49 protein-coding genes, 1 pseudogene and 1 riboswitch (1 of these 51 cut by a window edge) are annotated in these 51,696 nt (G+C 56.7%); of the genes and pseudogenes, 26 read left to right on the top strand and 24 right to left on the bottom strand.

Annotated elements, in window-relative coordinates; all coding sequences use genetic code 11:
• Positions 1-359: 359 nt before the first annotated feature.
• Complete coding sequence (locus ACSZO1_RS00515) at positions 360-1,838, bottom strand: AlkA N-terminal domain-containing protein (protein WP_437608442.1); 1,479 nt, start codon at positions 1,836-1,838, stop codon at positions 360-362.
• 171 nt (positions 1,839-2,009) lie between these two features.
• Here ACSZO1_RS00515 and ACSZO1_RS00510 point away from each other — a divergent pair, with 171 nt between their 5' ends.
• From ACSZO1_RS00510 to pnuC, 3 genes are all read left to right on the top strand, one after another.
• Positions 2,010-2,507: a methylated-DNA--[protein]-cysteine S-methyltransferase gene (locus ACSZO1_RS00510; protein ID WP_437608440.1), complete on the top strand. Its 498-nt coding sequence runs from the start codon at positions 2,010-2,012 to the stop codon at positions 2,505-2,507.
• A gap of 156 nt (positions 2,508-2,663) precedes the next feature.
• Positions 2,664-3,725, top strand: a complete 1,062-nt coding sequence (nadA, locus tag ACSZO1_RS00505; RefSeq protein WP_437608438.1) for a quinolinate synthase NadA — start codon at positions 2,664-2,666, stop codon at positions 3,723-3,725.
• Between the two features lie 25 nt (positions 3,726-3,750).
• Positions 3,751-4,467, top strand: a complete 717-nt coding sequence (gene pnuC, locus ACSZO1_RS00500) for a nicotinamide riboside transporter PnuC (RefSeq protein WP_437608436.1) — start codon at positions 3,751-3,753, stop codon at positions 4,465-4,467.
• A 3-nt stretch (positions 4,468-4,470) separates the two neighbouring features.
• Here the strand turns inward: pnuC and zitB are convergent, their stop codons facing one another.
• Together zitB and ACSZO1_RS00490 are read right to left on the bottom strand one after the other, a co-directional pair.
• On the bottom strand, positions 4,471-5,415 hold the full coding sequence (gene zitB, locus ACSZO1_RS00495) for a CDF family zinc transporter ZitB (protein WP_437608434.1): 945 nt from the start codon (positions 5,413-5,415) through the stop codon (positions 4,471-4,473).
• Between the two features lie 190 nt (positions 5,416-5,605).
• Positions 5,606-5,968: a YbgS-like family protein gene (locus tag ACSZO1_RS00490; protein ID WP_437608448.1), complete on the bottom strand. Its 363-nt coding sequence runs from the start codon at positions 5,966-5,968 to the stop codon at positions 5,606-5,608.
• Positions 5,969-6,237: 269 nt separating this feature from the next.
• On the opposite strand from ACSZO1_RS00490, the gene aroG reads away from it, so the two are divergent.
• The gene (gene aroG, locus ACSZO1_RS00485; RefSeq protein WP_437608432.1) at positions 6,238-7,290 is read left to right on the top strand and encodes a 3-deoxy-7-phosphoheptulonate synthase AroG; all 1,053 of its coding nucleotides are present in this window, start codon (positions 6,238-6,240) and stop codon (positions 7,288-7,290) included.
• 127 nt (positions 7,291-7,417) lie between these two features.
• On the opposite strand, the gene gpmA is transcribed toward aroG, so the two are convergent.
• The 6 genes from gpmA to modE form a co-directional block, all read right to left on the bottom strand.
• Complete coding sequence (gene gpmA / locus ACSZO1_RS00480; RefSeq protein WP_437608430.1) at positions 7,418-8,170, bottom strand: 2,3-diphosphoglycerate-dependent phosphoglycerate mutase; 753 nt, start codon at positions 8,168-8,170, stop codon at positions 7,418-7,420.
• A gap of 158 nt (positions 8,171-8,328) precedes the next feature.
• On the bottom strand, positions 8,329-9,363 hold the full coding sequence (gene galM, locus ACSZO1_RS00475; protein ID WP_437608428.1) for a galactose-1-epimerase: 1,035 nt from the start codon (positions 9,361-9,363) through the stop codon (positions 8,329-8,331).
• Complete coding sequence (gene galK / locus ACSZO1_RS00470; protein ID WP_437608426.1) at positions 9,357-10,505, bottom strand: galactokinase; 1,149 nt, start codon at positions 10,503-10,505, stop codon at positions 9,357-9,359. Before galK ends, galM begins: the two co-directional genes overlap by 7 nt.
• Entirely contained in the window at positions 10,502-11,554 is a 1,053-nt protein-coding gene (gene galT / locus ACSZO1_RS00465; RefSeq protein ID WP_437608424.1) for a galactose-1-phosphate uridylyltransferase, read from the bottom strand. The genes galK and galT overlap by 4 nt, the downstream gene beginning before the upstream one ends.
• A gap of 327 nt (positions 11,555-11,881) precedes the next feature.
• A complete protein-coding gene (gene modF, locus ACSZO1_RS00460) occupies positions 11,882-13,354 on the bottom strand; it encodes a molybdate ABC transporter ATP-binding protein ModF (RefSeq protein ID WP_437608422.1) in 1,473 nt (490 codons plus the stop codon).
• Between the two features lie 75 nt (positions 13,355-13,429).
• Positions 13,430-14,212, bottom strand: coding sequence for a molybdenum-dependent transcriptional regulator (gene modE, locus ACSZO1_RS00455; RefSeq protein ID WP_437608420.1), 783 nt, complete (start codon positions 14,210-14,212; stop codon positions 13,430-13,432).
• Between the two features lie 111 nt (positions 14,213-14,323).
• On the opposite strand from modE, the gene ACSZO1_RS00450 reads away from it, so the two are divergent.
• From ACSZO1_RS00450 to modC, 4 genes are all read left to right on the top strand, one after another.
• A complete protein-coding gene (locus ACSZO1_RS00450) occupies positions 14,324-14,479 on the top strand; it encodes an AcrZ family multidrug efflux pump-associated protein (protein WP_437608418.1) in 156 nt (51 codons plus the stop codon).
• A gap of 184 nt (positions 14,480-14,663) precedes the next feature.
• Entirely contained in the window at positions 14,664-15,434 is a 771-nt protein-coding gene (gene modA / locus ACSZO1_RS00445) for a molybdate ABC transporter substrate-binding protein (protein WP_437608416.1), read from the top strand.
• Positions 15,434-16,123, top strand: coding sequence for a molybdate ABC transporter permease subunit (gene modB, locus ACSZO1_RS00440; protein WP_437608414.1), 690 nt, complete (start codon positions 15,434-15,436; stop codon positions 16,121-16,123). The genes modA and modB overlap by 1 nt, the downstream gene beginning before the upstream one ends.
• Entirely contained in the window at positions 16,123-17,181 is a 1,059-nt protein-coding gene (modC, locus tag ACSZO1_RS00435; RefSeq protein ID WP_437608412.1) for a molybdenum ABC transporter ATP-binding protein ModC, read from the top strand. The genes modB and modC overlap by 1 nt, the downstream gene beginning before the upstream one ends.
• A gap of 314 nt (positions 17,182-17,495) precedes the next feature.
• Here modC and ACSZO1_RS00430 read toward each other — a convergent pair whose 3' ends face one another.
• Positions 17,496-18,314 carry a pyridoxal phosphatase gene (locus tag ACSZO1_RS00430; RefSeq protein ID WP_437608410.1) on the bottom strand — a complete coding sequence of 273 codons (819 nt, stop codon included), beginning with the start codon at positions 18,312-18,314 and terminating at the stop codon, positions 17,496-17,498.
• Between the two features lie 178 nt (positions 18,315-18,492).
• Here ACSZO1_RS00430 and pgl point away from each other — a divergent pair, with 178 nt between their 5' ends.
• Entirely contained in the window at positions 18,493-19,491 is a 999-nt protein-coding gene (gene pgl, locus ACSZO1_RS00425) for a 6-phosphogluconolactonase (RefSeq protein WP_437608408.1), read from the top strand.
• 437 nt (positions 19,492-19,928) lie between these two features.
• Here the strand turns inward: pgl and ACSZO1_RS00420 are convergent, their stop codons facing one another.
• From ACSZO1_RS00420 to bioA, 3 genes are all read right to left on the bottom strand, one after another.
• A complete protein-coding gene (locus ACSZO1_RS00420) occupies positions 19,929-20,585 on the bottom strand; it encodes a type 1 glutamine amidotransferase domain-containing protein (RefSeq protein ID WP_437608406.1) in 657 nt (218 codons plus the stop codon).
• Positions 20,582-21,637, bottom strand: coding sequence for an NADP-dependent oxidoreductase (locus ACSZO1_RS00415; protein WP_437608404.1), 1,056 nt, complete (start codon positions 21,635-21,637; stop codon positions 20,582-20,584). The genes ACSZO1_RS00420 and ACSZO1_RS00415 overlap by 4 nt, the downstream gene beginning before the upstream one ends.
• Before the next feature lie 73 nt (positions 21,638-21,710).
• Entirely contained in the window at positions 21,711-23,003 is a 1,293-nt protein-coding gene (gene bioA / locus ACSZO1_RS00410; RefSeq protein ID WP_437608403.1) for an adenosylmethionine--8-amino-7-oxononanoate transaminase, read from the bottom strand.
• A gap of 88 nt (positions 23,004-23,091) precedes the next feature.
• Here bioA and bioB point away from each other — a divergent pair, with 88 nt between their 5' ends.
• Genes bioB through bioD form a run of 4 tightly spaced genes read left to right on the top strand, consistent with a single transcriptional unit; the run spans position 23,092 to position 26,684 of the window.
• Positions 23,092-24,123 carry a biotin synthase BioB gene (gene bioB / locus ACSZO1_RS00405; RefSeq protein ID WP_437608401.1) on the top strand — a complete coding sequence of 344 codons (1,032 nt, stop codon included), beginning with the start codon at positions 23,092-23,094 and terminating at the stop codon, positions 24,121-24,123.
• Positions 24,123-25,274 (top strand): 8-amino-7-oxononanoate synthase, encoded by a 1,152-nt coding sequence (gene bioF, locus ACSZO1_RS00400; RefSeq protein ID WP_437608399.1) that lies wholly within the window; start codon positions 24,123-24,125, stop codon positions 25,272-25,274. Before bioB ends, bioF begins: the two co-directional genes overlap by 1 nt.
• The gene (gene bioC, locus ACSZO1_RS00395; RefSeq protein ID WP_437608397.1) at positions 25,258-26,013 is read left to right on the top strand and encodes a malonyl-ACP O-methyltransferase BioC; all 756 of its coding nucleotides are present in this window, start codon (positions 25,258-25,260) and stop codon (positions 26,011-26,013) included. Before bioF ends, bioC begins: the two co-directional genes overlap by 17 nt.
• Positions 26,010-26,684, top strand: a complete 675-nt coding sequence (gene bioD / locus ACSZO1_RS00390) for a dethiobiotin synthase (protein ID WP_437608395.1) — start codon at positions 26,010-26,012, stop codon at positions 26,682-26,684. Before bioC ends, bioD begins: the two co-directional genes overlap by 4 nt.
• 36 nt (positions 26,685-26,720) lie before the next feature.
• On the opposite strand, the gene ACSZO1_RS00385 is transcribed toward bioD, so the two are convergent.
• The gene (locus ACSZO1_RS00385) at positions 26,721-27,437 is read right to left on the bottom strand and encodes an ATP-binding cassette domain-containing protein (protein ID WP_437608393.1); all 717 of its coding nucleotides are present in this window, start codon (positions 27,435-27,437) and stop codon (positions 26,721-26,723) included.
• 920 nt (positions 27,438-28,357) lie between these two features.
• On the opposite strand from ACSZO1_RS00385, the gene uvrB reads away from it, so the two are divergent.
• On the top strand, positions 28,358-30,382 hold the full coding sequence (uvrB, locus tag ACSZO1_RS00380; RefSeq protein ID WP_437608391.1) for an excinuclease ABC subunit UvrB: 2,025 nt from the start codon (positions 28,358-28,360) through the stop codon (positions 30,380-30,382).
• Positions 30,383-30,568: 186 nt separating this feature from the next.
• Here the strand turns inward: uvrB and ACSZO1_RS00375 are convergent, their stop codons facing one another.
• A complete protein-coding gene (locus ACSZO1_RS00375; RefSeq protein WP_437608389.1) occupies positions 30,569-31,477 on the bottom strand; it encodes a gluconeogenesis factor YvcK family protein in 909 nt (302 codons plus the stop codon).
• Between the two features lie 228 nt (positions 31,478-31,705).
• Positions 31,706-31,841, top strand: a riboswitch (molybdenum cofactor riboswitch).
• Here ACSZO1_RS00375 and moaA point away from each other — a divergent pair.
• From moaA to ACSZO1_RS00340, 7 genes and pseudogenes are all read left to right on the top strand, one after another.
• Positions 31,831-32,817: a GTP 3',8-cyclase MoaA gene (moaA, locus tag ACSZO1_RS00370; RefSeq protein ID WP_437608387.1), complete on the top strand. Its 987-nt coding sequence runs from the start codon at positions 31,831-31,833 to the stop codon at positions 32,815-32,817. (Overlaps the previous riboswitch by 11 nt.)
• 16 nt (positions 32,818-32,833) lie before the next feature.
• On the top strand, positions 32,834-33,349 hold the full coding sequence (gene moaB / locus ACSZO1_RS00365) for a molybdenum cofactor biosynthesis protein B (RefSeq protein WP_437608385.1): 516 nt from the start codon (positions 32,834-32,836) through the stop codon (positions 33,347-33,349).
• A 2-nt stretch (positions 33,350-33,351) separates the two neighbouring features.
• A complete protein-coding gene (moaC, locus tag ACSZO1_RS00360; protein ID WP_437608383.1) occupies positions 33,352-33,837 on the top strand; it encodes a cyclic pyranopterin monophosphate synthase MoaC in 486 nt (161 codons plus the stop codon).
• On the top strand, positions 33,830-34,075 hold the full coding sequence (gene moaD, locus ACSZO1_RS00355) for a molybdopterin synthase sulfur carrier subunit (protein WP_437608381.1): 246 nt from the start codon (positions 33,830-33,832) through the stop codon (positions 34,073-34,075). The genes moaC and moaD overlap by 8 nt, the downstream gene beginning before the upstream one ends.
• Positions 34,076-34,077: 2 nt before the next feature.
• Positions 34,078-34,530, top strand: a complete 453-nt coding sequence (gene moaE / locus ACSZO1_RS00350) for a molybdopterin synthase catalytic subunit MoaE (protein ID WP_437608379.1) — start codon at positions 34,078-34,080, stop codon at positions 34,528-34,530.
• A 120-nt stretch (positions 34,531-34,650) separates the two neighbouring features.
• Positions 34,651-35,472: pseudogene (locus ACSZO1_RS00345) on the top strand (CPBP family intramembrane glutamic endopeptidase).
• Positions 35,473-35,779: 307 nt separating this feature from the next.
• Entirely contained in the window at positions 35,780-36,490 is a 711-nt protein-coding gene (locus ACSZO1_RS00340; RefSeq protein ID WP_437608377.1) for a Bax inhibitor-1/YccA family protein, read from the top strand.
• 35 nt (positions 36,491-36,525) lie between these two features.
• Here ACSZO1_RS00340 and ACSZO1_RS00335 read toward each other — a convergent pair whose 3' ends face one another.
• Genes ACSZO1_RS00335 through ACSZO1_RS00325 form a run of 3 tightly spaced genes read right to left on the bottom strand, consistent with a single transcriptional unit; the run spans position 36,526 to position 39,496 of the window.
• Complete coding sequence (locus ACSZO1_RS00335; protein WP_437608375.1) at positions 36,526-37,494, bottom strand: lysylphosphatidylglycerol synthase domain-containing protein; 969 nt, start codon at positions 37,492-37,494, stop codon at positions 36,526-36,528.
• Entirely contained in the window at positions 37,494-38,738 is a 1,245-nt protein-coding gene (gene clsB, locus ACSZO1_RS00330; protein WP_437608373.1) for a cardiolipin synthase ClsB, read from the bottom strand. The genes ACSZO1_RS00335 and clsB overlap by 1 nt, the downstream gene beginning before the upstream one ends.
• Positions 38,735-39,496 (bottom strand): endonuclease/exonuclease/phosphatase family protein, encoded by a 762-nt coding sequence (locus ACSZO1_RS00325; RefSeq protein ID WP_437608371.1) that lies wholly within the window; start codon positions 39,494-39,496, stop codon positions 38,735-38,737. Before ACSZO1_RS00325 ends, clsB begins: the two co-directional genes overlap by 4 nt.
• Positions 39,497-39,680: 184 nt before the next feature.
• Here ACSZO1_RS00325 and ACSZO1_RS00320 point away from each other — a divergent pair, with 184 nt between their 5' ends.
• The 3 genes from ACSZO1_RS00320 to dusC all read left to right on the top strand — a co-directional run bounded on the left by ACSZO1_RS00320 (position 39,681) and on the right by dusC (position 43,283).
• Complete coding sequence (locus ACSZO1_RS00320; RefSeq protein ID WP_437608369.1) at positions 39,681-40,073, top strand: YbhQ family protein; 393 nt, start codon at positions 39,681-39,683, stop codon at positions 40,071-40,073.
• Positions 40,074-40,779: 706 nt separating this feature from the next.
• On the top strand, positions 40,780-42,252 hold the full coding sequence (rhlE, locus tag ACSZO1_RS00315; protein ID WP_437608367.1) for an ATP-dependent RNA helicase RhlE: 1,473 nt from the start codon (positions 40,780-40,782) through the stop codon (positions 42,250-42,252).
• 77 nt (positions 42,253-42,329) lie between these two features.
• Positions 42,330-43,283, top strand: coding sequence for a tRNA dihydrouridine(16) synthase DusC (dusC, locus tag ACSZO1_RS00310; protein ID WP_437608365.1), 954 nt, complete (start codon positions 42,330-42,332; stop codon positions 43,281-43,283).
• On the opposite strand, the gene ACSZO1_RS00305 is transcribed toward dusC, so the two are convergent.
• Positions 43,275-44,237 carry a D-2-hydroxyacid dehydrogenase family protein gene (locus tag ACSZO1_RS00305; protein ID WP_437608363.1) on the bottom strand — a complete coding sequence of 321 codons (963 nt, stop codon included), beginning with the start codon at positions 44,235-44,237 and terminating at the stop codon, positions 43,275-43,277. The two genes, dusC and ACSZO1_RS00305, sit on opposite strands and share 9 nt — an antisense overlap.
• A 145-nt stretch (positions 44,238-44,382) precedes the next feature.
• Here ACSZO1_RS00305 and ACSZO1_RS00300 point away from each other — a divergent pair, with 145 nt between their 5' ends.
• The gene (locus ACSZO1_RS00300) at positions 44,383-45,576 is read left to right on the top strand and encodes an MFS transporter (protein WP_437608361.1); all 1,194 of its coding nucleotides are present in this window, start codon (positions 44,383-44,385) and stop codon (positions 45,574-45,576) included.
• Here the strand turns inward: ACSZO1_RS00300 and ACSZO1_RS00295 are convergent.
• From ACSZO1_RS00295 to ACSZO1_RS00275, 5 genes are all read right to left on the bottom strand, one after another.
• On the bottom strand, positions 45,547-46,794 hold the full coding sequence (locus tag ACSZO1_RS00295) for an inorganic phosphate transporter (RefSeq protein ID WP_437608359.1): 1,248 nt from the start codon (positions 46,792-46,794) through the stop codon (positions 45,547-45,549). The two genes, ACSZO1_RS00300 and ACSZO1_RS00295, sit on opposite strands and share 30 nt — an antisense overlap.
• 73 nt (positions 46,795-46,867) lie before the next feature.
• Positions 46,868-47,398: a shikimate kinase gene (locus ACSZO1_RS00290; RefSeq protein WP_437608358.1), complete on the bottom strand. Its 531-nt coding sequence runs from the start codon at positions 47,396-47,398 to the stop codon at positions 46,868-46,870.
• A gap of 78 nt (positions 47,399-47,476) precedes the next feature.
• A complete protein-coding gene (locus ACSZO1_RS00285; RefSeq protein WP_437608356.1) occupies positions 47,477-48,583 on the bottom strand; it encodes a L,D-transpeptidase family protein in 1,107 nt (368 codons plus the stop codon).
• A gap of 185 nt (positions 48,584-48,768) precedes the next feature.
• Positions 48,769-50,583: a glycoside hydrolase family 15 protein gene (locus ACSZO1_RS00280; protein ID WP_437608354.1), complete on the bottom strand. Its 1,815-nt coding sequence runs from the start codon at positions 50,581-50,583 to the stop codon at positions 48,769-48,771.
• A gap of 87 nt (positions 50,584-50,670) precedes the next feature.
• The gene (locus ACSZO1_RS00275; protein ID WP_437608352.1) at positions 50,671-51,240 is read right to left on the bottom strand and encodes a DedA family protein; all 570 of its coding nucleotides are present in this window, start codon (positions 51,238-51,240) and stop codon (positions 50,671-50,673) included.
• Positions 51,241-51,375: 135 nt separating this feature from the next.
• Between ACSZO1_RS00275 and ACSZO1_RS00270 the strand changes: the two genes are divergently transcribed.
• Positions 51,376-51,696 carry the 5' portion of a Yip1 family protein gene (locus tag ACSZO1_RS00270; RefSeq protein ID WP_437608350.1) on the top strand. Its footprint extends 267 nt past the window's final position, so 321 of the gene's 588 nt are visible here — the first part of the coding sequence; the start codon lies at positions 51,376-51,378; its stop codon lies off the right edge, out of view.

Raw genomic sequence — 51,696 nt, 5'->3', positions numbered from 1 at the left:
AGGGAGCACTGAACAGCAGGCCAAGAAAATGCCTCGGGTTCCGGCAGCCTTCAGTGGTCTTTGCAGAGTTAAGACAGACGGCTTAGCGTTGCACTTCGAACTTGAATCCGCCCATCCTTACACTAATAATTAAAAAGGGTTCTTATCCGTTGAACCAGTAATCAGCCTGTCAGGCGAATTAAATTTACGTGTGAAGAATAACCAAGTCAATAACGTTTTAATCATTGAGTTTTGAGAAAGATGTATTATTCCGGTCAAAAAACTGGCCACGGTTTCTGATGTTTCATTGCACAATTTTTTGACCGTCAGTTCCGCGTTATATTGGCTGGACTGATTTCAGATTCACGATGCTATTTCTGTTATTTGATGCTCATACCAGCATGGTTCTCCTGCGACATATTCTTCCAGATATGCATCACCGCGTAACTGCGCCACGGCCGCCACGCCTGTGATATCGCTTCGGCCTGTTTTGCACTGACACCGCCCAGATTATTACGTACCACAATATCTTCTTTGGGAAACGCATCCGGCCAGCGCAGGGCACGCATGGCGATATAGTTTGCCGTCCACGGGCCGATGCCAGGCAATGCAACCAGCTGCGCGATCACGTTTTCCGGCTCACTGCCGGCTTCCAGATGTAACTCACCCGATGCACAAGCCTGCGCCATAGCCAGAATACAGCGTGAGCGCGCACTTACTATCCCCAGACTGGCAATTTCATCCACGCTGGCGTCACTGATGCGCGCGGCCTGCGGCGACAGACGGGTTAGCTCAGCGAAGGGGGTGACAATCGGCTCGCCAAATGCGCCGGCAACCCTTCCGCCAATGGTGGTGGCGGCTTTGACGGTGATCTGCTGACCGAGAATGGCGCGAATCGCCATCTCAAAGCCGTCGAAAGCGCCAGCGACACGCAGGCCCGGATTCAGACTGAGGCTGGCCTGCAATAGTGGGTCCTGCTGCAGATGAGCCGCAATCAGGTCCGGACGCGCACTGAGGTCAAACAGATTACGCAGGCGTTGTAACAGCGCTGGCAGAACCAGGGTCAGCGAGTGGGTAAACTCCACCAGCAATGCGTCGCGCTGCGGATGATGGCTCACCTGAATCCAGCCGGTGGCCTGGCCGAGACGCACTGTGCGTGCATAGCTGCTGTCGCTGACAAACTCCACATCCTTAATCGCACGCATGCGCAGAAAATCGAGCATTGCCTGCCAGTCATAGGGAGGGCGATAGCTGAGCTGCAGCGTGGAAGTTTCTGTCTCGACCAGCGGGGCACTGGTTGCACTGGCTTCTTTGCGCAGACGGCTGGGCGAAAGGCGATACTGGCTGTTAAACGCATCGTTAAAACGGCGCAGGCTGGAGAATCCGCTGGCAAAGGCAATTTCGGTCACTGGCAGACGGGTTTCCGTCAGCAGCTGCTTGGCAAGCAGCAAACGCCGGGTCTGGCGGATCTCTACCGGCGACACACCTAATTCTTTCTGTACAATACGGCGCAGCTGGCGCGAACTGATACCAAACCGGGCGGCAATCTGCTCCAGGCTTTCAGCTTCATGACTCAGCCCTTCATCAATGCGTTGTACCAGCAGGTCGGCGATACGGTGCGCGCTGTCTACCGGCGCATTGCCTGGCGATAGCTCAGGACGGCAGCGCAGGCAGGGGCGAAAACTGGCTTTTTCCGCCGCGGCTGCACTGGCGAAAAAGCGGCAGTTCTCCTCGCGCGGTGCTTTTACCGGGCAGACAGGGCGGCAGTAGATGCCAGTCGAGGTGACGCCGACAAAAAACACCCCATCGAAGCGTGAGTCACGTGAGGTCAGCGCCTGATAAGCGGCATGAGTATCCATAGTGCGGGTTCCTGAATGAGTCTGGATAGCGCCATTGTGGCGCAGGCTGATGAACCAGACTGGCCATAACCGGACATCAAACTATTTTAACCTGATGTCCGAAAACAGCCAGTCACACGCCAGCAATCAGTGATAATAGGCAACACACGCGCCATAACGAAGGAGAATTCCATGGCTTACTTCCATAAATTAGTGCCCACCCCGGTAGGTGTGCTGACATTGATCGCCAGTGAGCACGGACTGGCGGGGATCCTGTGGGAGAACGAAAGCAGAGTGCTTGCCCGGCTGAAGCCATCGCAGGAGGATAATCTGCATCCGCTTCTGATCGAAACCGAGCGTCAGCTGAATGACTACTTCACGGGGCAGCGTAAGATCTTTGATTTGCCGCTTGATTTTAACGGCACCGAGTTTCAGAAAAAGGTCTGGGCGGCGCTGCTGACCATTCCGTTTGGCGAAACACGCAGTTATGCCGACATCGCCCGCCAGATTGGTCATCCGAAAGCGGTGCGCGCCGTCGGGGCGGCAAATGGTCAGAACCCGATTTCTATTGTCGCGCCCTGCCATCGGGTGATTGGCGCTAACGGCAAACTCACCGGTTTTGCGGGCGGGCTGCAGACCAAAGCCTTTTTACTGAATGTCGAATCCGCCATGCCGGAGCTGTTCAGGTGACAGGCTTCACATTCTGCAACAGGAGATAAAAAAGCCGCGACAGGCATGCTCAGTTCCGTTATCGTGTTTAGCATATAAAACATCCGGCGCAATAAACCGGATGAAAAGGTGAAAATTTGCTGAATACGTTAAGTCGAAAAAACTGAGACTGGTGCTATGAGCCTGATGTTCGATCCTGAAGCTGCAATTTATCCGTTTCCGCCGAAGCCTGCGTGGCTGACGCCCGATGAGAAAACGTATTATCGGGAAAAAATTAAGCGCCTGCTGAAAGCGCGTAATGCGGTGATGGTGGCGCACTACTACACTGACCCGGAAATTCAGGCGCTGGCGGAAGAGACGGGCGGCTGTATCTCAGATTCGCTGGAGATGGCGCGCTTTGGCAGCCAGCATCCCGCCAGTACGCTGCTGGTGGCTGGGGTGCGTTTTATGGGCGAAACAGCGAAGATCCTCAGCCCGGAAAAAACGATACTGATGCCGACGCTGCAGGCCGAGTGTTCGCTCGATCTTGGCTGCCCGGTCGATGAATTCAGCCGCTTTTGCGACAGCCACCCGGATCGTACCGTGGTGGTGTATGCCAACACCTCCGCGGCGGTGAAGGCGCGTGCAGACTGGGTGGTGACCTCCAGCATCGCGGTGGAACTGATTGAACATCTCGACAGCCTCGGCGAGAAGATTATCTGGGCACCGGATCGCCATCTTGGCCGCTATGTCACGCGACAGACCTCCGCCGATGTGCTGTGCTGGCAGGGTGCCTGCATTGTGCATGACGAATTTAAAACGCAGGCACTGCAGCGCATGAAAGCGCTGTACCCGGATGCTGCCGTACTGGTGCATCCGGAGTCGCCTCAGGCGATTGTTGAGCTGGCGGATGCGGTTGGCTCCACCAGCCAGCTGATTCAGGCGGCGCAGCGCCTGCCGCAGCGGCAAATGATTGTCGCCACCGATCGCGGTATCTTTTATAAAATGCAGCAGGCGTGCCCGGATAAAGAGTTGCTGGAAGCGCCCACTGCGGGTGAAGGTGCGACCTGCCGCAGCTGTGCACACTGCCCGTGGATGGCGATGAACGGTCTGCAGGCGATTGCCGCCGCGCTGGAGCAGGGCGGTGAACAGCACGAAATTCATGTTGAGGAGAGCCTGCGCCAGGCGGCATTGCTGCCGCTGAATCGTATGCTATCTTTTGCTGCGGAACTTAAACTTAAGGTGAAAGGCAACGCCTGACGCTTTGCTGCTACAGGGACATCGTATGGATTTTTTTAGCACGCAGAATATTCTGGTTCACATTCCGATTGGTACGGGTGGCTACGACCTGTCATGGATTGAAGCGGTCGGCACCGTTGCTGGCCTGCTCTGCATCTGGCTGGCGAGCCAGGAAAAGATTATTAATTACCTGTTTGGCCTGATTAACGTGTCACTGTTTGCGGTGATTTTCTTCCAGATCCAGCTGTATGCCAGCTTGCTGCTGCAACTGTTCTTTTTTGTTGCCAATATTTACGGCTGGTACGCCTGGAGCCGCCAGACGACCGATCACCAGACGCAACTGAAAATCCGCTGGCTGCCGCTGCCGAAAGCGATTGGCTGGGCCGTGGCCTGCGTGGTGGCGATTGGCCTGATGACACTGTATATCGATCCGGTGTTTGCCTTCCTTACTCGTATTGCGGTGGCGATCATGCAGACGCTGGGCATGGATGTGGCCATGCCACAGCTGCAACCCGATGCTTTCCCGTTCTGGGACTCCTGCATGATGGTACTGTCGATTGCTGCGATGATTCTGATGACGCGTAAATATGTCGAGAACTGGCTGCTTTGGGTGATTATCAATGTGATTAGCGTCAGTATTTTTGCCCGTCAGGGGGTGTACGCGATGTCGCTGGAGTACCTGTTACTGACCTTTATTGCGCTGAACGGCAGCTGGCTGTGGATGAAAAGCGCCCGCGAGCATGGCTCACGCGCGCTGTCATAGCCATCAGTGGTGATGATGATGGTGGTGAGCGCTGACTAACCCAAGGTCGCACTCATCACCGTCGCACTGCTGGTATTCCATCTGTACTGTGGCGTGTTGAATCTGATAACGCTGGTGCAGATAGTGGTGAATTTTCTGCAGTAACGCATCATGATCGTAAGGCGGGATCACCTGTGCATGCAGAGTGAGCACTGGCTTTTCACCTACCTGCCAGAGATGCACATGATGGACATTGCGCACCTCAGCGATGTTCAGTGTCAGGTCTCGCTTCAGTTTATCGACATCAATTGCGCCAGGCGCACCTTCCAGTAATTCATGAATGCTCTCTTTCATCAGCGACCAGGCGCTGCGCAATACCAGCGCCGAAACCAGCACTGACAGAATCGGGTCAATCGGCGTCCAGCCGGTGAACAGAATAATCAGTGCGGCGACAATCGCGCCTACCGAGCCAAGCAGATCCCCCAGTACATGCAGTGCAGCGGCTCGTACATTCATGTTTTTCTCTTCGCTGCCACGGTGCAGCAGCCAGAAGGAGAGCAGATTCGCCAGCAACCCGGCGATGGAAATGGTCAGCATAAAGCCACCCGCGATGGGTTGCGGCTGGTAAAAGCGGCGGATCGCTTCCCAGACAATCAGCACGGTGATCACCAGCAGTGCCAGCGCATTAACAAATGCGGCGAGGGTGGTGAGACGCAGCAGGCCAAAGGTATGGCGACTGTTCGGTTTGCGGCGGGCAAATTGTATCGCCAGCAGCGCCACCAGCAGCGCGGCGGCATCGGTGAGCATATGTCCGGCATCCGCCAGCAGTGCCAGCGAACCGGATAACAGCCCGCCGATCACTTCAGCCAGCATAAACAGCGCGGTAACACTAAATGCTGCCAGTAAGCGCTTCTGGTTGCTGTTTTCTTCTGTATGAGAGTGAGTATGGTGTGGGTGAGAGTGAGCCATAAGCTTCCAGCGTGTTACGTTATTTATTCATTACTATACCCTAAATCATTCAAGTCGCCTCAGGGTGCCTGCTGTTGGTGCAACCAGCGTAGCTGCAGCCTGAAGTATGACGGGGATATATCAGTAAAAGAGATTGTCGCTGGAATGATTGTGATGAAAAGAAAAGGGAGCTTGCGCTCCCCTGACTGCATTACTGCGTAGTACCGTCCGTTTTGGTATTTACATCATGTCCATGACCCGTCTGCACTTTTTTATTCATATCCGGGCATTTACCCTCTTTACACTGGCTGTTTTTATGGATTTCATCTGCCGTCATATTACTGCTGTCGGTGCCGGTGGCCGGTGTGCCCGCACCCGTATTAATTTTTGAGTTATCAACGTTATTTGGCGGCAGATTCTGTTTCGCCGATGGCGCGATATTACCGGAGTCAGCAGCCTGATTGCTCAGCCCGTTATTGCTGCTGCTGGTGCCACTTTCGGCAGCGAGCGCAGCGCCACTCCCTAATGTCATTGCGGCGGTTAAAAGGACGATTGCGAGATTTTTCATCGTAATACTCCTGTCAGTTTGCTTTGCTGCCAGCCCGACCTGAACGGGGAATTGAGGCTAAAATAAAATTTCGATTGATAAACAAATAGTGAATTTTTATATCATAAAGATGATATTTTTAAGTGTTAACAGTTAAAAGTGTAGTTAATGGCGATATAAATGCAAATAAGTTGCGCCTAAGGCAGAGGGAAAGCGATTTACAGCGTCTGACGGGCGGGCTAAATTGGTCAGGTTGTGCCCGGTGCGCACCGGGCAAAGAATTTAATGGACAGAATATGAATTACCAGAACGATGATTTAAGAATCAAAGAGATCAAAGAACTTTTGCCTCCTGTGGCATTACTGGAAAAATTCCCGGCAAGTGAAAAGGCAGCGACCACCGTCTCTCTCGCCCGTCAGGCCATTCACAATATCCTGCAGAACAAAGATGACCGCCTGCTGGTGGTGATTGGCCCATGCTCGATCCACGATCCTGCTGCGGCGAAAGAGTATGGCGCACGCCTGCTGAAACTGCGTGAAGAGCTGAGTGACTTGCTGGAAGTGGTGATGCGTGTTTACTTTGAGAAACCACGTACCACGTTAGGCTGGAAAGGGCTGATCAACGATCCGCATATGGATGGCAGCTTCCAGATCAATGACGGTCTGCGTATCGCCCGTAACCTGCTGGTGGATATCAATGATACTGGCCTGCCTGCGGCGGGTGAGTTCCTCGATATGATCACGCCGCAGTATATGGCGGATCTGATGAGCTGGGGCGCGATTGGTGCGCGTACTACTGAATCACAGGTACACCGCGAGCTGTCGTCTGGTCTTTCCTGCCCGGTCGGTTTTAAAAACGGCACCGATGGCACCATCAAAGTGGCGATCGACGCGATCAACGCCGCCAGTGCGCCACACTGCTTCCTGTCAGTGACCAAATACGGTCATTCGGCGATTGTGGAAACCAGCGGTAACAGTGACTGCCATATTATTCTGCGTGGCGGTAAAGAGCCGAACTACAGCGCCCATCACGTCAGTGCGGTGAAAGCCGGACTGGAGAAGGCGGGTCTGCCACAGCAGGTGATGATCGATTTCAGCCATGCGAACAGCAGCAAGCAGTTCCAGAAGCAAATGCTGGTGGCTGACGATGTGGCACAGCAGATTGCCGGTGGTGAGCAGGCGATTATCGGCGTGATGATTGAGAGCCATCTGGTGGAAGGTAACCAGAGCCTCGAAAGTGGTGAGCCGCTGGTGTATGGCAAAAGTATCACTGATGCCTGTATTGGCTGGGACGATACTGAAAAAGTGTTACGCCAGTTAGCGGCAGCGGTGAAAACCCGTCGCGGGTAAACGGTAGTGATCCCCTCCGCCATAAAATGGGGGAGGGTAGGGAGGGGGAGCAAACGACACTGCGTCGTCAGTTCCTCCCTCCCAGCCTAGCCCCGCAAGCGGGGGAAGGCGTTTTACAGCAAACGAATTACTTCGCTTTACCCTGATTAGCCACGGCTGCAGCTTTTGCGGCGATTTCGTCCGCGTCGCCCAGGTAGTAGCGTTTCAGAGGTTTGAAGTTTTCATCGAACTCATACACCAGCGGTACTGCTGTTGGGATGTTCAGTTCAAGAATTTCGTCTTCGCTCATGTTATCCAGGTATTTCACCAGCGCGCGCAGAGAGTTACCGTGTGCCGCAATGATCACACGTTCGCCGCTCTTGATGCGTGGCAGAATGCTTTCGTTCCAGAATGGGATAACACGTTCGATGGTCAGCGCCAGGCTTTCAGTGGTTGGCAGCTCTTTGTCGGTCAGTTTCGCGTAACGTGGATCGTGACCAGGGAAACGCTCATCATCACGGCTCAGTTCTGGTGGGGTGATCGCGAAACCACGACGCCACTGTTTAACCTGCTCGTCACCGTATTTTTCAGCGGTTTCTGCTTTGTTCAGGCCCTGCAGCGCACCGTAGTGACGCTCATTCAGCTTCCAGGATTTCTCAGTTGGCAGCCAGGCCTGGTCCAGTTCGTCAAGAACGTTCCACAGGGTGTGGATGGCACGTTTCAGCACGGAGGTGTAGGCGAAATCGAAGGCGAAACCTTCTTTTTTCAGCAACTGACCTGCCGCTTTCGCTTCGCCTTCGCCTTTCTCAGACAGATCCACATCGTACCAACCGGTGAAGCGGTTTTCGTTGTTCCACTGGCTTTCGCCGTGACGCACCAGAACCAGCTTAGTAACAGCCATAGCTTAACTCCTTAATAATCGACATTTCTTTGGATAACAATTCTGTTGCGATTGCCAAACATGTCGCATCCGGCAACCTGCTATCCCCATACCATAGCGGAAATCTGCGCACGGCGTAAGCCTGGGACGAGCGCAGTGCGCGTTTTTCAGCCGCTTATTCAGCAGGCGGTCAGGGTATAGCGCGTTATCGACTGATACGATTCACCTGGCTGTAACCAGCAGCTGGGTTGCGGCCACTCCGCATGGTTTGGCGAGTCGGGCAGAAACTCGCTTTCCAGCGCAATACCCTGGAAAGCAGTATAGCTGCCCTGTTCGCGCGCGGGCGTACCGTCGAGATAATTGCCGGAGTAGAGCTGCAGGGCAGGGGCGGAGGTGTGCACGGTCAGTTGCAGCTGGCCATCCGCTGACCATAACTGCGCCGCAGGCTGGCTGGCGTCACCGCGTGCCGTCAGTAAAAAGGCGTGGTCGTAGCCTTTTACTTTCTGCTGGTCTTCATCTTGCAGGAAATCCTGCGCAATAGTTTTCGGCTGGCGAAAATCAAAACTGTTCCCGGTCACCGGTTTTAAATCTGCACAGGGAATACCGCTGCTGTCCACCGGCAGGTAGTGATCGGCCAGCAGTTGCAGGCGGTGCTGACGTGCATCGCCATGCTGCGCATCGAGATTGAAGTAGGCGTGATTGGTCAGATTGACCGGACACGCCTGATCCACCTGCGCATCATAAGCAATCGACAGGCTGTTGTTATCATCCAGCTGATAGTGCACGGTGGCCTGCAGATTACCCGGGAAACCCTGGTCACCGTCGGCGGAGCTGATGTGGTACAGCACCTCGTGTTCGTTCTGGCGCACAATCTGCCAGCGACGTTTATCAAAACCTTCAGGCCCGCCATGCAGCTGATGCGCGCCCTGGCTGGCCACCAGCTGAATATCGCCCTGCTGCAGGTACGCATTGGCGATACGGTTCGCATAACGCCCGACCGTGGCGCCGAGATAGGCAGACTGCCGCAGATAGTCGGCAGGCGTCGCACAACCGAGCAGCGCTTCACGCACGCTGCCATCTTTCATCGGTACGCGGGCGGAGAGCCAGGTGGCTCCCCAGTCCATCAGAGTAACCACCATCCCGTTGCGGTTACGCAACGTGGTGATGCGCCACGGCTGCCCGTCGGGCGCCAGTGACTCGGGTTGATTTAGCATGAACCTGCTCCTGCTGACGCTTTGCAGATATAGAAGGTCTCTTTCAGACCGGATTTCGCTTCATACTGTTCTGCGACAGCGGCTTTGACGCTGTCGACTAAATCCAGTGGCATCAGGGCCACAATACAGCCGCCGAAGCCGCCACCGGTCATACGCACGCCACCTTTGTCGCCGATCACGCTTTTCACTATCTCAACCAGCTGGTCAATTGCTGGCACGGTGATTTCAAAGTCATCGCGCATCGAGGCATGGGATTCAGCCATCAGGACGCCCATCCGCGCCAGATCGCCCTGACTCAGTGCATCAGCGGCTTCCAGTGTGCGGGCATTTTCGGTCAGCACATGGCGCACACGTTTCGCGACCTCGGCATCCAGACGATCCTGCGCGGCGAGGAATTCCGCCAGTTCGACATCACGCAGTGACGATTTACCAAAGAAACGCGCACCGCTTTCACACTGTTCACGGCGGGTGTTGTACTCGCTGCCGACCAGCGTGCGGCGGAAGTTGGAGTTGATAATCACCACCGCGATCTCTTCCGGCATCGACACCGCGCGGGTGCCGAGCGTGCGGCAGTCGAGCAGCATGGCGTGATCTTTCTCGCCCAGTGCTGAGATCAGCTGATCCATAATGCCGCAGTTACAGCCGACAAACTGGTTCTCAGCTTCCTGACCATTCAGGGCAATTTCTGCGCCGCTCAGTGGCAGCTGATACAGCTGCTGGAATACCGTACCGACGGCGACTTCCAGTGACGCCGAGGAACTCAGTCCGGCACCCTGTGGCACATTGCCACTGATCACCAGATCTGCGCCGCCGAACGCATTGTTGCGGCGTTGCAGATGCTTCACCACGCCGCGCACATAGTTGGCCCACTGTTTATCCTGCAGGCTGGTGATCTCCTCATCCAGCGAGAAGCTGTCCTGCTGGTTATCATAGTCGGCGGCAATCACCCGTACCTGACGATCATCACGCGGTGCGCAACTGATCACCGTCTGATAATCGATGGCGCACGGCAGCACAAAGCCGTCGTTGTAGTCGGTGTGTTCACCGATCAGGTTCACGCGGCCCGGCGCCTGAATAAAGTGGCTCGGCGGGTAGCCAAAGTGATCGCTAAAAATCTGCTGAGTAAGGCTCTTTAAGCTCATTGTGATGCTCCGGTCTCGCGGAAATGAATATCGCTGACAGAACGCAGGCGTTCAGCCGCCTGTTCTGCGGTTAAGTCGCGCTGGGTTTCAGCCAGCATTTCGTAGCCCACCATAAACTTGCGTACGGTGGCCGAGCGCAGCAGCGGGGGATAGAAGTGGGCATGCAGCTGCCAGTGTTCGTTTTGCTCGCCGTTAAACGGTGCGCCATGCCAGCCCATCGAGTAAGGGAAAGAGCACTGGAACAGGTTGTCATAGCGGCTGGTGAGTTTTTTCAGTGCCAGCGCCAGATCTGCGCGTTGTGCGTCGGTCAGATCGGTCAGACGCAGGATATGCGCTTTCGGCAGCAGCAGGATTTCAAATGGCCACGCTGCCCACCATGGCACTACTGCCAGCCAGTGCGCGGTTTCCACCACGGTGCGGCTACCGTCGTTCAGCTCACGCGCGACGTAATCCACCAGCATCGGCGAACCATGCTGTTGCCAGTAGCGGCGCTGGTTTTCATCTTCCCGTTTGATTTCATTGGGTAAAAAGCTGTTAGCCCATACCTGGCCGTGCGGGTGCGGGTTGGAGCAGCCCATGGCTGCGCCTTTGTTTTCAAACACCTGTACCCAGGGGTAGTGCTGGCCGAGATCGGCAGTTTGTTCCTGCCAGGTGCGCACTACCTGTTCCAGAGCGTTCAGTGGCAGCTCCGGCAGAGTTTTGCTGTGATCGGGTGAGAAGCAGATCACCCGGCTGGTGCCACGCGCGCTTTCGCAGCGCATCAGCACATCTTCACTTTGTGGCGCATCCGGTGTATCCGTCATCAGTGCCGCAAAGTCGTTGGTAAAGACGTAAGTGTGCGTGTAATCAGGGTTTTTATCGCCAGTGACGCGGGTATTACCGGCGCATAAGAAGCAGTCAGGATCGTGTGCCGGCAGCTGTTCCTGCGACGGCGTTTCCTGAGCGCCCTGCCACGGACGCTTGGCGCGGTGCGGCGAGACCAGCACCCACTGATCGGATAACGGGTTATAACGGCGATGCGGGTGATCGACCGGATTGAATTTTGCCATTTGCAGTCCTGATAACGTAATAACAACTGGGTAAAAAGTAGCACAGCGATAAGGAGAAAAGCGTGATCAAGTCTGAATAAATGGAATCGTTTACACAAGATGATTATTCTTACTTATCAGACCAGCTGGCGTGTTAAGGAAATAACCTTATTTAAATGCAGGAAAAAAGTGGTAACGGTTACATTGGTACGCAATACATAAAAGCAAAGCGCGGAATCTATGGCAGCAATACCCAGGTTGACGTGCAGGGAACCCGGTCAGCTCAGGAAAGCGTCCCGCGCCATGGACGGTGCGGGACGGACTGTCATGGATGACAGGTTTGGCTAATTACCTCAGCTGTTCCTGCTGATAACAATAAATGTCACCGTCAGGGACAAAGGTTAAGCGGTGAGTAATGCACTGCGGCGCATCTTCAGCATGGTGCGAAACAAACAACAGCTGGGTCTGGCCTTCACCAATCAGCACGTCGACAAAGCGCCGTACCAGCAGGCGGTTAAGCGGGTCGAGTCCCTGTAATGGCTCATCGAGGATCAGCAGCGTCGGGTGTTTGACCAGCGCGCGGGCGATCAGTACCAGCCGCTGTTGTCCCCAGGATAAACTGTGGAACGGGGCATCGGCGGTGGCGTTATCCATGCCGAGCAGCGCCAGCCAGCCACTGGCAAGGTGCTGCTGACGATCCGAAACCGCCTGATAAATGCCAATTGAATCGAAGTAGCCGGACAGGATCACATTGCGCACGCTGGAACTGACGCGGTAATCAAGGTGCAGGCTGCTGCTGACATAACCAATATGACGCTTGATGTCCCAGATGGTCTCCCCGCTGCCACGGCGGATGCCAAACAGCGTCAGATCGTTGCTGTAACCCTGGGGATGATCGCCGGTGACCAGGCTCAGCAGCGTCGATTTGCCCGCACCGTTAGGGCCGACAATCTGCCAGTGCTGACCAGGGCCGACCTGCCAGCTCAGATTATGCAGAATAGGGCGATCGTTATACGACACCACGCCGTTGTTCAGGACGATACGCGGTGCATCTGCCGCCAGCTGCAGCTGACTGTCAGGCACATCCGCTTCCGGCAGCGCCATACCGGCCAGCTTTTCGCTGTGCGCCAGTTGTGCCACCAGCGTCTGGGCAAGAATATCGCTGCGTTTGCCGGTGGTGCTCAGGGTACATTCCGCCAGCACGCCGACGCTGGCGATAAAATCGGGAATATCGTCAAAACGATTGAGCACCAGCACCAGTGTCAGCCCCTGCTGATGCAGCTGCGCCAGCAGATCCGCCAGGCTGGCGCGCGACTGCACATCAAGGCCATCGAAAGGTTCATCAAGGATCAGCAGGTCGGGCTGCGCCATCAGCGCCTGACACAGCAGCGTTTTTCGTGTTTCACCGGTCGAAAGATATTTAAAACGGCGATCCAGCAGTCGGGTAATACCAAACTGCTCCGCCAGCTGCGCACAGCGCGCGGCATCTTTCACCTCCAGCTGAATAATCTGTGCGGTGGTGAAACCTGTGTCATCTTCATCGGCGCTGAGCATATCGGTGTTATTGCGTTGCCACTCTTCACTGACTAACTGCTGCAGTTGTTCCAGCGACAGACGGGCAGGGCGCTGGAACTGGCTGTCACGTGAGCCGGTTAGCTGGATCAGCTCGCCGGACAGGGCTTTCGCCAGCGACGATTTGCCGCTGCCGTTGGCACCAACAAACGCCCAGCTTTCGCCCTGCTGCAACTGCACATCGTTTAGCGTCAGGACTCGGGTGTCGCTAAGGCGGAACGTGCCTTGCAAAATTTGCAACGTTGTCATTTTCATCCCGTTTTATGCATTGTTTATAAGGTTTTTAACCACTCTTCCGTACAATGTCAAACCCGGGAACATGCGTTACAGCAACGTGGCGATAATCACCCGATCGGCATTAAAACTGGCGATCGCGCTGCTGCCTGGTTGCAACTGCTGCGCCACCACCACGCTGTTTGGTACCGTGGTGCACAGTGTTTCACCACTACCTAACGTAATCAGCACTTCGCTTTGTTTCTCGCCCTGTTCAATCTGTCGTACTACGCCGCTAAGCTGATTGTCGGCGGCGATGGCGTCGCGCGTGACCTCAATCCAGGGCGCTTTAATCAGCACCAGCACTTCTTTGCCGCTGTCCAGCTGCAGACGGTCTGCGCTTTGCTCGGTCAGCGCCACTTTCAGTTTTGTTGCGCCATCGGCCAGCAGCACTTCAACATGCTGCTGCACCTGCAGATGGTCACGCTGGATAATGGTGCCGAACAGCTGATTGCGCGCGCTGGTCTGCAGCGAAAAGCGCGCAATGGCCGCCAGCAGGCTGTCGAGTGGCAGCTGGTCATCCTGCAGCACGTCGAAGGCTTTCTGCTGGATCTGCTCCAGCAACTGAAACAGCTGGATCAGTCGTTCGCCATAACGCGTCAGTATCGCGCCGCCGCCGCCTTTACCGCCGGTGGCGCGATCCACCAGTGTGCGGTCCGCCAGCTGGTTCATCTCATTAATCGCGTCCCAGGCGCTCTTATAGCTGATGCCCGCCAGCTTTGCTCCCTGGCTGATGGAGCCGGTATGCTGGATCTGCCTGAGCAGTTCGATACGGCGCGGGTCGGCAAACAGCTTCTGCTGTAAGCGGATAATCAGGGAAATGTCGGCCTGCATGGTCTCTCCTTACCGGGAACGGTGCGCCAATTGTAAAACGCACAAAAGGTCAGTGCACTTTTTTCTCCTGCCGTTACAATGGTTTTTTTGCACAATTCAGATGAGGCTTCGATGTTTGAATTATTAAAAAGCATGGCCGTGGCCGTTATCATGGTGCCCGTAGTGATGGCGCTGATCCTTGGCGCGATTTATGGCCTGGGTGAAGTGTTTAACGTCATCTCAAAAATTGGTCATCACGACGACCAGCCGGCGAAAAATCGCCAGTAAGACCTTTTCCTTAACGCCCGAAAAATCGGGCGTTATCATTTTCTGCTACCGCCAGCCTGTTCTCTCTTCTCCCTGACGCCGCACTTACCTGTAAACATCCCGCCGTTTCTGCCGATAAAGCCTGTGACAGCTGAGGCAAGATAGCGTTATATTATCAACTATATAACGTAACCCGGAGAGTATTATGTCTGTCACATTAAGTCGCTGGTTTGCCGGCGCGGTCTTAACTGCATCTGTTGCTGGCCATGCCGTTGCAGCGGAAAATATCACGGTATTTGCCGCTGCGTCGCTGACCAATGCCATGCAGGATATCGCCACGCAGTACGAGCAGGGCAAATCAGTAAAAATCGTTTCTTCTTTTGCCTCTTCTTCGACGCTGGCGCGTCAGATTGAGCAGGGGGCGCCTGCCGATCTGTTTATTTCTGCCGATCAGCAGTGGATGGATTACGCCATCGACAAAAAAACCGTCGAAGAGAACACCCGCTATACCCTGTTAGGCAATGAACTGGTGCTGATTGCGCCAGCGGCGGAAAAACCACAGCCAGTGGCGATCAGCAAAACCACCGACTGGAAAGCGCTGCTGAAAGGTCAGCGTCTGGCAGTGGGCGATCCGGACCATGTCCCGGCCGGCATTTACGCCAAAGAAGCGTTACAGAACCTTGGCGCATGGGATACCCTGTCGCCGGTGATGGCGCGTGCCAACAACGTGCGTGCGGCACTGGCGCTGGTGGAGCGTAATGAAACCCCTTACGGTATCGTGTACGGCTCTGACGCCGTTGCCAGCAACAAAGTGACGGTGGTCGGAACGTTCCCGGCCGACAGCCATAAACCGGTGGAATACCCGATGGCGATCGTCAAACAACATAACTCCGCGGCTGTCAGGGCGTTCTTCCAGTATCTGAAAGGACCGGAAGCGGCGGCTATCTTTAAACGTTACGGATTTACGCCACGTTAATGATGCTCAGTGACCTCGAATGGCAGGCGGTGGAACTCAGCCTGAAAGTATCTGGTGTTGCAGTGATTTGCAGTTTGCCATTAGGGGTGCTGATGGCCTGGATTCTGGTGCGTTGTCAGTTTCCTGGCAAAACCTTGCTGGACAGCATCATCCATCTGCCACTGGTGCTACCGCCGGTGGTGGTGGGCTATCTGCTGCTGATCGCCATGGGACGGCGCGGCTTTATCGGCGAATGGCTGTATGACTGGTTCGGCTTCAGCTTTGCCTTTAGCTGGCGCGGTGCGGCGCTGGCCTCGGCGGTGGTGGCATTTCCGCTGATGGTACGCGCCATCCGGCTGTCGCTGGAAGCCGTGGACAGCAAACTGGAGCAGGCCGCACGTACGCTGGGTGCAGGGCGCTGGCGGGTATTTTTCACCATTACACTGCCGCTGACGCTGCCCGGCATTATCGTTGGCACCGTGCTGGGCTTTGCCCGTTCGCTGGGCGAGTTCGGCGCGACCATTACCTTCGTTTCCAATATTCCTGGTGAAACCCGCACCATCCCGCTGGCGATGTACACCCTGATTGAAACCCCGGGTGCCGAAAACGCGGCGGCGCGTCTGTGTGTGATTGCCATTGTACTGGCGCTGGTTTCGCTGTTGATGTCTGAATGGCTGGTCCGCTGGGGCCGCAAGCGGCTGGGGGCATAATGCTGGAGCTGAATTTTACCCAGCAGCTGGGTGACCACCAGCTGGTGATTGACCAGAAAATCCCGGCGCAGGGCATCACTGCGGTGTTTGGCGTCTCGGGCGCGGGGAAAACCTCGCTGATTAACGCCATTAGCGGCCTGACCCGCCCGCAGAAAGGCATTATTCGTCTCAATGATCGCCTGCTGTGCGATGCCGAAAAGAAAATCCATTTGCCACCGGAACAGCGCCGTGTTGGCTATGTCTTCCAGGATGCGCGCCTGTTCCCGCACTATCGGGTGCGCGGCAACCTGCAATATGGCATGGCGAAAAGCATGCGCCCGCAGTTCGATAAGCTGGTGCAACTGCTCGGTATCGAGGCATTGCTGCAGCGTTTCCCGTGGTCGCTTTCCGGCGGGGAGAAACAGCGGGTGGCGATTGGTCGTGCGCTGCTGACGGCACCGGAAATCCTGCTGTTCGATGAACCGCTGGCGTCGCTGGACATCCCGCGTAAACGCGAACTGCTGCCTTATCTGCAGACGCTGGCGAACGAAGTCGATATTCCGATGCTGTATGTCTCACACAGCCTCGATGAGATCCTGCATCTGGCAGACAACGTGCTGGTGCTGGAACAGGGCAAAGTGAAAGCCTTTGGCCCGCTGGAAGAAGTGTGGGTCAGCAGTGCCATGCGTCCGTGGCTGCCGCGTGCCGATCAGAGCAGCGTGCTGCGTGTACAGGTGCTGGAGCAGCATCCGCACTATGCGATGACGGCGCTGGGACTCGGTGGTCAGCATATCTGGGTCAGCCAGATTGATGCCCCGGCCAAAACGTCGCTGCGTATCCGTATCCGTGCAGCTGATGTGTCGCTGGTGCTGCAGCCGCCGAAGCATAGCAGTATCCGCAATGTGGTGCCTGCGCAGGTGGTGGAGCTGCTGGATATTGATGAGCAGGTGGAAGTGAAACTGCAGATTGGCAATCGCGAGCTGTGGGCGCGGATTACGCCCTGGGCGCGCGATGAGCTGGCGATTAAACCGGGGATGTGGCTCTACGCGCAGATTAAGAGCGTGTCGATTACGCCGTAGGGTGCGTGATTGCGCTGGTGCTGACAAACCCAAAGCACGATGCACAATGAATCTTGCCGCAACCAATATGCTCAACGCACAGGGAACACGGTCAGCGGAGGAAAGCGTCCCGCGCCATGGACGGCGCGGGCCGAGCGGTCATGGATGACGAAAAGCGACTTTTCGTAGCTGACCGCGTTCCCTGAGCAGGCACAGCACTGACAGCGACCACCCCTTGCATGCACCGACCACTCCTGGCATACACCAACCCGACAGCGACCACCCTAATCAGGCACAGGACTTAAAGCAGTCCCCCTGAGCAGGGTGGCAAACGATTACAACACTTCGCGATAAATCGTCTCAGCAATACCTGGCTCCATATTGGTGCCAATCACCCGGTGAGCGCGCGCTTTAATGGCATCATCCGCATTACCCATCGCCACACCCAGACCCACGGTTTCCAGCATACTGAGATCGTTATAGTTATCGCCAAAGGCCAGCACATCGCTCATCTGATAACCCGCAGAAGCCACCCACTGCGCCAGACGCTTACCTTTGCTGTTACCGGCGCGGGCGATATCCACCTGATCATGCCACGACCATTCACAGGCCAGACCGATCTCCTGCTCCGCTTTATCGGCAAACTGCTGCAGCGCACGGGTATCCGGATGCGACAGGGCGAATTTCCAGATCGATTCGGCCTCATCTGCCGCCGCACTCAGACTGGCCACTTTGCGGAACACCGGACGCTGATGTTCCGGCAGCGACTGCGCCCAGTTCATGGTGCGCGTGACATGCCCGGTTTCTGTTTCATACAGCATCGCGTCATCGACATACAGCAGCCCGTGAATAGCCTGCTCATCGAGCATGGTAATCACCTGTTGCGCCTGCGCGACCGGCAACGGATCGGCACTTAACACCTTTTTTGCCTGATAATCATACAAATAAGTGCCATTACAGCAAATTGCAGGTGTATCCAGCGCCAGTGCCTGATAAAAAGGATGGATAGCCACGTGGTGGCGACCCGTGACGATCAACACTTTTACGCCAGCCTGGCGGGCTTGCGCCAGCGCTTCCAGTGATTCCGGCAGGATAGTTTTCTTCGCAGTCAGCAGGGTGCCGTCGAGATCCAGGGCGATAACGCGATAGCTCATGAGTCATTCCGGTGGTAATTATTAGAGAATTAATGATACTACACCTTGCTGTGCATTCGACCAAACCGGCAACGCCGGGGTCACACTGACGGACACCCGTTACCAGGCTGCGCTTTGCGACAGGTACAGTACCTGATGAGCCTGGTTCTCACTTTCAGCCATTGAACAAGGAGCATTCATGAAACAAGTTGTCTACACCGCCAGCCCTGAGAGCCAGCAGATCCATGTCTGGCAGCTAAACGATCAGGGCGCGTTAGCGCTGTTGCAGGTGGTTGACGTTGCCGGACAGGTGCAGCCGATGGTGGTGAGTCCGACGAAAGATTTCCTCTACGTGGGTGCACGCCCTGACTTCCGCGTGATTGCTTTCCGCATCGCGCAGGACGGCACGCTGAGCGAAGCAGGCCATGCGCCGCTGCCAGGCAGCCCAAGCCATATCTCTACTGACCGCAGCGGTCGTTACCTGTTTGCTGCGTCTTACAACGGTGCAGCGGTCAGCATCAGCCCGATTGGCGACGATGGTCTGCCGCAGGCGCCGAGCCAGGTGATTGAAGGCCTGGAAGGCTGCCACTCCGCGAATATCGATATCAGCAACCGCACCCTGTTTGTGCCTGCGCTGCTGCAGGATCGTATCTGCATTTTCGACCTGAACGACGGCAAACTGACACCGCACGCACAGAGCGAAATCAAGTCCGTGCAGGGCGCAGGTCCACGCCATATGGCATTCCACCCGAACCAGCAATACGCCTACTGCGTCAATGAACTGGACAGCACCGTGGATGTCTGGCAGCTGAAAAATGCCCATGGCGAAGTGTCGCGTGTGCAGAGCCTGGATCTGATGCCATCTGATTTCAGCGGTACCCGCTGGGCGGCGGATATCCACCTGACGCCAGATGGCCGTCATCTGTATGCCTGTGACCGTACCGCCAGCATCGTCACTGCCTTTACCGTCAGTGAAGATGGTGCGTCGATTGCGCTGGTGGCGCATCAGCCAACCGAAGAACAACCGCGCGGCTTTAATATCGACCATAGCGGTAAGTATCTGATCGCTGCCGGACAGAAATCGCACCACATCGAGGTGTATCAGATTGCCGGTGAGCAGGGCAAACTGACCCCGCTGGCGCGTTATGCGGTAGGGCAGGGGCCGATGTGGGTGGTGGTTCATCAGTTGAAGGGGTGAGTCTTTAGTGCTTAAAGGCTTAAAGGCTTAAAGGCTTAAAGGCTTAAAGGCTTAAAGGCTTAAAGGCCAGGTCAGGGGCGTTTCGCTCGCCCACGCGGCGAGCGAGTTAAGGGCCGAAAGCGCGGCCCTTAACAATCCGCGCTTCCGGTGGCTCCAGCGCCCGCTGCGCGGGTGCCTTCGTCAAAACGTCTTCCCTGAGGACCTGTGTGGACGCGCTCCCTGCGCGGCCACACCTCTCGCGACGTCCCTGTCGCTCGTCCCGGTCAGCCGTTTTTCCTCAGCGCTTGCGACGCCTCCTGAAAGTCAAAATCCAGGTCAACATCTAAAGATAAGTTCCACGTCAAAATCTAAAGGTAAATTCCAGGACAAGACCCTGGGTTAACGTTCGAGCCTTTTTGCTTGCGCGGTCAGTCTCACAGATGCAACAACTTCAGCAGTTATTCCGCCGTTGCTGCTGATGATGCCGGGTTTTGCCCGGTGACTAAATGTCCATCGCGCAGGGTATACACTCCCCAGTTATCAGTATGTTCAAACTTTGCGCCCAGCCGCTTCAGTTCATCTTCCACCAGGAAAGGCACCACATCCCTGAGACCGACGGCATGCTCTTCACTGTTGGTGAATCCCGTCACGCGTTTGCCTTCGACCAGCGGTTTGCCATCAACGGTTTTCACATGACGCAGCACACCAGGCGCATGGCATACCGCACCAACCGGTTTACCGTTAGCGTAGAAATTTTCAACCAGGGTAATGCTGGCTTTCTCTTCGGCCAGGTCCCACAGTGGGCCATGGCCGCCAGGATAAAACAGCGCATCAAAATGGCTGCTGTCGATAGTGTCCAGCCGCAACGTATTCGCCAGTGCCTGCTGCGCGATAGGGTCGCGGCGAAAACGGTCCGTGTCGGCCGTCTGCATATCCGGTTTATCGCTTTCCGGATCAATTGGCGGCTGACCGCCCAGTGGTGATGCCAGCACCACATTCAGGCCGGCATCGATAAACACATAGTACGGGGCTGCAAGCTCTTCCAGCCAGAAGCCGGTCTTTCTGCCGGTGTCGCCCAGAGTATCGTGCGAGGTCAACACCATCAGGAGTTTCATTGTCCACCTCCGGGTTTATCCGCCGCCACCCGAATCAGCACTTTGCCGAAGTTTTTGCCCTCCAGCATGCCGATAAAGGTTTCCGGCGCATTGTCGAGGCCATCCACCACATCTTCGCGGAACACAAAACGATCCTGCGCCACCCACTGACTCATCTGCCGGAAAAATTCGTCAAAGCGATGAGCGTAATCCTGGGTGATGATAAAACCCTGTACGCGCAGGCGTTTGCGCAGGATGGCGCTCTGAAATGCCTGCAGACGATCCGGGCCAGACGACTGCTCGGTGGCATTATAGTCGGCAATCAGTCCGCACAGCGGGATTCGGCCTTTGCTGTTCATCAGCGGCAGCACGGCGTCAAACACCTTGCCACCCACGTTTTCAAAATAGACATCAATGCCCTGCGAGCAGTAGCGCTTCAGCCGCTCTTCCAGACCATTCTGGTGATGCTCAAGACAGGTATCGAAACCGAGCACTTCCTCAGCATAGCGACATTTCTCGGCACCGCCGGCAATACCCACCACATGGCAGCCTTTCAGTTTGGCGATTTGTCCGACAATCGATCCCACCGCACCTGTCGCCGCGGCCACCACTACCGTTTCGCCCGCCTGCGGCTGGCCGATATCCAGCAACCCCATATATGCCGTGAAACCTGTCATCCCCAGCATACCCAGCGCCCAGGTCGGGTGTTTCAGCACCGGCCCGCTCAGCTTAAACAGCCCTTTGCCATTCGACAGGGCGAAGTCCTGCCAGCCGCTGTAGCTCAGTACCCACTCGCCAGCGCTGAAATCAGGATGGCGCGACTGCTCGACCACCGAGATGGTCCCGGCTTCCATCACCTGATTAACGCCAATCGGCGGCACATACGAGGGGGCATCGCTCATCCTGCCGCGCATATACGGGTCCAGCGACAACCAGACGGTGCGGAGTAACACTTCGCCTTCCGCGGGTTGCGGGACATAGTCATGCTCAATGCGGAAACTGGCTTCAGTTGGCGCGCCATGCGGCCGTGACGCCAGTACGATGCGGCGGTTGGTATCTTTTTGCTGCGACATTGTTCGGCTCCTGTCTCTGTGAGTGATAAAAAGCGTAGTGCATCAGCACCACTCACGCCCGGAGCCATGTCACTTACTGATGCTGAAACAGCGCTGGCTGATTTAAGGCCGCACTGATGGCATCGGTCAGCCGCTGAAGTTCGGCCGCAGCAATCACATACGGTGGCATCAGATAGATCAGGCGGCCAAACGGTCTGATCCAGACACCCTGTTCGACAAAGAATTGCTGCATTGCTGCCATATCGACAGGCTGGCGCACTTCAACCACGCCAATCGCCCCCAGCACGCGCGCATCGGCTACCGCCGGATGTTCACGCAGTGGCAGCAGGGCGCTGCGCAGCTGCTGTTCAATCTGTGCCACCTGAGCGGGCCAGTGATTTTCCGCCAGCAGTGCCAGACTTTCACTGGCGACCGCACAGGCCAGCGGATTACCCATAAAGGTCGGGCCATGCATAAAGCAACCCGCCGCACCGTTGCTGATGGTATTGGCCACATCACGCGTGGTCAGCGTGGCGGAAAGCGTCATCATGCCGCCGGTCAGTGCTTTGCCGACGCAGAGAATATCTGGCGCGATCCCGGCATGTTCGCAGGCAAACAGCTTACCGGTGCGGCCAAAACCGGTAGCGATCTCATCGGCAATCAGCAGAACCTGCCAGCGGTCACACAACTCACGCACCCGCTGCAGATAACGCGGATGATAAAACCGCATCCCGCCAGCACCCTGCACAATCGGTTCGAGGATCACCGCGGCCAGTGAATCATGGTGCTGGCTGATTAACTGCTCCAGCGTATCGGCATCGTCTGGTCGCCACTCATCATCAAAACGGCACTGCGGCGCGGCGGCGAAATGATGCGTCGGCAGGTAGCCCTGATACAGACTGTGCATCGAATTGTCCGGGTCGCACACTGACATCGCGGCAAAGGTGTCGCCGTGATAACCGTGGCGCAGCGTCAGAAACTGTTGCCGCTTCTCGCCACGCGCCTGCCAGTATTGCAGCGCCATTTTCATCGCCACTTCCACCGCCACCGAACCGGAATCCGCAAGAAATACGCACTCCAGCGGTTGCGGTGTCATCGCTACCAGCTGGCGGCACAGCGCCACTGCAGGCGGGTGGGTAATACCGCCAAACATCACATGCGACATGCTGCTCATCTGCGTCTGCAGGGCCTGATTCAGCCGCGGATGGTTATAGCCGTGGATTGCCGCCCACCAGGATGACATGCCATCTACCAGCTGGCGTCCGTCGGCCAGTTGCAGATGCACGCCGTGCGCAGCGACCACCGGATAACAGGGCAGAGGGCGGGTCATCGAGGTATAGGGGTGCCAGATATGCTGGCGGTCAAAAGCGAGGTCAGACGGGTTCATAACGTGACTTGTAAACCAAAATAAAAAGATTTAGTTTACAAGTATAACGTAACAGCAAAGACAGATGACACACTTTTTGGAGCAAGCAATGGCACAACGCTGGACACTCTCACAGGTGCAGGCACTGTTTGAGAAGCCTTTTCTCGAACTGATGTTTGAAGCGCAACAGGTACACCGTCAGCATTTCGACCCGCGTCAGGTGCAGGTCAGCACCCTGTTATCGATTAAAACCGGCGCCTGCCCGGAAGACTGTAAATACTGCCCGCAGAGTGCGCGCTACAAAACCGGTCTGGAATCCGAGCGTCTGATGGAAGTGGAAGAGGTACTGGCCTCGGCGCGCAAGGCGAAAGCGGCCGGTTCCAGCCGTTTCTGCATGGGTGCGGCATGGAAAAACCCGCACGATCGTGACCTGCCGTACCTCGAACAGATGGTGCGTGGCGTAAAAGCGATGGGGATGGAAACCTGCATGACGCTGGGTACGCTGAATGACGGTCAGGCGCAGCGTCTGGCGGATGCCGGACTCGATTTTTACAACCATAACCTCGATACCTCACCGGAATTCTACGGCAGCATCATCACCACCCGTACTTATCAGGAACGTCTGGATACGCTGGATAAAGTGCGTGGTGCGGGCATCAAAGTGTGCTCGGGCGGTATCGTCGGGCTGGGCGAAACGGTGAGCGATCGCGCCGGTCTGCTGGTGCAGTTGGCAAACCTGCCGACGCCGCCGGAAAGTGTGCCGATCAATATGCTGGTGAAGGTGAAAGGCACGCCGCTGGCGGACAATGATGATGTCGAACCGTTTGATTTTATCCGTACCATCGCCGTTGCGCGCATCATGATGCCGTCCTCTCATGTTCGTCTCTCGGCGGGGCGTGAGCAGATGAGCGAGCAGACGCAGGCAATGTGCTTTATGGCGGGTGCCAACTCGATTTTCTACGGCTGCAAACTGCTGACCACTCCGAATCCGGAAGAAGATAAAGATCTGCTGCTGTTCCGCAAGCTGGGTCTGAATCCGGAACATACCACCACCGCCGCAGGCGACAACGAACAACAGCAGGCGCTGGCGGGCCAACTGTTGCACGCCGACACTGAGCTGTTTTATAACGCGGCAGTCTGATGAGCTGGCAACACCGTATTCGCGACGCGCTACAGCAACAGCGCGCCGCTGGTCGTCTGCGCCAGCGCATTATCAATCAGCAGGGCGATGCGCGCTGGCTGGCGGTGGAAGGGCAGCGTTACCGCAATTTCGCCAGCAATGATTACCTTGGCTTAAGTCATGATCCGCGACTGATTGCCGCCTGGCAGCAGGGGGCGCAGCAATACGGCGTCGGCGCAGGCGGTTCCGGGCATATCACCGGTTATTGCCGCCCGCACGCGGAACTGGAAGCGCAACTGGCGGACTGGCTGGGGTATTCACGTGCGCTGCTGTTTATCTCCGGTTTTGCCGCTAATCAGGCGCTGATTGCCGCGTTAACGGGGAAACAGGACCGCATCTTTGCCGATAAGCTGGCGCATGCTTCGCTGCTGGAAGCCGCCAGCCATAGCCCGGCGGCGCTGCGCCGTTTTGCCCACAATCAGGCCACCAGTCTGCAAAAACTGCTGACACCACAGGAAGTGGGCGACACGCTGGTGGTGACCGAGGGTGTGTTCAGTATGGACGGCGACAGCGCACCGTTGGCGGCCTTACAGCAACTGGCGCAACAAAGCGGCAGCTGGCTGCTGGTGGATGATGCGCACGGCATCGGCGTGGTGGGCGAGCAGGGGCGCGGCAGCTGCTGGCAGCAGCAGGTGAAGCCGCCTCTGCTGGTCGTGACCTTTGGTAAAGCCTTTGGTCTCAGCGGTGCGGCGGTACTGTGCGATGAGGATACCGCGGAGTATCTGCTACAGTTTGCCCGTCATCTGATCTACAGCACCGCAATGCCGCCCGCGCAGGCCTGTGCGCTGCAGGCGTCATTGCAGGCGGTGCAGCAGGGTGACGAGTTGCGCCAGCAACTGGCGGCAAACATTGCCCGTTTCCGGCGCGGTGCGCAGGGATTGCCGTTCCGCCTGGCAGAGTCCTCCACCGCGATTCAGCCGCTGATTATCGGTGATAACCAGCAGGCGCTGGCGCTGGCCAGTCAGCTGCGTCAGCGCGGCTGCTGGGTCACGGCGATCCGTCCGCCCACCGTACCTCCGGGCACCGCGCGGTTGCGCATTACCCTCAATGCCCGCCATCAGGCGCAGGATATTGATGCATTACTGGAGACGCTGTATGACGCCAAAGGTTAATAAACAGGCGGTGGCGAATGCGTTTGGCCGCGCGGCGCAAAGTTACCAGCAGCATGCCGAACTGCAGCGACGCTGTGGCGAACAACTGATGACGCTGGCGGATGTCACGAGGTATCGCAGCGTACTGGATGCGGGCTGTGGCACTGGCTGGTTTAGTCAGCGCTGGCAGCAGCAGGGGTTGCAGGTGACGGCGCTCGATCTCTCTGCGGCGATGCTGGCGGAAGCCGAAAGCCGCCACAGCGCCGATCGCTATCTGCAGGGCGATATCGATGCGTTACCGCTACCCGATGGTGCAGTGGACCTGTGCTGGAGCAACCTGGCGGTGCACTGGTGTGATGATTTGTCCCATGCATTGAATCAGTTGTGCCGGGTGACGCGACGCGGCGGCACGGTGTTGTTCTCGACGCTGGCGGCAGATTCGCTTAGCGAAGTGCGCGATGCCTGGCGGCAGATTGATGATGCCGGGCATGTAAACCGTTTTCTGAGCATGGAGCAGATTACTGCTGCCTGCGCGCATCATCACGTGCAGTTGAGTGAGCAGCATCTGACGCTGGCGTTTCCCGATGTGCTGGCCGCGATGCACTCGCTGAAAGGCATCGGCGCCACGCATCTGCATGAAGGACGTCGCCACGGGCTGATGACGCGGCAGCGTCTGCAGCAGCTGGAGAGCGCCTGGCGACGCGACGAGCGGGGTTGTCTGCTCAGTTACCATTTAGTGTTTGGAGTGATTTCGTTGTGACTAAACGTTGGTTTGTAACCGGAACCGATACTGAAGTGGGGAAAACCGTCGCCAGCAGCGCGTTGCTGCAGGCGGCAGTCCGTGCAGGCTGGCGTGCTGTGGGCTATAAGCCGGTAGCGTCGGGATGTGAGATGACGCCTGACGGGCTGCGTAACAGTGATGCGCTGACCTTGCAGAAACACAGCGCGCTGCCGCTGGCGTATGAGGAGGTGAATCCACTGGCATTTTCTGAGCCGACATCGCCGCATATTGTCAGCGCCGAAAGCGGTCAGCCGATCACCTTTTCCCGGCTGTCTGCCGGGCTGGCGCATCTCAGCGCGCAGGCAGACTGGGTGTTAACCGAAGGGGCCGGAGGCTGGTTTACGCCGCTCTCTGAGCAGCACAGCTATGCCGACTGGGTGGTAACGGAACAGTTGCCGGTGATTCTGGTGGTGGGGATGCGTCTCGGCTGTATCAACCATGCGCTGCTGACCGCGCAGGCGATTTCCGCCGCAGGGCTGCCTTTTGCGGGCTGGATTGCCAGCGATATACAACCGCCGGGCAGACGTCATCAGGAGTACCTGACAATCCTGCAACGGCTGCTGGAGGCGCCATTCCTCGGCGAAATTCCGTATCTTACCGACAGCGCGTCATTTGACCAGCTGGGCGGTTATCTGCGTCTGCCTGAGTAACCTGGTGCGCGGGACGATGTTCTCCGTCCCGCGCGTTCAGGGCACCGCCAGCCACATATTCACCATGCTGTCATCCAGCTGCGCCACTTTGCCCTGCGCCACATTGCGCCCGCAATGCAGCAGCAGGAAGTAATCCGCTACCCGACGAATAAACGACAGACGCTGCTCCAGCAGCAGAATCGTCAGGCCGAAATCGTGGTTCAGGCGGTGAATCAGATTACCCATCTCCTCTTCCAGCCATGGTGACATGCCCTCAATCGGCTCATCAAGGATCAGCAGCTTGGGTTGCAGCACCAGTGCGCGCGCCAGCGCCAGCTGTTGCTGCTGGTGGGAGGGCAGTTCGCCGCTGCGCTGGTGGCGTGAGGACCACAGTACCGGAAACAGATCATAAACCATCTGCGGGATGGCACGGTGGCGGTCATCCTGCCCCGCCAGCAGAGCGATCAGCAGGTTATCTTCGACACTCAGCTGCGAGAAGATTTGCCGCCCCTGCGGGACATAACCGATCCCCATACGTACCCGGGTTTCCATCGGCTGCAGCAGCAGGTTTTGCGGCGGCGAGCCCGCTTCCTGCCAGGTCATGCTGCCGCTGTTAACCGGTACATTGCCCATAATGCAATTGACCAGTGTGGTTTTGCCCATGCCAGGGCGACCCAGCACGCCGGTGCAGGTGCCCGGCGGCAGATCGAGGTCAACGTCCCATAAAATATGGTTCTGACCATAAAACTGATTTACTGCCCGTAAACTTAACATCTGACACTCTCCTTCCAGACAATATTGCGATGGTGCCGTCGTCCCTGGCCTGTAACGAACCGTCATAAAATGGCGTACAACGTTTGGCCTCCGCTGCGTACTTATTGTTCTGGTCTGCCGAAAGCGCGAGGTGGTACTGAGGTGTTGCAATTAACAGGCCAGAAATGGTGCAGCGGTGGTTTTTTTACGCGAAGGGTCGATGTAACACGCTATCAATGATGAGAGACGCTAAACAATTGCGTAGGGGAAACAGAGTGGCTGCACTGTTGCAGTGCCTGACCTGCCTGTAGGGTGGTGCAAAGTGTCGCTGACGTGACATTTTCGCACCAGCAGTAATCACACAAGGTAATGGTAAAAGGTACTGGAATCTCAGACAAAGTTGTGCATCTCTTACTTCTGCTGGCGCTAAGCAAAGCTGAAAAAAAGCGAAAAAAAAATATTTTGCCCCGTTAAGAAGGGGCAAGGGATATTTATACACAGCTGATGTTTCGGGCGCTGTCATCAGTTATCCACTATTCCTGTGGATAACCATGTGCATTAGATTCTGAAAACCTGCTACAGACGAGAGCGGACGCGGCTTGCGCTCTAACTGGTGCGAATCCAGCCCCTGGAAACAACTGATATCAAATCAACATGTTATCGAAAAGCAAGCCTGAGGCTTTTCCGGCTTTTTTTAGATGACGGTTTCGCGACAGTGTGCTTGACAAATGTTAAAGAACCAACCCTTCTGGGGATAACCTTGCGCAACGCGTGACAGGCATTTGCCCAATAATGGCGAGTAAAAGTTCCGCTTTGCTTTCTGGCGAAGCATTAGGCAAAATGGCTGTAATTATATCCAGTCTTTTGTGCTGGAAAAATTAGCCAGGGCGAGTAGAATTACACTCCGGTTCGCGCGATCTTCTTCTTCAGGTAGTCCGTCAATGAGCAAAGTATTTAAACTTAACTCCGCATTTAAACCGTCCGGCGATCAGCCAGAGGCGATTCGCCGTCTGGAAGAGGGGCTGGAAGATGGTCTTGCCCATCAGACACTGCTTGGGGTCACTGGATCGGGCAAAACCTTTACCATCGCCAACGTGATTGCCAATCTGAACCGGCCAACCATGGTGCTGGCGCCAAACAAGACGCTGGCCGCCCAGTTGTACGGCGAAATGAAAGAGTTTTTCCCCGACAATGCGGTGGAGTATTTCGTCTCTTACTACGACTACTACCAGCCGGAAGCCTATGTGCCGAGTTCCGACACCTTTATCGAAAAGGACGCCTCGGTTAACGAACATATTGAACAGATGCGTCTGTCGGCCACCAAAGCGCTGCTGGAACGGCGCGATGTAGTGGTGGTCGCCTCAGTTTCAGCAATCTACGGTCTGGGCGATCCGGATCTTTACCTGAAAATGATGCTGCACCTGACGCGCGGCATGATTATCGATCAGCGCGCCATTTTGCGTCGTCTGGCGGAACTGCAATATACCCGCAATGACCAGGCGTTCCAGCGTGGCACCTTCCGCGTGCGCGGTGAAGTGATCGATATCTTCCCGGCGGAATCGGACGAAATCGCGTTGCGTGTTGAGCTGTTCGATGAAGAGGTGGAGCGCCTGTCGCTGTTTGACCCGTTAACGGGTCAGCAGCTGGAAGTGATTCAGCGCTTCACCGTTTATCCGAAAACCCACTATGTGACGCCGCGCGAGCGCATTCTGCAGGCGATGGAAGAGATCAAAGTGGAGCTGGCAGAGCGCCGTCAGGTGCTGCTGGCAAACAATAAGCTGCTGGAAGAGCAGCGCCTGACGCAGCGCACCCAGTTTGATTTAGAAATGATGAACGAACTGGGCTACTGCTCCGGGATTGAAAACTACTCGCGTTACCTCTCCGGGCGCGGGCCGGGCGAGCCGCCACCGACGCTGTTTGACTACCTGCCTGCTGATGGCCTGCTGGTGGTGGACGAATCCCACGTCACCATTCCGCAACTGGGTGGGATGTACCGCGGTGACCGCGCGCGTAAAGAAACGCTGGTGGAGTATGGCTTCCGTCTGCCGTCGGCGCTGGATAACCGCCCGATGAAGTTTGAAGAGTTTGAGTCGCTGGCACCGCAGACGATCTATGTTTCGGCGACGCCGGGCAACTACGAGCTGGAGAAATCCGGCGGCGATATTGTTGATCAGGTGGTGCGTCCGACCGCTCTGCTCGATCCGCTGGTAGAAGTGCGTCCTGTCGCGACGCAGGTGGACGATTTGCTCTCCGAGATCCGCAAGCGTGTGGCTATCAACGAGCGTGTGCTGGTGACCGTGCTGACCAAGCGTATGGCGGAAGATCTCACCGAGTATCTTGACGAGCATGGCGAGCGGGTGCGTTATCTGCACTCGGATATCGATACCGTTGAGCGTGTGGAGATTATCCGCGATCTGCGTCTCGGGGAGTTTGATGTGCTGGTGGGCATCAACCTGCTGCGTGAGGGGCTGGATATGCCGGAAGTGTCGCTGGTGGCGATTCTCGATGCCGATAAAGAGGGCTTCCTGCGTTCCGAACGTTCACTGATCCAGACCATTGGCCGTGCGGCGCGTAACATCAATGGTAAAGCGATTCTGTATGGCGACCGCATAACGCCGTCGATGGCGAAAGCGATTGAAGAGACCGAACGTCGCCGCGAGAAGCAGGCGAAGTACAACGAAGAACACGGCATTGTGCCGCAGGGTCTGAACAAGAAAATCGCCGATATTCTGCAGATTGGTCAGGGGTCGGGTAAAGCGAAAACCAGAGGACGCGGTAAAGCGCCGAAAGTGGTGGAAGAGGCTGACAGCAACTATCTGGCAATGACGCCGCAGGCACTGCAGAAGAAAATCCACGAACTGGAAGCACAGATGCAGCAGCATGCGCAAAACCTGGAGTTCGAAGAGGCGGCTGCGATACGTGACCGGCTGCATGAGGTGCGTGAGCTGTTTATTGCTGCGTCCTGAGTTCAGGCAACAGGTGATGGCTCTGCACGAATAAAGGCAGCGGGCAAACTGTCAGCATCTGACAGCCCCTTCCCCCGTAAAACGGGGAAAGGCTGGGATGAGGGAGCAGACAACGCAGTCCGGTGCGGTGGCTCCCCCTCCCCCACAAGGTGGGGGAGGGGAACAGATCGGCGATGTCGGTAATGCTCAGCTAATTGCCTGAATCGCATGCTCCAGCGCCTGACGCAATAACTGGCGATCGTGACGATATTTTATATCCGCGGCTTCCAGCGGCTCGCGGATTAGCAGACGATCTTCCACACCCTGAATATTGGCCTGCGGGCTGACAACCAGAGCATCGATCACTTGCTTACCAATATGTTTTTCCATCAACGCCAGCTTGTCAGCCAGCGTCAGACTGGCTGCCGCCGGGCTCAGTTCGCGTCCGAGATTACCAATAAACACCATCGTAGCCGGCGAGCGGCGCAGCGCCTGCGCCATTTCGCTCAGCAGCAATACAGGCATCAGGCTGGTGTAGAAACTGCCCGGGCCAATCAGAATCAGATCCGCTTCCGCAATCGCCTGCACGGCTTCGCGCGTTGCGTTGACCGTCGGCGACAGCATCAGCTCCTGGGGGGGCAGTCTCAGCTGATCAATATCGGTTTCACCATACACCGTATTCCCTTCGGCATCGGTCGCCATCAGATCGACCGGCTGCTCTGACATCGGGATCAGAAAGGCGTCGACTTTCAGCAGATTACGGATCAGGTTAATCGCTTCCAGTGGCCGGACGCTGAGATGGTCGAGCGCTTTCAGCATCAGATTGCCGAGATTGTGGCCGGACAGTTCACCATTGCCGCTAAAGCGGTATTCAAACATCGCTGACGCCACGCTGGGTTCGGTAATCAGCTGATTGAGGCAGTTGCGCATATCACCCCAGGCGATACCGCCTTCAGAGCGGCGGATGCGCCCGGTTGAGCCACCATTGTCGGTGGTGGTGACAATACCGGTCAGGCGCGAGCCGAGCGGCGACAATGCCGACATGACCCGGCCTAAGCCATGTCCGCCGCCAAGGGCGACGACGCGGTCTAAATCCGCCAACGTGCGATTACGCATATTCCTCCTGAACTATTCTCTTCTGCCGCGTGTTGATCGCGGTATTTTTACATCAGTCACTCTGGTGACTAAAACGCGGTGCTGTGTTCTCTTTTGTGGCGCATTTTACCCGAACGGGTGGGGAAAATGCGTTTAAAATCGTTATATATCATAATATATAGCGAAAGGTGTTGGTGGTATCCCCCTGCCGTTAGCGTTAGAATTATTATTCGCCATCATTTGTCAGCCACGACAAATGACACTGTAGCCTTTGCACCTGGGTCCTTTGCGATATGGTGCTCTGGCCGCAGCCACTGAGCTGCCAGGGCGCAGGAAGAAATGACTGCGCCTCCCCGTTTTGGAAAGGTGTTGCGGTGTCACAATTTACAGATAACTTCGCGCGCAAGTTTTATTACTTGCGTCTGTCGATCACGGATGTGTGCAACTTTCGTTGCACCTACTGCCTGCCCGACGGCTATAAACCGCAGGGCGTCAGCAATAAAAGTTTCCTGTCATTGCAGGAGATTCGTCGCGTCACGCGCGCATTTGCCGCCTCCGGTACGGAAAAAGTGCGTCTGACCGGCGGTGAACCCTCTCTGCGCCGCGATTTCTGCGACATCATTGCCGCCGTGCGGGAAAATCATGCCATCCGTCAGCTGGCGGTCACCACCAATGGTTATCGTCTGGAGCGAGATGTCGCCGCGTGGCGTGATGCCGGCCTCACGGCGCTCAATGTCAGTGTCGACAGCCTTGATGCCCGCCAGTTTCATGCCATCACCGGTCAGGACAAATTTTACCAGGTGATGCGCGGTATCGATGCGGCTTTTGACGCAGGTTATGCCAAAGTGAAGGTCAATGCTGTGCTGATGCGCAACCTTAACCATCACAGTCTTGATACTTTCCTCGACTGGATCCGCACGCGTCCGATTCAGCTGCGCTTTATCGAACTGATGGAAACCGGTGAGGGCGGCGACCTGTTTCGTCGCCACCATATCTCAGGCGAAGTGATTCGTGACCGCCTGCTGGCGCTGGGCTGGCAGCGGCAGGCGCGTGAGCGCAGCGATGGTCCGGCGCAGGTGTTTCGTCATGAGGATTATCAGGGCGAGATTGGTCTGATTATGCCGTATGAGAAGGATTTCTGCGCCAGCTGCAACCGCCTGCGCGTCTCCGCCATCGGCAATCTGCATCTGTGTCTGTTTGGTGACGGCGGTGTGCCGTTACGTGATTTGCTGGCCAGTGACGATCAGCTGGAAGCGCTGCAGGCGCGCATCGCCGCCAGTCTGAACAGTAAAAAGCAGACTCACTTCCTGCATCAGGGTAATACCGGCATTACGCAGAATTTATCTTTTATTGGTGGCTAACCGATGGAGCAGCAGCATGGCTAAAGAGAATGCAGTATTTATCCCGACGGCAATTGCCGTATTAACCGTTTCTGATCGCCGCGACGCGTCAAATGACACCTCCGGCGACTATCTGCGTGAAGCCGCCCGCGGAGCGGGTCACGAGGTTGTCGACCATGCCATCGTCGCGGACAACAAATACGCCATCCGCGCTATCGTTTCACGCTGGATCGCCAGCAAAGATGTGCAGGTGGTGCTGATTAACGGCGGCACCGGTTTCAGTGCCAGCAACTGCACGCCGGAAGCGCTGCAGCCGCTGTTTGACCGCGAAGTTGACGGTTTCGGTGAGCTGTTCCGTATGATCTCCTGGGAAGAGATTGGCACCGCGACGCTGCAGTCACGCGCGCTGGCGGGTATGGCCAATGAGAAGCTGATCTTCGCCGTGCCCGGTTCAACCAATGCCTGCCGCAGCGCCTGGGAACGCATTATTGCCGACCAGCTCGATGCGCGTACCCGTCCCTGTCATTTTGTTTCGCATTTAAAGAAAATTTGAGTATGTCGCAATTAACCCATATCAACGCCGCAGGCGAAGCCCATATGGTGGATGTCTCCGCCAAACAGGAGACGGTGCGGGAAGCGCGCGCCGAAGCGTATGTGCTGATGCACGCCGACACCCTGCAGATGATTATTGATGGCAGTCACCATAAAGGGGATGTCTTCGCCACCGCGCGCATCGCCGGCATTCAGGCCGCCAAACGCACCTGGGAACTGATCCCGCTGTGTCATCCGTTAATGCTGAGCAAAGTGGAAGTCACCCTGACGGCTGAGCCGGAGCAGCAGCGGGTGCGCGTCGAGTCCTGCTGTCGTTTAACCGGGAAAACTGGCGTCGAGATGGAAGCGCTCACTGCGGCCTCGGTTGCGGCGCTGACGATTTACGATATGTGTAAAGCGGTACAGAAAGATATTGTCATCGACAGCCTGCGTCTGCTGAGCAAAAGCGGCGGCAAATCCGGCGATTTTCAGGCGGTCAGTCATGATTAAGGTGCTGTTCTTTGCTCAGGTGCGTGAGCTGGTGGGCGTCAGCCAGCTGGAGATGCCTGCTGAGTTTACTGATGTGGAAACACTGCGCCAGACGCTGGCAGAGCAGGGGGAACGCTGGGCGCTGGCGCTGGAGTCCGGCAAGCTGCTGGCGGCGGTGAACCAGACGCTGGTGCCGCTGCAGCACGGGCTGAAGGCGGGTGACGAAGTGGCATTTTTCCCGCCGGTCACCGGAGGTTAACCATGGAAACCCGAATTCGCGTTGGAGCACAGCCATTCAGTATGGCCGAAGAGTATCAGTGGCTGTCTGCCTGTGATGAAGATGGCGCCGTTGTTACCTTTACCGGCAAAGTGCGCAACCACAATCTGGGCGATGATGTCTCTGCGCTGACGCTGGAACATTATCCGGGCATGACCGAAAAAGCGCTGGAAGAGATTGTTGACGAAGCGCGTCAGCGCTGGCCGCTGCAGCGGGTGACGGTGATCCACCGGATTGGCGCGCTGTATCCCGGTGAGGAGATTGTGCTGGTGGGCGTCACTGGCACCCATCGCAGCAGTGCCTTTGCCGCCGCCGAGTTTATTATGGATTACCTGAAAACCCGCGCCCCGTTCTGGAAGCGCGAAGCCACGCCACAGGGCGATCGCTGGGTGGAATCGCGCGCCAGCGATCAGCAGGCCGCACAGCGCTGGGAATAAACCACATTCAGCGGATCTTTGTCGCTGATGCCAAATTTCAGCGCTAAGGTTAAGATAAACGCGCTGCCGTTGCTGGCAGGGCGTTTTTTTACGTCTCACGATGATAAAAAAGGATTTTTTATGTGGATTCTACTTGCGTCATCACTGCTGGCTGTGGGCTTTCATCGTTTTACCGGCCTGCTTTTGCTGGCGCTGGCGACGCTCTGGGCGACTTATCTTGGTGTTGTCAGCATCGCCGGGCTGATGGTGATGGCGATGGTGGCATTGATTGCTCTGCTGTTGCACCGCTATCGCAATGTGCGCCCGTTTGCCATTGGCGCTGAGCTGTGGCTGCTGTTTATCGCCATCAACCTGCTCAGCCACTTTATGCCCGGGTTTAACAACCCGCGAGTACTGGATCAGGTGCGCGCCGGTGAGCTGAGCGCGCCATTCAATATGTACTACAACTTCGACAAGGCGCTGATCCCGTTCCTGTTTCTCGCGATCCTGCCGACGCTGTTTGCCATCCGTCCGCAGTGCCGTACGGTGCCGTACTACGGGTGGGGCGCATTAATCCTCAGTCTGCCCGTGCTGCTGTTGCTGGCGACTGCGCTGGGCGGTTTGCGCATTGAGCCGCATGCGCCCGCCTAGCTGGGGTCCTTTATGCTGGCGAATCTGTTCTTTGTCAGTCTGGCGGAAGAGGCGCTGTTTCGCGGTTACCTGCAGCGGCGTCTCAGCCAGCTTGCCGGGCCGACCACCGGCCTGCTGCTGACGGCTTTATTATTTGGTATCAGTCATCTGGCGGGCGGCGTGTTGCTGGTGGTGTTTGCCAGTCTGGCGGGCGTGATTTATGGCCTGGCATGGATGTGGAGTGGCCGGCTGTGGGTGTCAGCCCTGTTTCACTTTGCCCTGAATCTGTTGCATCTGTTGTTGTTTACGTATCCGGCGTATCAGCCGCAGTGATGGGCGAGGCAGGGGCCTGTATGCCGGTGTGACCGTCATACAGGCTTCAGGTTAAGGTGAACCTGCGATCATGCAGCAGGCTAAAGCTAGAATTCCCCGGTATGGCTAAAGTACTGCACTTTTTTCTTACCGCTTCCTGCCACAACCTGCTCCGTGTTACTGCTATTATCGGTCTGCCATAAGCAAGCTTTATCGCCGTCGCTGTAGTGACGCGGTAAAAAATGTAAACAGACATTAACAACCCTCTCTGGCAGAGTGTGCCAGACTGGAAGTGAATGGTTTTTCTTATCACGCTAAGGAGCGCATCATGGATCGGTTTCCACGGTCAAACGGTTCAATTGTTCAGCAGGCGAACGTCGGTTTGCAAACCTATATGGCGCAGGTCTATGGCTGGATGACCTGTGGCTTACTGCTGACGGCTTTTGTGTCCTGGTTTGCGGCTAACACACCTGCAGTGATGGAGCTGGTGTTTGCTAACCGTATTACCTTTTTCGGCCTGATTATTGCCCAGCTGGCGCTGGTGTTTGTGCTGTCTGGCATGGTGCAGAAGATGAGCGGGGCAGTGGCGACCGGGCTGTTTATGCTCTATTCGGCACTGACTGGCCTGACGATGGCCAGTATTTTCCTGGTCTATACCTACTCTTCGATTGCCAGCACCTTCTTTATCACCGCCGGGATGTTTGGTGCGATGAGTGCCTGGGGTTACACCACGAAACGTGATTTAAGCGGTATGGGCAGCATGCTGTTTATGGCGCTGATCGGTATTGTGCTGGCGTCGCTGGTCAATATCTGGCTGAAGAGTCCGGCGCTGATGTGGGCCGTGACCTATATCGGCGTGGTGGTGTTTGTCGGCCTGACGGCGTATGACACGCAGAAGCTGAAAAATATCGGTGAGTGGATTAATGCCGATGATAAAGAGAATATGCGTCGCTTCTCGATTATGGGCGCGTTAACGCTCTATCTCGACTTTATTAACCTGTTCCTGATGCTGTTACGTATCTTCGGCAATCGCCGCTAAAGCTGCAGGGGACGGTAACAGCCGTCCCCCTTTGTTTATGCCGACGGGTTACCATTAATTCCATTCTTTTTGCGCAGTGAACTGGCACGTCCTTCCAGCCACAGATACATCACTAACGCCAGCAGCAGCGGGGCGATAAAGTAAAGTGCGCGGTACGCCAGCAGCGCGGCGATAATCGCGCCGTGCGAGGCATGCTGGCCGCTCAGCAGCGCCAGGAACACCGCTTCCAGCACGCCAATTCCGGCCGGAATATGAATAATCACCCCGGCGATACTGCTGATCAGCAGTACCCCCAGTACCACCGGGTAGTCGACGCGCTGCCCCAGTAACAGCCAGATAATGGTGCCCATCACCAGCCAGTTCGCACTGGAGACAGCAAACTGCAACAGCGCCATACGCAGCGATGGCAACGCCAGACGTTGTCCGCGCACCGTCCAGCGGCGGCGCTTTGAAAAGGTGCATAACGCGAGATACAGCAGCACCAGTGCCAGCAGCGCCACGCCGATAATACGCAGCGTGCCATCACCAATAAACCAGCCCTGCGGAACCGGCACCATGCCCCCGCTAAACACCACCCCTGCCAGCAGGATATAACCCAGCCAGTTAGTGGCGATACTCAGGGAGAAAATGCGCGTGATGGTGCTGCCAGGCAGACCCAGGCGGGAATAGAGTCGATAGCGCATAGCGACGCCGCCCACCCAGGTGCTGAGCGTCAGATTAAAGGCATAGCAGATAAACGACACCAGCATTACCTGACGTTTCGCCAGTTTGTGACCGCAGTAGACACGGCCAATCAGGTCGTAGACACCATAAGTGAGGTAGCTGACCACCACCAGCGCACTGGCGGCGAGAATGGTGGTGCGATTGTAGTTAGCAATCACCTGCCATACTTCTTCCCAGTCAAGCTTGCGCGCATACAGCACCAGCAACACGATCACCGCCAGGAAAAACAGCCCGGTCAGCCCTTTTTTTATCAGCTTCCAGCGCGGGTGAGGTTTGCTCATCAGGATTTCGCCTCCTGGCTGTCATTGCCCACGCGATCCTGGGTTTCGATTTCCGGCTGTACCGGCGGTTCCACCAGCGCTAACTTTGGGGTATGAGCAGGCAGCCAGCCAGCAATCGCCGGGAAGTGGCGCAGGAAGTGGAACACCACCACACTTTTACTCAGCTGCCACCAGCTGCGCGGCGGTAACTGGCTCTCATCAACCCGCAGGCAGTCTTCCTGCATCAGCCGTTCGAGGTTAGTGCGTAGCTGCTGATTAAACTGGCGGTCGTGGATCATCAGATTGGCTTCCAGATTCAGCGACAGGCTGAGCGGATCGAGATTGCTCGAACCGACGGTCGCCCACTGCTGATCTTTCACCGCCACTTTGCCATGCAGCGGACGACGGATGTATTCATACACCTCCACTCCGGCATCCACCAGCCAGTTATACAGCAGCTCGGCGCCCACTTTGACAATCGGCATATCCGGTTCCCCCTGCACAATCAGCTTCACTTTCACCCCGCGCCGCGCGGTATTGCGCATTTCGCGCAGCAAACGATAGCCGGGGAAAAAGTAGGCGTTAGCGATAATCACTTCGTGGCGCGCGGTGCGCAGCATATCGAGGTAGTGCTGCTCAATATCGTCACGGTGCTGATCGTTATCACGGAAAACAAACAGCGCCTGAGCATCGCCTGGGGTAGGGTTGCGCGCCAGCGGATTCGAACGCTGGCCCCACCAGCGGCGCGTGGCCTGTTCACTGCCGAACTGTTGCTGTACGTAACGCGCAATATCGCCGACCACCGGGCCTTTCACCTCGACGGCATAATCCTGCTTCGCCTGCGGGCCGTAGCTGCTGTTGTGTTCGGCGGAGAAGTTAATACCGCCGACAAAGGCAATTTCGCCATCCACCACCACCGTTTTGCGGTGCAGGCGGCGGAACACATTGGTGCGCATACCGAACAGCAGGGGGCGTGGATCGTACCAGATAAAGCGCACACCCGCGGCGGTGAGGCTGGCGAGAAAATCGGACGACAGGTCGTGCGAACCGTAGCCATCGACCATTATCTCAATCCTGACCCCGCGCTGTGCGGCCGCCAGCAGCTCACGGTGCAATTGCTGCCCGACCTCATCCTCAAACCAGATAAAGGTTTCCAGCAACAGGCTCTGTTGCGCGCGTTGAATCGCACCGTACACGCGCGGAAAAAATTCTTCACCGTTCTCCAGCAACCGGATGCGGTTGCCACTACGCCATTGCATCGTCATAGGTGTATCTCCACCGCCAGCGGCGCATGATCGGAAAGATAGGACCAGGGTTTGCGCGGCAGCGCCTGCGGATGACTGGCGCTGGCGTTACGCACATAGATGCGGTCAAGGCGCAGTAACGGGAAGCGCGCCGGGAAGGTGCGTGCCGGACGCCCGTTCTGACGGCTGAACACTTCCTCAAGACCCGCGCAGGCTTTCAGCTGGTCACTGGCGCGCAGCTGCCAGTCATTAAAATCACCCGCGACCACCACAGGGGCATCGGCAGGCAACGACTGCAGCAGTTCGCACATCATCGCCATTTGTGCGCTGCGGTGCGCCTCACGCAACCCCAGATGCACACAGATGATATGCAGCGTGATTTCACGTCCCGGCACCTGCATCTGGCAGTAAAGCATGCCGCGCTTTTCACTGTCCGGCACTGAAATATCGCGGTTCTCATACGCAGTGATGGGAAAACGCGACAGCACCGCGTTACCATGGTGGCCTTCGGGATAGACGGCATTACGGCCATAGGCATAATCGTTCCACATGGTGTCAGCGAGAAACTCGTAATGCGGGGTATCGGGCCAGTTCTCCACGCGCAGCGGGTGCGTTTCATGGGTGCCCATGACTTCCTGCAGGAAGACAATATCCGCGGCGGTGGCGCGTACGGCTTCACGCAGCTCCGGCAGGATAAAGCGCCGGTTTAAGGCAGTAAAACCCTTGTGGGTGTTAATCGTCAGGACTTTAAATGAAAATCCGTGCGCATTTTGTGACATACTGTGCGCGCTCTCCTTTTCGATTTGTTAAGGGTAAAGTGTAGTCTTTGTCACAAATGTGTGGCGATGCGAGCAGTAAATTGCGGCATTATCCGAAATTTGCGGTAATCTGAGGGGATTCGTCACTGGCGCTTTCGCCGGTAACAGCTTGGGCGACCTCTGTTGGGTCTGCCAGGAGAAATTGATGAAATGGTCTAACCGTATTCAGATTGTCACCGGACAAACCTGTGTACATATTTCACTGCATCTGTTGCTGATCGCAGCCCTTGTCTGGGGCTGGAAGCATCAGGCGCTGATTCAGGTCAGCATGGTGATGCTGGCCATGTATGGCGCGGTATTTATCACTATGCTGCTGACCCAGCGTGTGGCGCGGCTGCGTAATGTCGGTGATTTTCTTGAAGATGTCACCACCACTTACTATTTTGGTGCCGCGATGCTGGTGCTGTTCCTGCTGTCGCGGGTGATCCACAACAACCTGCTGCTGGCGGTGATTGGTCTGCTGATGCTGGCGGGGCCAGCGCTGGTGTCATTGCTGGCGAAAGAACCGGCGCGTGCGGCACAGAAGAAGCGCAGCTAAGTTACGCTGGCGTCAGACACAAAAAAGCCCCGTTATGTGACGGGGCTTTTTGCTTTCTGTGAGCAGTCAGGTTGGTGGCCTGCGGAGTCACAGTATGGCATTCCTCTTTCTAAACGCCTTAATTCTATCTCGCTGGTTAAAAAATGACAAATCCTCTATGCCTTTTAGTGTGAAATGGTTAAAATTCACCCGTTTAGAAATGTGCCTCGTGAAACCGTATTCAGTAGCCATACATTTGTCACTGACTGAATATGAAATAAGTCCCAGCTGTTCGGGTGGTGCTGGCAGTCCTTAACGGGTAGCGTGGCATCCCTCTTTCTAAACAGAAGCGGAACGTATGCCGGATGGGCGACTGGAGGAAAGGCATAGGTAAAGTTACGCGCCACAGCGATGGAGGTGCGGGTTATGCTGGGGCTGTTTACTGCTCTGCTTAATCTGGTTGCGGCTTTGCTGGAACTGATCACTAAGTTCCTTTAACCGGAACAGAAAAACACTGTTTTTCAGCCGTCCTGCGGGGCGGCTTTTTTCGCGCCGGGCTGCCACCGGAGAATAATTAGTGCGTTGCCGTAACTAATGCTACAATCCGCGGCTCATGCACCGTAGTTTGTGCCCCTCATTTCATGCGTCAGGCTCGCCTGGCGTCAAGTTATCCCCCTGGAAACTGCACCGTGGAACACGGTCAGGGCGGAGCCGGAGTTACTCTTTTATGTCTTTTGATTCTCTCGGCCTGAGTGCCGACATTCTGCGCGCTGTTGAAGAACAGGGCTATCGCGAACCTACGCCAATTCAACGCCAGGCCATTCCGGTCGTGCTGTCAGGTCGCGACCTGATGGCCAGCGCGCAAACCGGCACCGGTAAAACGGCTGGTTTTACCCTGCCACTGCTGCAGCTTTTGCACAGCAGTAACCCGCATGCCAAAGGCCGCCGTCCGGTACGTGCGCTGATCCTGACGCCAACCCGTGAGCTGGCGGCGCAGGTGGGTGAAAACGTGCGTGATTACAGTAAATACCTCAACATTCGTTCGCTGGTAGTGTTTGGCGGCGTCAGCATCAACCCGCAGATGATGAAACTGCGTGGTGGTGTCGATGTGCTGGTGGCCACACCGGGCCGTCTGCTGGATCTGGAACATCAGAATGCGGTCGACCTGTCGAAAGTGGAAGTGCTGGTGCTGGATGAAGCCGACCGCATGCTGGATATGGGCTTTATCCATGATATCCGCCGTGTGCTGGCGAAACTGCCTGCGAAGCGTCAGAACCTGCTGTTCTCGGCGACCTTCTCTGATGATATTAAAGCGCTGGCGGAAAAACTGCTGAACAACCCGGAGCAGGTGGAAGTGGCGCGTCGCAACACCGCGTCCGAGCAGGTGACTCAGCATGTGCATTTTGTCGATAAGAAGCGCAAGCGCGAACTGCTCTCTTTCCTGATTGGCCGTGGCGACTGGCAGCAGGTGCTGGTTTTCACCCGCACCAAGCATGGCGCTAATCACCTGGCAGAGCAACTGAACAAAGATGGCATTACTGCCGCTGCGATTCACGGTAACAAGAGCCAGGGCGCGCGTACCCGTGCGCTGGGCGACTTTAAAGCGGGTCAGAACCGAGTGCTGGTCGCGACCGATATTGCGGCACGTGGCCTCGATATCGAAGAACTGCCACACGTGGTCAACTATGAGCTGCCTAACGTGCCGGAAGACTATGTGCATCGTATTGGCCGTACCGGACGCGCTGCCGCGACCGGTGAAGCACTGTCGCTGGTGTGTGTCGACGAGCATAAACTGCTGCGTGACATCGAGCGCCTGCTGAAGCGTGAAATCCCACGCATTGCGATTGAAGGTTATGAGCCGGACCCAAGCATTAAAGCGGAGCCGATTCAGAATGGTCGCCAGCAGCGCGGTGGCGGCAACGGTGGTGGTCGTGGTCAGGGACGTGGTCCACGTCAGGGTAATGGCGAACGTAGCGGCGGCAATCGTGGTCAGGGTAACGGCGAGCGTTCAGCGGGCGGCAATCGCGGCCAGGGTAACGGCGAGCGTCCAGCGGGCGGCAACCGTAGTCAGGGTAACAGCGAACGTCCGGCAGCCGGCAATCGCGAACGTGCGCCAGCGGCAAACAGCGGTCAGCGTCGTCAGGGCGGCAATGGCGCGTCACGTCCACGCCGTTCCGGTCCGGCGAATAACAACCAGTAAGCGGATTACCGACACCATTCTGCTCCTTCCCTAACTGCGTGGGGGAAGGACGCGGTGTCATTTGTGAGAAAAAAGCAATGCGGGTACTCCTGGCGCCGATGGAAGGCGTTCTCGACTCTCTGGTGCGGGAACTGCTGACTGAGGTTAACGATTACGATCTCTGTATCACCGAATTTTTGCGCGTGGTCGATCAGCTGTTGCCAGAAAAATTGTTCTATCGTCTGTGCCCGGAACTGCATAACGCCAGCCGCACACCGTCCGGCACCCGGGTGCGTATCCAGCTGCTGGGGCAATATCCTGAGTGGCTGGCGGAAAATGCTGCGCGTGCGGTGGCGCTCGGTTCCTGGGGCGTCGATCTCAACTGCGGCTGCCCGTCGAAAACCGTGAACGGTAGCGGAGGTGGCGCAACCTTGCTGAAAGATCCGGAACTGATTTATCGCGGCGCGAAAGCGATGCGTGCAGCAGTGCCAGGCGAATTGCCGGTAACGGTGAAAGTGCGTCTGGGCTGGGATTCCGGTTCACGCCAGTTTGAAATCGCCGATGCCGTGCAGCAGGCGGGAGCAACAGAACTGGTGCTGCACGGCCGCACCAAAGAAGATGGCTACAAAGCCGAGAGTATCAACTGGCAGGCAATTGGCGATATCCGCCAGCGGCTGACGATTCCGGTGATTGCCAATGGTGAAATCTGGGACTGGCAAAGCGCGCAGGATTGCCTGGCGGTGACCGGTTGTGACGCGGTGATGATTGGGCGCGGTGCGCTGAATGTGCCAAATCTCAGCCGGGTGATCAAGTACAACGAACCACGCATGCCATGGCCGCAGGTGGTACAACTGCTGCAGAAATACAGTCTGCTGGAAAAGCAGGGTGATACCGGCATGTACCATGTGGCGCGTATCAAGCAGTGGCTGGGCTATCTGCGTAAAGAGTATAGCGAAGCCACTGAACTGTTCAGCGCCATCCGTGCGCTGAAAAAATCCACTGAAATTGCCAGCGTGATTGAGCGTTGGCAGGCTGACAGCGCGTTAGTTTAAACGGCGCAGCGGCTGGTGATTCAGCCAGCCGACAATATTTTCCAGCGCTTCAGGAAAATAGCGCTGATAATTGCTGTCGGTAACATACCCCAGATGCGGTGTCGCCAGCAGATTCGGTAGCTGGCGGTACGCATCATCCGCCGCAACCGGCTCCTGTTCAAACACATCAATCGCTGCAGCAGCGATCACGCCGTTTTTCAGCGCCCGTACCAGTGCCCCTGGCGCAATCAGCCCGGCGCGTGAGGTATTGATCAGGTAAGCGCTTGCTTTCATCTGGCAGAGATCGTCATACGACAGTAACCCGGCGGTCGCCGGGGCTAACACCATATGCAGGCTGACGATATCACTGCTCGCCAGCAGTTGCTGTTTCTCTGCACACCAGTCCACACCGTGCGCCTGCGCTTTCTCTGCGGTCAGGTGTGGGCTCCATGCGCTGACCTGCATACCGAAAGCACGGGCAATGGTCGCCATCTGAATACCAATTTTCCCCAGCCCAATCAGGCCGAGGCGTTTTCCTGTCAGGGTGGTGCCCAGCGTCTGCTGCCAGTGTCCGCCGTGGCGAAAGGCGTTATTTTCCTGTACCAGATGACGCGCCAGGCTAAGGATCAGTGCCCAGGTGTGCTCGGTCGGTGGCGCCGAATCGCTGCTGGTGCCACACACCACAATCCCCAGCTCACTGGCGGCGGCAATATCAATCGCGGCATTGCGCATGCCACTGGTAATCAGCAGGCGCAGAGCGGGTAGCTGACTGAGCAGGTCACGATCGAGCGGAGTGCGTTCGCGCATGGCGATAATAATCGTGGCATCCCGTAGCGCTTCCAGCAGCGCGTCACGGTCGGCAATATGTTCGCGCATACAGGTCAGCGTCACGCGGTCACTAATCTGCGCCCAGTCCGCCATTTTCGCCGCGACCTGCTGATAATCATCAAAAATCACACAGTGTATTTTGCTCATCTGTTTTCCTTTACCGCCTGCGGGCGTGAAGGCAGGCATCGTCGGGTGTTGTTGTCACACGTATTTCGCAACAATCGGCACAAGATCTCTTAGCAGGCTATGCGTATCATAGGAGCCCCATTAAACATAGCGAAACGGCCTGAGCATGTCTTCTGTAGTGAGTAACGCGCAACTGAATAAGCGTATTATCTCGGTGATTATTTTTACTTTCTTTTGCTACCTCTCGGTGGGGCTGCCGCTGGCGGTGCTGCCCGGATTTGTGCATAACCAGCTGGGTTACAGCTCTTTTCTGGCCGGACTCATTATCAGTATCCAGTATTTCGCGACCCTGGTCAGCCGGCCACAGTCCGGGCGGCTGGCGGATATGCTGGGGCCGAAACGCGTGGTGATGCTCGGGCTGATCTGCTGCGGGATGAGCGGTGTGCTGTCGATTGCGGCGATGCTGGTGCAGACACTGCCAGCCATCAGTCTGCTGCTGCTGGCGCTGGGCCGGGTGTTTCTCGGCGTGGGTGAAAGCTTTACCAGCACCGGCTCTACGTTGTGGGGGATGAATATTGTCGGACCGTTGCAGACCGCACGAGTGATTTCGTGGAACGGTGTTGCCACCTATCTGGCGATGGCGATAGGTGCGCCGCTTGGCGTGTTGCTGAATCAGGGATTTGGTCTGGCGGGTTTCGCGATGCTGATTATGGCAATGGCGCTGGTCGGATTCTGGATGGCGAGCCGCAAACCGGCGATTAAAGTCAGCGCCGCCAGCCGCGTGCCGTTTCAGCAGGTGTTTTCCCGCGTCTGGCCGTTTGGCCTCGCGCTGGGACTGGGCACCATTGGTTTCGGTGTGATTGCCACCTTTATCACTCTCTATTTCGCCAGCCGCGACTGGAGTGGCGCGGCCTTTGCGTTAACGCTGTTCAGCCTTGGCTTTATCGCCATTCGCCTGATTTTTAGCAGCTATATCACCCGTTTTGGCGGGCTGAAAGTGTCGCTGGTCTCGCTGCTGATTGAATGCGTCGGCTTGCTGGTGATCTGGCAGGCGCCATCGCCGTGGCTGGTGGATGCTGGTGCGTTTATGACCGGCGCGGGCTTCTCGCTGGTGTTTCCTGCACTTGGCGTGGAAGCGGTTAAACGGGTGCCGCAGCAGAGCCAGGGCAGTGCGCTCGGTACCTACTCGGCATTTCTCGATATGGGATTAGGGCTGACCGGCCCGGTCGCGGGGTTGCTGATTGCGCATACCGAGATGCAGTCAGTGTATCTGGCGGCGGCGCTGGTGGTGTTGCTGGCGGTGGCAATGCTGCTGCGTATGCTGCGGCCATCACAACTGGCTGAACAGCCAGAACAGTAACGCCGACAGCAGGACCGACGCGGGCAGCGTGAGTACCCAGGCGATAAGCAGATTGCGCAGTGTCGCCATCTGCACGCCGGAGCCATTTGCCGCCATGGTGCCCGCCACCCCGGATGACAATACGTGGGTGGTGGAAACCGGCAAACCAAAAGCATCAGCTGCGCCGATGGTGCCCATCGCTACCAGCTCGGCGCTGGCACCCTGCGCGTAGCTGAGATGCGCTTTGCCAATCTTCTCACCGACGGTCAGCACAATACGCCGCCAGCCCACCAGGGTGCCGAGCGCCAGCGCAATCGCCACCACCACTTTCACCCACAGCGGGATCACGTGGCTGTCATCATACAGTGAATAGGCCGAAGGCAGGCTGCCAACCAGAATCAGCATTATCAGCCCCATACCTTTCTGTCCGTCATTCGATCCATGGGCAAAAGAGACGCCAGTGCAGGTGAGGATCAGCATACCGCGTATCCACAACGGCGGCGGCGTGTTGCCCTGCGGCGCGCGATACAGCTGGCGATTGCGTACCAGCAGTTTCATCATCAGCAGCAACAGCGCGGCGCAGGCAAAGCCGATAACCGGCGACAGCAGCAGCGCATAGCCGGCGCTGCGTGCCTGTTCCCAGTTGACGCCATTAACACCGCTTTGCCCCTGCATCAGCGCATTCGCGACACCGACGCCAATAATCGAGCCAATCAGCGTATGCGAAGAAGAGGAGGGCAGGCCGAGCCACCAGGTGCCCAGATTCCAGATCATGGCGGAGAACAGCAGGGCATAAATCATGGCAAAGCCATGGCCGCTGCTGGCCTGAGCAAGCAGCTCCATCGGCAGCAGCGAGATAATCCCCCACGCCACCACGCCGCTGGAGAGCATCACGCCGAGAAAATTAAACATCCCCGACCACACCACGGCAACTGTGGGCGGCAGTGAATGGGTATAGATCACCGTGGCGACGGCGTTGGCGGTGTCGTGAAAGCCGTTAACAAACTCGAAAGCGAGCGCAGTCAGCAGCGCCAGTCCGAGCAACAGGAAGGGCAGAAAATGCAGATTACTGACGCCTGCGGCAGCAATATCCTGGTACAGACTTAGCGCGGCGAATGCAAGGCCGTACAGTAACAGCAGCATAAACAGCCGCTGCGACAGGCGGCTGTTGCGTGGATAAAGGCCGGGGCGCCCGGTGCCGGGCGGATTGAAAGAAGAGACGGCATTATTCTGACTCATCCGGCACCTTTATCTGTCTGCGATCGCGATTACCGTCGGTATACGCGCCCAATATGACAGGCAGATGATGGCGCTATTTTGTCAGTCCGGCGATAAATTGCTGGCTCTGTTGCGGTGAGGTCAGATGAACAAACTGCAGATGCTGATAGCGGCTGTCATGCATGAGTGCCTGATAACTGCGACGATTCTTACGCCAGGTTTTCAGCGTCCAGAGAATAATCGAATCACGGCTGAAGAAGCTTTTACGGAAACTTTCCCGGCACCCGGTGCCTGGCCAGATTTCCTGCTGCGTCCAGGCGCGGGTGATGGCGCGGCGAATCGCCTGGTAAAGTGTGCGCGTAAAGCTGTAATCGACCCAGACGATGATATCCACGTCACGCCACTTCACCGTGCGGGTGCGATTGTAGTTGCCATCCAGCACCCAGCCCGGCTGTTGCAGTGCCTGTTCCAGTTTCGCGAACAGCTGCTCGTCGCTGCTCTCGCCCCAGTGTGGCAGCCAGAACAGGGCATCCATTTCGATATACGGCAGCGCCAGCTGACGGGCAATCGCCCGGGCGACGGTGGATTTCCCGCTGCCACTGGTACCAATCACGTTGATTTTCATGCGCGTCCTCCTGATGAGCACTGATTTTAGTCCATAAAAAAACGGGCCATAAAGGCCCGTTTTCAGCAGCAGCGTAACTTAAGACTGGCTGTCGCTGGTTGCCGGCTCATCCACAGGCTGCGGTGCGCTGGCAGGAACGGTCTGGTTGTCGACCGGCGCAGCATTGACACCCTGCGGTACGGCAGGGCTCAGCGGCTGTTCCTGTGGCTGTGCGCCTTCTGCTTCCGGCACAACCACTGGTGCGGCTTCACCGTTTTCGATCAGGCCGTTGATTTTGGTTGGCATACCGCTGCGTGCTTTCAGCGCGGCATCCACTTCACTCTGATTCACGCTGGCGTCAACCATCACTTTGCTGACCACTGGGGTGATCGTGATTGGCATTGGTTCGCGGGAATTGAACTGCTCTTCAGTCTGCGACAGTGGGTTGTGGATTTCCACATAGCGAGAACCGTCTGGCTCAACGCTGGCTTTCACCGGCTGGTTAATGAACTGAACGCGGGTGCCCGTCGGCACGTTGTCAAACAGCCATTTGATATCATCAGCACGCAGACGCACACAGCCGTGGCTGACGCGCAGGCCGATACCGAAGTTGGCGTTTGTACCATGAATGGCATACAGACGGCCAACATACAGTGCGTACAGACCCATTGGGTTGTCCGGACCAGCAGGATAGGTATCCAGCAGCTTCTCACCGCGTGCCGCATACTCTTCATGCATCTTCTTGGTTGGCGTCCAGGTTGGGCCATCTTTCTTACGCTGAACGGTGGTGGTCCAGTTCATTGGCGTATCTTTGCCCAGCTCGCCGATACCAATTGGCAGCACCACTACGGTGTTGGTGCCTTTTGGATAGTAGTACAGACGCATTTCGGCGCTGTTAATGATGATGCCTTCACGCGGCGCGTCCGGCAGGATCAGCTGGTGAGGGATCACCAGTTTGCTGCCAGGCTGTGGCAGATAAACATCCACACCCGGGTTGGCTTCCAGCAGGTTGCTGAGACCCATTTGATACTGTGCAGCAAAGGCTTCCAGTGGCAGCTTGCTGTCCTGTGGAACGGTGATTTCCAGGTTTTCCCCGATCACACGGCTGTTCTTAGCCGGCAGAGGATAAACCACAGCAAAAGCAGAGTGGCTGAAAGCCGCAAATGCCAGTGCCAGAGTGACGATCGCGCGAATGCTCTTTTTCATAGTTTTTCAGGTAGTAAACGCCTACAGGCAGTTAAGAGTCGACTTAATTTCGGTCCGTGACCAGGCGCACATTATATGGTCATATTGTGGCTGGAAGGAACCAGGATTTATCGTAGTTGAACTATCTTTACGTAAAAATGTCTTACGGCCGCCCTTTTTTAGGGCAACCGTCTCGTTTTATCCCCTCAGGGCTGCCAGAGCGGCACGTCGCCGCTTAATTTGCGATTCAGGAAAAAGGCGGCGCTAATCAGCGCCAGATGACTGAGCGCCTGCGGTATATTGCCCAGCGGATAACCACGCACGTCGAATTCTTCGGCGTACAGACCGAGCGGATTGGCATAGTTCAGCAGCTTTTCAAATTCGAAATGCGCTTCCTCCACTCGCCCGGCACGCGCCAGACACTCCACATACCAGAAAGAGCAGGCGGCAAACGCGCCTTCGTCACCCTGCAGGCCATCGGCGGGCGTCTCATCGATGTTATAACGCCGCACCAGACCATCCGATACCAGTTTCTCTTTGATCGCATCCAGCGTGGCGATCCATTGCGGATCGGTGGCACCGACAAAGCGCACCAGAGGCATCAGCAGCATTGAGGCATCCAGCGTTCTGCCATGGCGGGTGGCGCTAAAATGACCCAGTTCATCGTTCCAGAAATGTTGCCAGATATCCTCGCGGATGGCAGCGCGCACCTTGTCCCAGCGGTCATAGGGCATCGACAGTGAACGTTTCATTCCCAGCCGCAGGGCGCGATCGAGCGCCACCCAGCACATCAGTCGCGAATGGAGAAAATGTTCCGGCTCGCCGCGCATCTCCCAGATGCCCGCATCCGGCTGATTCCAGTGCTCACAAACGTAGTCAATCATCCGTGTGACGTGTTCCCAGCCGCGATGAGAGATCGCTTCACCATATTTATTCGCCAGATAAATGGCATCCATCAGTTCGCCGTAAATATCCAGCTGGGTCTGACGCCAGGCATCGTTGCCGATACGCACCGGCCGTGAACCGGCGTACCCCGCCAGATTCAGCAGTTCGGTCTCATACAGTTCCGTGCCGCTGTCCAGCCGGTACATTACCTGCAGTTTCTCTTCATCGTGATGGCTGTTCTCCACGCAGCGCGCCACCCAGCGGGTAAAGCGTTTCGCCTCGACGACATAGCCCAGCCGCATCAGCGCGTAAACGCTGAACGAGGCATCGCGGATCCATGAGGCGCGATAATCCCAGTTGCGTTCACCACCTGGCTCTTCTGGTAAGCCAAAGGTGGCGGCAGCGGCGATGGAGCCGTGCTGCCAGGAGGTGAGCAGCTTCAGCACCAGCGCCGAGCGGTTCACCATCTCGCGCCAGCGGCCGCGATACTGACTCTGTGCTGACCAGTCGCGCCAGAAGCGCAGCGTTTCCTGAAAACAGTAATCGGTTTCCAGCTGCGCCAGATGCTCGTCACTGGCGCTGCCAAAGATAAACTCTGCATGCTCACCGCTTTTCAGGGTAAAACTGGCGACTGCCGCCGCGCCGTCGAGCTGCAGCGGCTGGGTTCCCGCCAGACACAGCGCTGGCTGACCCGCGGCGGAAAAATGGACCAGACCCGCTTTCATGCTGGCTTGCGTCGTGGCGCGGGCATAGTCATGCACTGGCGCACAGCGCAGCTGAAAACGGGCTTCGCCATGTACCATTTTTACCCGGCGCACAATACGTGGCTGCTTATCCTGTTCATCACACAGCGGCATATAGTCGGTGATCTCTGCCACTCCTTCGGCGGCCAGCCAGCGGGTTTGCAGGATATTGGTATCGGGAAGATAGAGCTGCTGGCGGCGGGCGTCCGGCCAGTCAGGGGCAAGGCTGAACAGCCCGGCTTTATCACTGTCGAGCAGGGCGCTGAATACGGAAGGGCTGTCGAGACTGGGCCAGCAGAAGTAATCAATGGTGCCATCATTGGCGATCAACGCGCAGGTGCGCAGGTTGCCAATCACGCCGTGATCGCCAATTTTTCGCGTTACCTGATGCATAACACTCCTGAGTCAATCCGTGGTGTATTGATAGTGAGGGAATAATTCCTCCCTTTAACCATAGTCGATACACCACGTCAGGCGTTTTCAGGACTTTTTCGCCCGTCGCCGTAACCACAGACGCACGCCCCACACCAGTACCAGTGCACCCGCCAGCCACAGCAGATGTTTCAGGTGCTGATCAAACTGATGCAGCCATGGCGCAATCACCTGACCACCGAGATACCCGAGCGAGACGAAAATCATCGCCCACAGCAGTGCACCGATGATATTAAACAGAAAGAAGCGCGCCGGTTTCAGGCGGCTGGCACCAATAATCACCGGGCCTATCAGCCGGAAGCCATACATAAATCGCACACCGATGATAAACAGCACCGGTCGGCGGTGGATCAGCCGGTTAGCGCGATCAATCTTCTCCTGATGCTGGCGGAAACGGCGCAGAATATGTGCACCATAGTAGCGGCCGAGGAAAAACAGCAGTTGATCGCCCACCATGCCACCCAGCGCCGCGACCAGCACCACCGCGCCGTAGTGCAGCAACCCTTCATGTGCTGCCACGCCTCCCAGCAGGGTAAAGGTTTCCCCTTCCGCCAGGCAGCCGATAAACAGCGCCCAGTAACCATATTGTGCAATCAGTCCATTTACATCGAGATGCACGTATCGCCTCCCTGTTTGATTTTTGCTTAAAAAATACGCACCGAAGCGGATAAAAATACCAACCACAATTATACTTACTGGTGAGTCCGCGCAAGGTGAATGCCGTGCGGTTAGTCGTTTCAGAGGAGTGATTTTATGAATCATGTCTGGGGACTGATAGCGCATCCTGACCGTGAGATGCGCTCTATTAAGCAGGAAAACGAAACGGTCTCGCACCACTACACCCACCATGTGCTGATTATGGCGGCAATTCCGGTGATTTGCGCCTTTATCGGCACCACGCAACTGGGGTGGTACCTTGGCGGCGGGCAGACGGTTCAGCTCAACCTGATGACCGGGGTGGTGCTGGGCGTGGTGTTTTATCTGCTGATGCTGGGTGGTGTCGCGGTGATGGGCAGGGTGATCCACTGGATGGCGCGTGACTACCCGCAACGTCCCAGTCTGCCGCGCTGTACC

The sequence above is a fragment of the Erwinia sp. V71 genome (assembly GCF_965644245.1).
In the GTDB taxonomy this organism is placed as follows: Bacteria; Pseudomonadota; Gammaproteobacteria; order Enterobacterales; family Enterobacteriaceae; genus Erwinia.
Note: the sequence above shows the minus strand (reverse complement) of the source record. Positions and strands in the feature narration are given on the sequence as shown.

Excerpts from the sequence above, each read along its gene's own strand:
- ACSZO1_RS00515 (WP_437608442.1), bottom strand. The coding sequence starts at position 1,838 with ATGGATACTCATGCCGCTTATCAGGCGCTGACCTCACGTGACTCACGC.
- ACSZO1_RS00510 (WP_437608440.1), top strand. The coding sequence starts at position 2,010 with ATGGCTTACTTCCATAAATTAGTGCCCACCCCGGTAGGTGTGCTGACA.
- nadA (WP_437608438.1), top strand. The coding sequence starts at position 2,664 with ATGAGCCTGATGTTCGATCCTGAAGCTGCAATTTATCCGTTTCCGCCG.
- pnuC (WP_437608436.1), top strand. The coding sequence starts at position 3,751 with ATGGATTTTTTTAGCACGCAGAATATTCTGGTTCACATTCCGATTGGT.
- zitB (WP_437608434.1), bottom strand. The coding sequence starts at position 5,415 with ATGGCTCACTCTCACCCACACCATACTCACTCTCATACAGAAGAAAAC.
- aroG (WP_437608432.1), top strand. The coding sequence starts at position 6,238 with ATGAATTACCAGAACGATGATTTAAGAATCAAAGAGATCAAAGAACTT.
- gpmA (WP_437608430.1), bottom strand. The coding sequence starts at position 8,170 with ATGGCTGTTACTAAGCTGGTTCTGGTGCGTCACGGCGAAAGCCAGTGG.
- galM (WP_437608428.1), bottom strand. The coding sequence starts at position 9,363 with ATGCTAAATCAACCCGAGTCACTGGCGCCCGACGGGCAGCCGTGGCGC.
- galK (WP_437608426.1), bottom strand. The coding sequence starts at position 10,505 with ATGAGCTTAAAGAGCCTTACTCAGCAGATTTTTAGCGATCACTTTGGC.
- galT (WP_437608424.1), bottom strand. The coding sequence starts at position 11,554 with ATGGCAAAATTCAATCCGGTCGATCACCCGCATCGCCGTTATAACCCG.
- modF (WP_437608422.1), bottom strand. The coding sequence starts at position 13,354 with ATGACAACGTTGCAAATTTTGCAAGGCACGTTCCGCCTTAGCGACACC.
- modE (WP_437608420.1), bottom strand. The coding sequence starts at position 14,212 with ATGCAGGCCGACATTTCCCTGATTATCCGCTTACAGCAGAAGCTGTTT.
- ACSZO1_RS00450 (WP_437608418.1), top strand. The coding sequence starts at position 14,324 with ATGTTTGAATTATTAAAAAGCATGGCCGTGGCCGTTATCATGGTGCCC.
- modA (WP_437608416.1), top strand. The coding sequence starts at position 14,664 with ATGTCTGTCACATTAAGTCGCTGGTTTGCCGGCGCGGTCTTAACTGCA.
- modB (WP_437608414.1), top strand. The coding sequence starts at position 15,434 with ATGATGCTCAGTGACCTCGAATGGCAGGCGGTGGAACTCAGCCTGAAA.
- modC (WP_437608412.1), top strand. The coding sequence starts at position 16,123 with ATGCTGGAGCTGAATTTTACCCAGCAGCTGGGTGACCACCAGCTGGTG.
- ACSZO1_RS00430 (WP_437608410.1), bottom strand. The coding sequence starts at position 18,314 with ATGAGCTATCGCGTTATCGCCCTGGATCTCGACGGCACCCTGCTGACT.
- pgl (WP_437608408.1), top strand. The coding sequence starts at position 18,493 with ATGAAACAAGTTGTCTACACCGCCAGCCCTGAGAGCCAGCAGATCCAT.
- ACSZO1_RS00420 (WP_437608406.1), bottom strand. The coding sequence starts at position 20,585 with ATGAAACTCCTGATGGTGTTGACCTCGCACGATACTCTGGGCGACACC.
- ACSZO1_RS00415 (WP_437608404.1), bottom strand. The coding sequence starts at position 21,637 with ATGTCGCAGCAAAAAGATACCAACCGCCGCATCGTACTGGCGTCACGG.
- bioA (WP_437608403.1), bottom strand. The coding sequence starts at position 23,003 with ATGAACCCGTCTGACCTCGCTTTTGACCGCCAGCATATCTGGCACCCC.
- bioB (WP_437608401.1), top strand. The coding sequence starts at position 23,092 with ATGGCACAACGCTGGACACTCTCACAGGTGCAGGCACTGTTTGAGAAG.
- bioF (WP_437608399.1), top strand. The coding sequence starts at position 24,123 with ATGAGCTGGCAACACCGTATTCGCGACGCGCTACAGCAACAGCGCGCC.
- bioC (WP_437608397.1), top strand. The coding sequence starts at position 25,258 with ATGACGCCAAAGGTTAATAAACAGGCGGTGGCGAATGCGTTTGGCCGC.
- ACSZO1_RS00385 (WP_437608393.1), bottom strand. The coding sequence starts at position 27,437 with ATGTTAAGTTTACGGGCAGTAAATCAGTTTTATGGTCAGAACCATATT.
- uvrB (WP_437608391.1), top strand. The coding sequence starts at position 28,358 with ATGAGCAAAGTATTTAAACTTAACTCCGCATTTAAACCGTCCGGCGAT.
- ACSZO1_RS00375 (WP_437608389.1), bottom strand. The coding sequence starts at position 31,477 with ATGCGTAATCGCACGTTGGCGGATTTAGACCGCGTCGTCGCCCTTGGC.
- moaB (WP_437608385.1), top strand. The coding sequence starts at position 32,834 with ATGGCTAAAGAGAATGCAGTATTTATCCCGACGGCAATTGCCGTATTA.
- moaC (WP_437608383.1), top strand. The coding sequence starts at position 33,352 with ATGTCGCAATTAACCCATATCAACGCCGCAGGCGAAGCCCATATGGTG.
- moaD (WP_437608381.1), top strand. The coding sequence starts at position 33,830 with ATGATTAAGGTGCTGTTCTTTGCTCAGGTGCGTGAGCTGGTGGGCGTC.
- moaE (WP_437608379.1), top strand. The coding sequence starts at position 34,078 with ATGGAAACCCGAATTCGCGTTGGAGCACAGCCATTCAGTATGGCCGAA.
- ACSZO1_RS00340 (WP_437608377.1), top strand. The coding sequence starts at position 35,780 with ATGGATCGGTTTCCACGGTCAAACGGTTCAATTGTTCAGCAGGCGAAC.
- ACSZO1_RS00335 (WP_437608375.1), bottom strand. The coding sequence starts at position 37,494 with ATGAGCAAACCTCACCCGCGCTGGAAGCTGATAAAAAAAGGGCTGACC.
- clsB (WP_437608373.1), bottom strand. The coding sequence starts at position 38,738 with ATGACGATGCAATGGCGTAGTGGCAACCGCATCCGGTTGCTGGAGAAC.
- ACSZO1_RS00325 (WP_437608371.1), bottom strand. The coding sequence starts at position 39,496 with ATGTCACAAAATGCGCACGGATTTTCATTTAAAGTCCTGACGATTAAC.
- ACSZO1_RS00320 (WP_437608369.1), top strand. The coding sequence starts at position 39,681 with ATGAAATGGTCTAACCGTATTCAGATTGTCACCGGACAAACCTGTGTA.
- rhlE (WP_437608367.1), top strand. The coding sequence starts at position 40,780 with ATGTCTTTTGATTCTCTCGGCCTGAGTGCCGACATTCTGCGCGCTGTT.
- dusC (WP_437608365.1), top strand. The coding sequence starts at position 42,330 with ATGCGGGTACTCCTGGCGCCGATGGAAGGCGTTCTCGACTCTCTGGTG.
- ACSZO1_RS00305 (WP_437608363.1), bottom strand. The coding sequence starts at position 44,237 with ATGAGCAAAATACACTGTGTGATTTTTGATGATTATCAGCAGGTCGCG.
- ACSZO1_RS00300 (WP_437608361.1), top strand. The coding sequence starts at position 44,383 with ATGTCTTCTGTAGTGAGTAACGCGCAACTGAATAAGCGTATTATCTCG.
- ACSZO1_RS00295 (WP_437608359.1), bottom strand. The coding sequence starts at position 46,794 with ATGAGTCAGAATAATGCCGTCTCTTCTTTCAATCCGCCCGGCACCGGG.
- ACSZO1_RS00290 (WP_437608358.1), bottom strand. The coding sequence starts at position 47,398 with ATGAAAATCAACGTGATTGGTACCAGTGGCAGCGGGAAATCCACCGTC.
- ACSZO1_RS00285 (WP_437608356.1), bottom strand. The coding sequence starts at position 48,583 with ATGAAAAAGAGCATTCGCGCGATCGTCACTCTGGCACTGGCATTTGCG.
- ACSZO1_RS00280 (WP_437608354.1), bottom strand. The coding sequence starts at position 50,583 with ATGCATCAGGTAACGCGAAAAATTGGCGATCACGGCGTGATTGGCAAC.